This is a genomic window from Actinomycetospora succinea (assembly GCF_004363095.1).
Classification (GTDB): domain Bacteria; phylum Actinomycetota; class Actinomycetes; order Mycobacteriales; family Pseudonocardiaceae; genus Actinomycetospora; species Actinomycetospora succinea.
Genome location: NZ_SNYO01000009.1, coordinates 1 through 57,671, shown reverse-complemented (window position 1 = coordinate 57,671; position 57,671 = coordinate 1). Strand labels below are relative to the sequence as shown.

At 73.9% G+C, this 57,671-nt stretch carries 53 protein-coding genes (1 of these 53 running past the window's edge); 34 read left to right on the top strand and 19 right to left on the bottom strand.

What is annotated here, in order from left to right; translation table 11 throughout:
• A protein-coding gene (locus tag EV188_RS24330) for a glutamine synthetase family protein (protein WP_133828916.1) crosses the window boundary here: on the bottom strand, positions 1-975 show its 5' portion. Its footprint begins 426 nt before the window's first position; the window shows 975 of its 1,401 coding nt (coding positions 1-975); it begins with the start codon at positions 973-975; the stop codon falls past the left edge of the window.
• 347 nt (positions 976-1,322) lie between these two features.
• Between EV188_RS24330 and EV188_RS24325 the strand changes: the two genes are divergently transcribed.
• The 5 genes from EV188_RS24325 (at position 1,323) to EV188_RS24305 (ending at position 7,910) form a co-directional block, all read left to right on the top strand.
• On the top strand, positions 1,323-2,408 hold the full coding sequence (locus EV188_RS24325; protein ID WP_133828915.1) for a DMT family transporter: 1,086 nt from the start codon (positions 1,323-1,325) through the stop codon (positions 2,406-2,408).
• 4 nt (positions 2,409-2,412) lie between these two features.
• Positions 2,413-2,733: a hypothetical protein gene (locus EV188_RS24320; protein WP_133828914.1), complete on the top strand. Its 321-nt coding sequence runs from the start codon at positions 2,413-2,415 to the stop codon at positions 2,731-2,733.
• 117 nt (positions 2,734-2,850) lie between these two features.
• Entirely contained in the window at positions 2,851-5,217 is a 2,367-nt protein-coding gene (locus EV188_RS24315) for a trimethylamine N-oxide demethylase (RefSeq protein ID WP_133828913.1), read from the top strand.
• Positions 5,218-5,244: 27 nt separating this feature from the next.
• Positions 5,245-6,585, top strand: a complete 1,341-nt coding sequence (locus EV188_RS24310) for a flavin-containing monooxygenase (RefSeq protein ID WP_133828912.1) — start codon at positions 5,245-5,247, stop codon at positions 6,583-6,585.
• A 101-nt stretch (positions 6,586-6,686) separates the two neighbouring features.
• Entirely contained in the window at positions 6,687-7,910 is a 1,224-nt protein-coding gene (locus tag EV188_RS24305; RefSeq protein WP_133828911.1) for a pyridoxal-phosphate-dependent aminotransferase family protein, read from the top strand.
• 4 nt (positions 7,911-7,914) lie between these two features.
• On the opposite strand, the gene EV188_RS24300 is transcribed toward EV188_RS24305, so the two are convergent.
• A complete protein-coding gene (locus EV188_RS24300; RefSeq protein WP_133828910.1) occupies positions 7,915-8,664 on the bottom strand; it encodes an IclR family transcriptional regulator in 750 nt (249 codons plus the stop codon).
• Positions 8,665-8,731: 67 nt separating this feature from the next.
• Between EV188_RS24300 and EV188_RS24295 the strand changes: the two genes are divergently transcribed.
• The 6 genes from EV188_RS24295 to EV188_RS24270 all read left to right on the top strand — a co-directional run bounded on the left by EV188_RS24295 (position 8,732) and on the right by EV188_RS24270 (position 16,586).
• Positions 8,732-10,066, top strand: coding sequence for an NAD(P)/FAD-dependent oxidoreductase (locus EV188_RS24295; protein WP_243741984.1), 1,335 nt, complete (start codon positions 8,732-8,734; stop codon positions 10,064-10,066).
• Positions 10,067-10,068: 2 nt separating this feature from the next.
• A complete protein-coding gene (gene purU, locus EV188_RS24290) occupies positions 10,069-10,947 on the top strand; it encodes a formyltetrahydrofolate deformylase (protein WP_133828909.1) in 879 nt (292 codons plus the stop codon).
• 103 nt (positions 10,948-11,050) lie between these two features.
• Positions 11,051-13,369, top strand: coding sequence for a penicillin acylase family protein (locus tag EV188_RS24285; protein WP_133828908.1), 2,319 nt, complete (start codon positions 11,051-11,053; stop codon positions 13,367-13,369).
• A gap of 13 nt (positions 13,370-13,382) precedes the next feature.
• Positions 13,383-14,309: a polysaccharide deacetylase family protein gene (locus EV188_RS24280; protein WP_133828907.1), complete on the top strand. Its 927-nt coding sequence runs from the start codon at positions 13,383-13,385 to the stop codon at positions 14,307-14,309.
• A 55-nt stretch (positions 14,310-14,364) separates the two neighbouring features.
• Positions 14,365-15,948, top strand: coding sequence for a GAF domain-containing sensor histidine kinase (locus tag EV188_RS24275; RefSeq protein WP_133828906.1), 1,584 nt, complete (start codon positions 14,365-14,367; stop codon positions 15,946-15,948).
• Positions 15,945-16,586, top strand: a complete 642-nt coding sequence (locus EV188_RS24270; RefSeq protein ID WP_133828905.1) for a response regulator transcription factor — start codon at positions 15,945-15,947, stop codon at positions 16,584-16,586. Before EV188_RS24275 ends, EV188_RS24270 begins: the two co-directional genes overlap by 4 nt.
• Here the strand turns inward: EV188_RS24270 and EV188_RS24265 are convergent, their stop codons facing one another.
• From EV188_RS24265 to EV188_RS24240, 7 genes are all read right to left on the bottom strand, one after another.
• Entirely contained in the window at positions 16,587-17,234 is a 648-nt protein-coding gene (locus EV188_RS24265; RefSeq protein ID WP_133828904.1) for a helix-turn-helix domain-containing protein, read from the bottom strand.
• Positions 17,235-17,250: 16 nt separating this feature from the next.
• Positions 17,251-18,441 carry an NAD(P)/FAD-dependent oxidoreductase gene (locus tag EV188_RS24260; protein WP_133828903.1) on the bottom strand — a complete coding sequence of 397 codons (1,191 nt, stop codon included), beginning with the start codon at positions 18,439-18,441 and terminating at the stop codon, positions 17,251-17,253.
• On the bottom strand, positions 18,438-19,760 hold the full coding sequence (locus EV188_RS24255; RefSeq protein WP_133828902.1) for an FMN-binding glutamate synthase family protein: 1,323 nt from the start codon (positions 19,758-19,760) through the stop codon (positions 18,438-18,440). The genes EV188_RS24260 and EV188_RS24255 overlap by 4 nt, the downstream gene beginning before the upstream one ends.
• Positions 19,760-20,509: a GltB/FmdC/FwdC-like GXGXG domain-containing protein gene (locus EV188_RS24250; protein WP_133828901.1), complete on the bottom strand. Its 750-nt coding sequence runs from the start codon at positions 20,507-20,509 to the stop codon at positions 19,760-19,762. Before EV188_RS24250 ends, EV188_RS24255 begins: the two co-directional genes overlap by 1 nt.
• The gene (locus EV188_RS24245; RefSeq protein ID WP_133828900.1) at positions 20,497-21,387 is read right to left on the bottom strand and encodes a class II glutamine amidotransferase domain-containing protein; all 891 of its coding nucleotides are present in this window, start codon (positions 21,385-21,387) and stop codon (positions 20,497-20,499) included. Before EV188_RS24245 ends, EV188_RS24250 begins: the two co-directional genes overlap by 13 nt.
• A gap of 28 nt (positions 21,388-21,415) precedes the next feature.
• Positions 21,416-21,595, bottom strand: a complete 180-nt coding sequence (locus EV188_RS32780; RefSeq protein WP_243741967.1) for a hypothetical protein — start codon at positions 21,593-21,595, stop codon at positions 21,416-21,418.
• An 86-nt stretch (positions 21,596-21,681) separates the two neighbouring features.
• The gene (locus EV188_RS24240) at positions 21,682-22,509 is read right to left on the bottom strand and encodes a hypothetical protein (protein ID WP_243741966.1); all 828 of its coding nucleotides are present in this window, start codon (positions 22,507-22,509) and stop codon (positions 21,682-21,684) included.
• Positions 22,510-22,699: 190 nt separating this feature from the next.
• On the opposite strand from EV188_RS24240, the gene EV188_RS24235 reads away from it, so the two are divergent.
• Together EV188_RS24235 and EV188_RS24230 are read left to right on the top strand one after the other, a co-directional pair.
• Positions 22,700-23,590: a helix-turn-helix domain-containing protein gene (locus EV188_RS24235; protein ID WP_166660045.1), complete on the top strand. Its 891-nt coding sequence runs from the start codon at positions 22,700-22,702 to the stop codon at positions 23,588-23,590.
• Positions 23,591-23,690: 100 nt separating this feature from the next.
• Positions 23,691-24,917: an acyl-CoA dehydrogenase family protein gene (locus tag EV188_RS24230; RefSeq protein ID WP_133828898.1), complete on the top strand. Its 1,227-nt coding sequence runs from the start codon at positions 23,691-23,693 to the stop codon at positions 24,915-24,917.
• 1 nt (position 24,918) lies between these two features.
• Here EV188_RS24230 and EV188_RS24225 read toward each other — a convergent pair whose 3' ends face one another.
• From EV188_RS24225 to EV188_RS24215, 3 genes are all read right to left on the bottom strand, one after another.
• A complete protein-coding gene (locus EV188_RS24225; protein ID WP_133828897.1) occupies positions 24,919-25,326 on the bottom strand; it encodes a DUF6069 family protein in 408 nt (135 codons plus the stop codon).
• Positions 25,327-25,393: 67 nt separating this feature from the next.
• Positions 25,394-26,353: a D-erythronate dehydrogenase gene (gene denD / locus EV188_RS24220; RefSeq protein WP_133828896.1), complete on the bottom strand. Its 960-nt coding sequence runs from the start codon at positions 26,351-26,353 to the stop codon at positions 25,394-25,396.
• Positions 26,344-27,699: a four-carbon acid sugar kinase family protein gene (locus EV188_RS24215; protein ID WP_133828895.1), complete on the bottom strand. Its 1,356-nt coding sequence runs from the start codon at positions 27,697-27,699 to the stop codon at positions 26,344-26,346. The genes denD and EV188_RS24215 overlap by 10 nt, the downstream gene beginning before the upstream one ends.
• 34 nt (positions 27,700-27,733) lie before the next feature.
• Between EV188_RS24215 and EV188_RS24210 the strand changes: the two genes are divergently transcribed.
• From EV188_RS24210 to EV188_RS24190, 5 genes are all read left to right on the top strand, one after another.
• A complete protein-coding gene (locus EV188_RS24210) occupies positions 27,734-28,462 on the top strand; it encodes a class I SAM-dependent methyltransferase (RefSeq protein ID WP_133828894.1) in 729 nt (242 codons plus the stop codon).
• 140 nt (positions 28,463-28,602) lie between these two features.
• Positions 28,603-29,760 (top strand): hypothetical protein, encoded by a 1,158-nt coding sequence (locus tag EV188_RS24205; RefSeq protein WP_133828893.1) that lies wholly within the window; start codon positions 28,603-28,605, stop codon positions 29,758-29,760.
• A 157-nt stretch (positions 29,761-29,917) separates the two neighbouring features.
• Positions 29,918-31,117, top strand: coding sequence for a L,D-transpeptidase (locus EV188_RS24200; RefSeq protein WP_243741965.1), 1,200 nt, complete (start codon positions 29,918-29,920; stop codon positions 31,115-31,117).
• A 3-nt stretch (positions 31,118-31,120) separates the two neighbouring features.
• Positions 31,121-33,529: a PEP/pyruvate-binding domain-containing protein gene (locus EV188_RS24195; protein WP_133828892.1), complete on the top strand. Its 2,409-nt coding sequence runs from the start codon at positions 31,121-31,123 to the stop codon at positions 33,527-33,529.
• Positions 33,530-33,557: 28 nt separating this feature from the next.
• Complete coding sequence (locus EV188_RS24190; protein ID WP_133828891.1) at positions 33,558-33,770, top strand: hypothetical protein; 213 nt, start codon at positions 33,558-33,560, stop codon at positions 33,768-33,770.
• Here EV188_RS24190 and EV188_RS24185 read toward each other — a convergent pair.
• From EV188_RS24185 to EV188_RS24175, 3 genes are all read right to left on the bottom strand, one after another.
• Positions 33,757-35,244, bottom strand: coding sequence for a serine hydrolase domain-containing protein (locus EV188_RS24185; protein ID WP_133828890.1), 1,488 nt, complete (start codon positions 35,242-35,244; stop codon positions 33,757-33,759). The two genes, EV188_RS24190 and EV188_RS24185, sit on opposite strands and share 14 nt — an antisense overlap.
• Before the next feature lie 46 nt (positions 35,245-35,290).
• On the bottom strand, positions 35,291-37,477 hold the full coding sequence (locus EV188_RS24180) for a DUF222 domain-containing protein (protein WP_133828889.1): 2,187 nt from the start codon (positions 37,475-37,477) through the stop codon (positions 35,291-35,293).
• Positions 37,478-37,561: 84 nt separating this feature from the next.
• Positions 37,562-38,143, bottom strand: coding sequence for a hypothetical protein (locus EV188_RS24175; RefSeq protein WP_133828888.1), 582 nt, complete (start codon positions 38,141-38,143; stop codon positions 37,562-37,564).
• A gap of 112 nt (positions 38,144-38,255) precedes the next feature.
• Here EV188_RS24175 and EV188_RS24170 point away from each other — a divergent pair, with 112 nt between their 5' ends.
• Positions 38,256-39,188: a PLP-dependent cysteine synthase family protein gene (locus EV188_RS24170; protein ID WP_133828887.1), complete on the top strand. Its 933-nt coding sequence runs from the start codon at positions 38,256-38,258 to the stop codon at positions 39,186-39,188.
• A 3-nt stretch (positions 39,189-39,191) separates the two neighbouring features.
• Here EV188_RS24170 and EV188_RS24165 read toward each other — a convergent pair whose 3' ends face one another.
• The 3 genes from EV188_RS24165 to EV188_RS24160 all read right to left on the bottom strand — a co-directional run bounded on the left by EV188_RS24165 (position 39,192) and on the right by EV188_RS24160 (position 40,442).
• On the bottom strand, positions 39,192-39,851 hold the full coding sequence (locus tag EV188_RS24165; protein ID WP_133828886.1) for a hypothetical protein: 660 nt from the start codon (positions 39,849-39,851) through the stop codon (positions 39,192-39,194).
• Positions 39,848-40,000, bottom strand: coding sequence for a hypothetical protein (locus tag EV188_RS31900; RefSeq protein WP_166660044.1), 153 nt, complete (start codon positions 39,998-40,000; stop codon positions 39,848-39,850). Before EV188_RS31900 ends, EV188_RS24165 begins: the two co-directional genes overlap by 4 nt.
• 94 nt (positions 40,001-40,094) lie before the next feature.
• The gene (locus EV188_RS24160; protein ID WP_133828885.1) at positions 40,095-40,442 is read right to left on the bottom strand and encodes a VOC family protein; all 348 of its coding nucleotides are present in this window, start codon (positions 40,440-40,442) and stop codon (positions 40,095-40,097) included.
• Between the two features lie 134 nt (positions 40,443-40,576).
• Here EV188_RS24160 and EV188_RS24155 point away from each other — a divergent pair, with 134 nt between their 5' ends.
• From EV188_RS24155 to EV188_RS24145, 3 genes are all read left to right on the top strand, one after another.
• A complete protein-coding gene (locus EV188_RS24155) occupies positions 40,577-42,091 on the top strand; it encodes an FAD-dependent monooxygenase (protein WP_133828884.1) in 1,515 nt (504 codons plus the stop codon).
• Between the two features lie 79 nt (positions 42,092-42,170).
• Positions 42,171-42,932: a class I SAM-dependent methyltransferase gene (locus EV188_RS24150; protein ID WP_133828883.1), complete on the top strand. Its 762-nt coding sequence runs from the start codon at positions 42,171-42,173 to the stop codon at positions 42,930-42,932.
• A gap of 93 nt (positions 42,933-43,025) precedes the next feature.
• Positions 43,026-43,412 carry a group I truncated hemoglobin gene (locus EV188_RS24145; protein ID WP_133828882.1) on the top strand — a complete coding sequence of 129 codons (387 nt, stop codon included), beginning with the start codon at positions 43,026-43,028 and terminating at the stop codon, positions 43,410-43,412.
• Here EV188_RS24145 and EV188_RS24140 read toward each other — a convergent pair.
• Entirely contained in the window at positions 43,372-44,169 is a 798-nt protein-coding gene (locus EV188_RS24140) for an IclR family transcriptional regulator (RefSeq protein ID WP_243741964.1), read from the bottom strand. The two genes, EV188_RS24145 and EV188_RS24140, sit on opposite strands and share 41 nt — an antisense overlap.
• 79 nt (positions 44,170-44,248) lie before the next feature.
• Between EV188_RS24140 and hutU the strand changes: the two genes are divergently transcribed.
• From hutU to EV188_RS24080, 12 genes are all read left to right on the top strand, one after another.
• Positions 44,249-45,886 (top strand): urocanate hydratase, encoded by a 1,638-nt coding sequence (gene hutU / locus EV188_RS24135; protein ID WP_133828880.1) that lies wholly within the window; start codon positions 44,249-44,251, stop codon positions 45,884-45,886.
• Positions 45,883-47,055 (top strand): allantoate amidohydrolase, encoded by a 1,173-nt coding sequence (locus tag EV188_RS24130; RefSeq protein ID WP_133828879.1) that lies wholly within the window; start codon positions 45,883-45,885, stop codon positions 47,053-47,055. Before hutU ends, EV188_RS24130 begins: the two co-directional genes overlap by 4 nt.
• Positions 47,052-48,347, top strand: a complete 1,296-nt coding sequence (locus EV188_RS24125; protein ID WP_133828878.1) for a formimidoylglutamate deiminase — start codon at positions 47,052-47,054, stop codon at positions 48,345-48,347. The genes EV188_RS24130 and EV188_RS24125 overlap by 4 nt, the downstream gene beginning before the upstream one ends.
• Positions 48,344-49,522, top strand: coding sequence for an imidazolonepropionase (gene hutI, locus EV188_RS24120; protein ID WP_133828877.1), 1,179 nt, complete (start codon positions 48,344-48,346; stop codon positions 49,520-49,522). Before EV188_RS24125 ends, hutI begins: the two co-directional genes overlap by 4 nt.
• A 77-nt stretch (positions 49,523-49,599) precedes the next feature.
• The gene (locus EV188_RS24115) at positions 49,600-51,042 is read left to right on the top strand and encodes an aromatic amino acid ammonia-lyase (RefSeq protein WP_133829084.1); all 1,443 of its coding nucleotides are present in this window, start codon (positions 49,600-49,602) and stop codon (positions 51,040-51,042) included.
• A 193-nt stretch (positions 51,043-51,235) separates the two neighbouring features.
• A complete protein-coding gene (locus tag EV188_RS24110; protein ID WP_208114359.1) occupies positions 51,236-52,525 on the top strand; it encodes a gluzincin family metallopeptidase in 1,290 nt (429 codons plus the stop codon).
• Positions 52,526-52,534: 9 nt separating this feature from the next.
• Entirely contained in the window at positions 52,535-52,972 is a 438-nt protein-coding gene (locus tag EV188_RS24105; RefSeq protein ID WP_133828876.1) for a histidine phosphatase family protein, read from the top strand.
• 182 nt (positions 52,973-53,154) lie between these two features.
• Complete coding sequence (locus tag EV188_RS24100) at positions 53,155-54,627, top strand: AAA-type ATPase lid domain-containing protein (RefSeq protein ID WP_133828875.1); 1,473 nt, start codon at positions 53,155-53,157, stop codon at positions 54,625-54,627.
• Between the two features lie 107 nt (positions 54,628-54,734).
• Positions 54,735-55,175 carry a hypothetical protein gene (locus EV188_RS24095; RefSeq protein ID WP_243741963.1) on the top strand — a complete coding sequence of 147 codons (441 nt, stop codon included), beginning with the start codon at positions 54,735-54,737 and terminating at the stop codon, positions 55,173-55,175.
• Complete coding sequence (locus EV188_RS24090; RefSeq protein ID WP_133828874.1) at positions 55,172-56,740, top strand: GMC family oxidoreductase; 1,569 nt, start codon at positions 55,172-55,174, stop codon at positions 56,738-56,740. Before EV188_RS24095 ends, EV188_RS24090 begins: the two co-directional genes overlap by 4 nt.
• Before the next feature lie 11 nt (positions 56,741-56,751).
• Positions 56,752-57,297, top strand: coding sequence for a YbhB/YbcL family Raf kinase inhibitor-like protein (locus tag EV188_RS24085; RefSeq protein WP_133828873.1), 546 nt, complete (start codon positions 56,752-56,754; stop codon positions 57,295-57,297).
• A gap of 52 nt (positions 57,298-57,349) precedes the next feature.
• A complete protein-coding gene (locus tag EV188_RS24080) occupies positions 57,350-57,580 on the top strand; it encodes a hypothetical protein (protein ID WP_133828872.1) in 231 nt (76 codons plus the stop codon).
• The last annotated feature ends 91 nt before the right edge of the window (positions 57,581-57,671 follow it).

Here is a 57,671-nt window from a genome sequence, read left to right as displayed (position 1 = left end):
CCGGCGGTAGGAGTTCACCGTCGGCGAGGTGATGCACGTCAGGGCCGAGAGGTGCTCGAGGACGCCGCCGATGGCCGCCAGCCCGATCTTGCTGGGCATGCGGGGGTCGTCGCCCTCGGGGAGGAAGACGTTGGTGTCACCGCGGTCCCACAGGGACATGTTGTGGTGGCAGCCGTTGGCCGAGACCCCGGTGAAGGGCTTGGGCATGAAGCACGGGAAGGCGTTGAACTCGCGCCCGACCTGGCGGCAGATCTGGCGGTAGGTCGTCAGGCGGTCGGCGGTGAGCTCGGCGCGGTCGAACTGCCAGTTGAGCTCGAGCTGGCCCGGGGCGTCCTCGTGGTCGCCCTGGATCATGTCGAGACCCATCGCGCTGCTGTACTCCATGATCCGGTGGATCAACGGTTGCAGTTCGCTGAACTGGTCGATGTGGTAGCAGTACGGCTTCGTCATGCCGTCCACCGACGGCGTGCCGTCGGGATTGGTCTTCAGCCACATCATCTCGGGCTCGGTGCCGATCTTGAGGTGATAGCCGGTGCGTTCCTCGAAGTCTTGGTGGATCCGCTTGAGGTTGCCGCGACAGTCCGACGTCAGGAACGAGCCCGGGTCCTCGGGCTCCTCGCGGCCACGGAACAGCGTGCAGAAGACGCGCGCGGTCTTCGGGTCCCACGGGAGGATCTGGAACGTCTCGACGTCGGGGATCCCGACGAGCTCGGTGGCCTCGGCGCCGTAGCCGATGTACTCGCCGTGCCGGTCGGTGAAGAGGTTGGCGGTCGAGCCGTAGACCAGCTGGAAACCTTTCGTGGTGAAGCGTTCCCAGTGGTCGGCCGGTGCGCCCTTGCCCATGATCCGGCCGGTGACCGAGGCGAACTGGTAGTAGATGTACTTGACGTCGCCCTCGTCGATCTTCCGTCGGACCTCCTCGACGGCCTCCTTGCGCCCGTCCTGGGCGACGAAGTTCTCGATGTCGGTAGGCATGTCACTGCCCTCCCGGATCCCGGTCCCGTGTGGACCTTGTGAGCGCGGCCACATCGAGTGAACCGTGTCCACCGACAGGAGACAACCGGCTGCCCGAAACTTCCCGAGATCGACTCTGCGTGCGCTCCCCGGCTCGGAGGGTGGCCGCCTCGCCACTGGGAGGAGACGGCGTCCACTCGGGCTTTACACGAGGCTCACGGTGGGGCCATGATCTGGGTCACATCCGAGGCCGACCCGGACCGCCCCTGAGCACCACCCCGGCCCGAACGGCGTCGCCCATCGACCGCAGCAGCGCCACGACGCGTCCGTCCGCAGGACCGGTCGGCGCCGTCTGCTCGGAGGTGACCATGACGAGTCCGACGCAGATCGACGAGCTCCGCAACGAGTACCGCAACCGTCAGGTCCGGTGGGGCTTCATCTGGGCGCTGACGTGCGCCGTGCTGTGGGGTGCCTGGTACGTCCCCGGCTCCGTGATCTACGCCGAGTCGCCGTTCGTGGACGCGCCCACCAGCGGGGGCGGCTACCTGCTCGCCGCCGTCGTGGTGACGATCCTCAACGCGGTCGCGGTGCTCATCGCGATGGCCGTCTGGGTCGCGGTGCTGGGCAAGACCAAGGACTACGGCCGCACGCTGCGCCAGGTGAAGATCTCGCGCTGGTACCTCCCGGCCGGGCTCGCGGGCATGCTCGCGATCTTCGGCTCGGTGGTGGCCATCGCCTACATCGGCGCCGGCTTCTCGGCCGTCGCGGCCCTGCTCTACCCGATCGTCGGGGCGCTCGCCGCCCGCGCCTGGTACGGCGAGACGATCACCAAGCGGGCCGCGCTGGGCATCGTCGTCATCGTCCTCGGCGGCGTCGTCATCTTCGCGCCCGGCATCCTCGGCGAGATCAGCGGAGCGGGCGGCGGCGCCTGGCTCGGCTACCTCGGCGGCGTGTGCGCGATCGTCGGTTGGGGCCTCGAGGGCGCCATCGCCGGGCGCGCGCTCGACGTCAGCGACCCCGACGTCGGGCTGACCCTGCGCTTCACCGCCGAGGTCGCGATCTGGCTCGTCATCGTCGTGCCGATCTGTTCCATCGCCGCCGGCGCGACGTTCTGGGCGACGATCGGTGCCGCGCTCGCCAGTCCGACCGTCCTGCTGCTGCTCGTGCTGCTCGGTCTGACGTTCGGGTTCTGCTACGTGTCCTGGTACAAGTCGTTCCCGCTCATCGGGGTCGGGCGCGGGCAGGCGATCGCCGCGCTCTACGGACCGCTCGCCCTCGTCTGGCTCTACGTCTTCACCCTCGAGCCGCCGGGCCTCGAGTTCGTGATCGGCGGCCTCATCGCCGTCATCGGCAGCTTCGTGCTCTTCACCGAGAAGCGCGACGTCCTCGAGGTGCTCCGCGCGGTCCCGGCGCGCTCGACGCGCACCTCCACCTCGGCGCGGCAGGAGGCCTGAGCCCATGTCGAACAAGCAGAGCATGCACATGAAGGGGTACGTCCTGCAGCTCTTCGCCGACCGCGGCCCGCTGTGGACCGACGCCGTCATCGACGCGGTGGAGGCCGAGTACGGGGTGTCCGGGCCCTACTGGCGGGGGACGGTCCGGCTCACCCTCGTCGACCTCTACGCCGGCGGCCTGCTCAGCGAGCAGGAGGCCACCGTCGACCCGGAGCGCACCCAGGGCGAGGAGCGCGTGCTGTTCAAGTACGCGCTGACCGACTTCGGCCGCGAGCGCATGGCGCAGTCCGGCCTGGCCACGAACCGAGGAGGAGTCCCGGCATGAGCGATTTCTTCGCCTACGCCGCCGGTCCCGTGCTGGCGACGATCCTGTTCATCGGCCTGCCCGTGGCCGCCCTCGTGATGGCGCGGCTCTTCGTCCGCCGCCTGTAGGGGAGCGCCGATGGCTGCACCGACCACGCCACCCGTGATCCCCTCCCGGCGGCTGCGGCTGCCGGGCCTGCTCGAGGCGGTGCCGGGGGTCGAGACCTACTGGGTCCGCCCCGGCGGCGTCACGGCCGTGCGCGTGCACGGCGGCGACGAGATCACCGTCGTCGACCGGCAGGGCCGGCAGCGGGCGGAGGTCACGGCGCTCGGCCCGGCGGGAGAAGGGGCGCGAGACCTGCTCGGGGTCACCGCGGACGCGCCGGCGACGACGTTGCGCGCACTCCCGGCGACGCCCCACGGGATCGAGGACCCGGTGCTCGCCACGCTCGTGGCCCACGGCCTCGACCCGGGCGAGCTCCGCGCGGCGTACCTGTTCGGGGAGTGGTCGCCGGCGGGGTCGCGCGAGACCCTCCGCGCGGCGGCGCCGGGCATCGTCCTCGTCGCCGCCCCCGGCGGTCCGATGGCGGTGGACGAGGCGACGGGCAACCCGCCCTCGGACCTGGTGCTCGAGGTGCGGCGCGCCCAGCCGCGGGTGGCCGAGGTGCCGCCGCTGCCGCCGCCGCTCGCCGAGCCGATCCTCGACATCCGCGTCGACGCCGCGACGGCCTTCAGCTACGAGGTGAAGGCCGGCCAGTACATCCAGGTCCTCGACGTCGAGGGCCGCCAGTGCTCGGACTTCCTGGCCTTCCACGCGCCCATGCTCCAGGAGGGCCGCGAGCGCGGGCTCGACGCGACCGCCACCCGGTACTTCATGGGCCAGGCGTACCCGCAGCCGGGGCTGCACGGGAAGTTCTACGACCAGGACATGGAGCCGCTGGTCGAGATCGTCCGCGACACCGTGGGCCGCCACGACACGTTCGGCCTGGCCTGCAACACGAAGTACTACGAGGACCTCGGCTACTTCGGGCACATCAACTGCACCGACAACTTCAACGAGCAGTTGCGGCCCTACGGCATCGAGGAGCGCGCCGGCTGGCCCGCGCTCAACCTCTTCTACAACACCGCGTTCGACGCGCAGAACCAGCTGGTCTTCGACGAGCCGTGGTCGCGGCCCGGGGACTACGTGCTGATGCGCGCCGGTGTCGACCTCGTCTGCGCGACCTCCGCCTGCCCCGACGACATCGACCCGGCCAACGCCTGGACGCCGACCGACATCCACCTGCGCGTCTACTCCGCCGAACGGAAGTTCTCGATGGCCATGGCGCACCGCCCCACGCCCGAGCACCCCGCGTCGCTGACCAAGGAGACCGGCTTCTCCCCGCGGACGCGGGCCCTCACCCGCCAGTTCACGGAGTACCGCGGCTACTGGCTGCCGACCAGCTTCGACGGCCACGGCACGATCGACGAGTACTGGGCCTGCCGCGAACGGGCGGCGGTGATGGACCTGTCGCCGCTGCGCAAGTTCGAGGTCCTCGGCCCCGACGCCGAGGCGCTGCTGCAGGCCTGCGTCACCCGCAACGTCCGCAAGCTCTCGATCAACCAGCTCGTGTACTCGGCGGTCTGCAACGAGACCGGCGGGATGATCGACGACTGCACGGTCTTCCGGCTCGCCGACACCAACTTCCGCTTCATCGGCGGCGACGAGTACACCGGCACCTGGCTGCGCGAGCAGGCCGAGCGGCTCGGGCTCGACCGGGTCTGGGTCAAGCACTCGACCGACGAGATGCACAACATCGCGGTCCAGGGGCCCGCGAGCCGCGAGATCCTCCGCGAGCTGGTCTGGACCCCGGGCACCCAGCCGGCGTTCGGCGACCTGACCTGGTTCCGGTTCACGATCGGCCGGCTCGGCGACCACCGCGGCATCCCGGTCGTCGTGTCGCGGTCCGGCTACTCCGGCGAGCTCGGCTACGAGATCTTCTGCCACCCGTCGGACGGCCCGGCGGTGTGGGACGCGGTGTGGGCGGCCGGCGAGCCCTACGGGATGCTGCCGCTGGGTCTCGACGCCCTGGACATCCTGCGCATCGAGTCGGGCCTCGTCTTCGCCGGCTACGACTTCGACGACCACGTCGACCCCTTCGAGGCGGGCGTCGGGTTCACCGTGCCGCTGAAGACCAAGGAGGACGACTTCGTCGGCCGCGACGCGCTCGTCGCGCGCAAGGCGAGCCCGCAGCGGCGCCTCGTCGGGCTCGAGCTCGCGGGCAACGAGACCGCGCACCACGGGGACTGCGTGCACGTCGGGCGCCACCAGGTCGGCGTCGTCACCAGCGCGACCCGCTCGCCGATCCTGCGCAAGAACATCGCCCTGTGCCGGCTCGCCGTCGAGCACGCGGAGATCGGCACCGAGGTGGAGGTCGGGAAGCTCGACGGCCACCGCAAGCGCATCCCGGCCCAGGTCGTCCGGTTCCCGTTCTACGACCCCGACAAGGAACGCCCGCGTTCCTGACGCCACCCATCCACAGGAGGACTGTCCATGACACGGGTAGCCATCGTCGGCGCCGGCCCGAGCGGGCTGGCCCAGCTGCACGCGTTCGAGCAGGCCCGGGCGGCGGGCGCCGACGTGCCCGAGCTGGTCTGCTTCGAGAAGCAGAGCGACTGGGGCGGGCTGTGGAACTACACGTGGCGCAGCGGCCTCGACCAGTACGGCAACCCGTGCCACGGCAGCATGTACCGCTACCTGTGGTCGAACGGGCCCAAGGAATGCCTCGAGTTCGCCGACTACCCCTTCGAACAGCACTTCGGGACGCCGATCCCGTCGTTCCCGCCGCGCGAGGTGCTCTTCGACTACATCAAGGGGCGCGCGGAGAACAGCGACGTCCGCCGGCACGTGCAGTTCGACACCGCCGTGCGGTGGATCGAGCACGACCCGGCGCGCGACGCGTTCGATGTCACCGTTGAGGCGCTCGCCGAGGGCGCCTCGCGGGTCGAGCAGTTCGACTACGTCATCGTCGCCACGGGGCACTTCTCGGTGCCCAACCTGCCCGACTTCCCGGGCTTCGACCGCTTCCCGGGGCGCATCCTGCACTCGCACGACTTCCGTGACGCGCAGGAGTTCGCGGGCAAGGACCTGCTGGTCGTGGGCGGGAGCTACTCCGCCGAGGACATCGCGCTGCAGGCCAAGAAGTACGGCGCGAACACCGTGACCATCAGCTACCGCAGCGCCGCGATGGGCTTCCCGTGGCCCGAGGGGATCAGCGAGGTCCCGCTGCTCTCGCGCGTGGAGGGGAAGACGGCGCACTTCAGCGACGGCAGCTCGCGGGACGTCGACGCGATCATCCTGTGCACCGGCTACCAGCACCACTTCCCGTTCGTCGCGTCCGACCTGCGGCTGCGGACGGCGAACGTGCTGTACCCGCCGGACCTCTACAAGGGCGTCTTCTGGATCGACAACCCGAAGATGATGTACCTGAGCATGCAGGACCAGTTCTACACGTTCACGCTCTTCGACGCGGAGGCGTGGGTGGCGCGCGACTTCGTGCTGGGCCGCGTCGACCTGCCCTCGCGCGAGGACATGGCGAAGGACGTCGCGGAGTGGCGCTCGCGCGAGGACGCGCTGCCGGACCCGTTCGCCCAGATCGACTTCCAGGCCGACCACATCGCCGACCTCATGGCCGGCACCGACTATCCCGCCTTCGACCTCGACCTCACCCGCGCCCACTTCAAGAAGTGGGAGCACGACAAGGAGGAGAGCATCATCGGCTACCGCGACCGCGGCTTCTCCTCGCCGTGCACCGGGACGCAGGCCCCGATCCACCACACCGCGTGGTGGGAGGCGCACGACGACTCCCTGACGACGTTCCTGGGGAAGGAGTGACGCCTGCTCCCCCCGGCCTCTCCCCGTGACGGGGGAGGTGGGGGAGGAGGCCGCGGCCTAGCGTCGTGGGGACGCTCTGCCGCGCGTCAGGAGGAACGGCCGTGAAGATCGGAACGACGCACCTCTTCGTCCCCGGCCCGACCACCGTGCCCGAGGTGGTCCGCCGGGCGATGAACGTCCCGACCGAGGACCACCGGGCGCCCGACTTCCCGGACTTCGTCCTCGAGCTGCTGGGCGACCTCACCCGCGTCCTCCGGCTCCGCGAGGGCCGCGTGCTGCTCTACCCGGGTTCCGGCACCGGGGCGTGGGAGGCGGCCATCAGCAACTGCCTCTCCCGCGGCGACCGGGTCCTCATGGCGCGCCACGGCCACTTCTCCACCCTCTGGGCCGACATGGCGCAGCGGCTGGGTCTCGACGTCGTCGCCCACGACGTCGAGTGGGGCGAGGGCGTCCCGGTCGAGGCCTTCGAGCAGGCCCTGCGCGCCGACCCGTCCATCAGGGCCGTCTTCGTGACGCACAACGAGACCGCCACCGGCGTGACCAGCGACGTCCGGGCCGTGCGGCGCGCGATGGACGCCGCGGGCTCCGACGCGCTGCTCTTCGTCGACGGCGTCTCGTCGATCGCGTCGATCGAGTTCCGCCAGGACGACTGGGGCGTCGACGTCGCGGTCGCCGGGAGCCAGAAGGGGTTCATGCTCCCGGCGGGCCTCGCGATCCTCGGCGTCAGCGAGAAGGCGCTCGCGGCCGCGGAGCGCACGACGACGGAGCGGTGCTACTTCGCGTTCCGCGACATGATCGCCGCGAACGACGTCGGCTACTTCCCCTACACCCCGCCGACCTCGCTGCTGCACGGCCTGCGGGCCTCGCTCGACCGGCTCCTCGACGAGGGCATGGACGAGGTCGCCGCGCGGCACCACCGGCTGGGGGAGGGCGTGCGGCAGGGCGTCAAGGCGTGGGGGCTGGAGCTGTGCGCGCTGTCGCCGCGCTGGTACTCGGACACGGTGACCGCCGTGCGGGTGCCGGCCGGGGTCGACGGGGCCGCGGTGTGCCGCATCGCGTACCACCGCTACCGGACGTCCTTCGGGGGCGGCCTGGGCAAGGTGGCCGGCAAGGTGTTCCGCATCGGGCACCTCGGCGACGTCAACGAGGTGTCCTGCCTGAGCGCGCTCGCCGCGGCCGAGATGGCGCTGCTCGACGCGGGCGTGCCGCTCGAGGCCGGCGCGGGCGTCGCGGCGGCCCAGCAGTACTACCGCCAGGCGCTCGTCGCCGAGGAGGAGAGCGCCGCCGAGCCGTGGTCGCGGGCGCGCCTGGCCGCGGTGCGCTGATCCCCTAGAACGCGCTCGCGACCGTGCGGGCGTGCTCGCCGAGCGTGCCGGCCAGGACCTCGGCGCGCGCCTCGTCGAGCCGCCCGCGCGGGCCCTGCACGCCGAGGATCGCGACGAGGTCGCCGTCGGCGTCCAGCACCGGGACCGCCACGCCGACGAGGTCGGGCTCGCGCTCGGCCCGGGAGACGGCCCAGCCGCGCTCCCGGATCCTCGCGATCTCGCGCTCGAGCACGTCGTGGTCGGTGATGGTGTGCTCGGTGAAGCGGGTGAGCTCGTCGGGCGCCCGGCCGCCGTGGGCGAGGAAGACCTTCCCGACCGCGGTCGCGTGCCGCACGCTGTTGCGCCCGACCTCGGCGACGCTGCGCACCGACTGCGGGCTCTGCACGAAGTCGAGGGTCATGACGTCGTGCTCGCCGGGCACCGAGAGCGTCGCGGTCTCGCCGCTGACGGCCACGAGGTCCTCCAGCGAGGGCCGGGCGATCCGCCGGATGTCGAGCGTCTCCCGGGCCGCGCCGGCCAGCTGCAGGATGCGGATCCCCAGGCCGTAGCGCCCGCTGGCCTGGTGGTACTGCACGAGCCCGGGGGCGACGAGGGTCGCGAGCAGGCGCGACACGGTGCTCGCGTTGACGCCGGTGCGGCGGGCGATCTCGTTGGTGCCGAGCTCCTCCCCGGCGGCGGCGAGGACGTCCAGGACCGCGATGGCCTTCTGGACGGATTCGACCTGGCGATCTGCTGGTCGGCCGGTTCTCGCCATGTTAACTTCGTCTCCCAGAGAGAAATACCGTTGCCCTCAGGGCAATGGTAGCGCGGAACGGGTGAGCATGATGGTCCCCACGCAGACCCAGTACCTGATCATCGGCGCGGGCATCCACGGGCTGTCCACGGCGTGGCACCTCGCCACCGAGCTGCGCGAGCGCGGCCTCGGCGACGGCAGCGAGGTGCTGGTGATCGACAAGACCGCCGTCGGGGCGGGCGCGTCGGGCGTCGCCTGCGGCGTGATCCGCAACAACTACTTCCAGCCGGCGATGCGCAAGCTGATGGCGCACTCGGTCGACGTCTGGGAGTCCGACCCGGAGGCCTTCTCGTACCACGGGGTGGGCTACGTCCAGGCCGCGCCGGAGGCCATGCACGCCGACGTGGTGCAGATCCACGCCGAGCAGCAGGCCATCGGCTACGACTCCGAGCTCGTCGAGGGCGTCGACGCGTGCCACGACTACATGCGCGAGATGTTCTCGGACTGGCAGGCGCCCGGCATCTCGGTGATCCTCCACGAGAAGCGCGGGGGCTACGCCAACAACGTCGCGTCGCTGCGCGGGCTCGAGGAGAAGGTGCGCGCGGCCGGCGCCTCGATCGTCACCGGCGTCACCGTCACCGGCCTGCAGTTCACCGACGACCGGGTCAGCGCCGTCGAGACCGACGCCGGGACGATCACGTGCGAGCACGTCGTCGCCGCGGTCGGGCCGTGGGTCCGCGACCTGTGGTCGATGCTCGAGCTGCCGTCGACCGTCCCGGTGCGGATGCCCGACGGGCGCACGGTGGACGCCCCGATGTGGACCTACTGGGCGCTGCAGGAGGGCATCCTCGGCATCGACCCGAACGAGTTCATGGACAACCGCGGCGAGTTCCCGCCGGTCATCCACGTCGACTCCGACGCGCCGCTGTACGACGACGTCGACGGCGAGCTGATCACCGACCGGATCTGGGGCATCTACTACAAGCCCGACTTCCACTTCGGCGGCGTGCAGGGCGGGGCGTCACCGGAGCAGGTCGGGCGCCCGGCCGACATGGTGGCCGTCGACCCCTACGGCGTCGACAGCCCGGAGTTCGTCGTCGGCGAGGACTTCGTGCGCATGTGGACCTCGGCGCTCGCCGTGTGCCACAAGCGCTTCGAGGGGCGCCGCGACGTCTACCGCAAGGAGCCCTCGGGCGGGCTCGGCGCGTTCACCCCGGACAGTTTCCCGGTCTTCGATTCCTTCCGCGGGAACGCGTACGTCATCGCCGACTCGAACCACGGGTACAAGATGATCGGTGTGGGCGCGCTGGTGGCCAAGGAGCTGCTCGGCGAGCCGCAGGACCTGCTGGAGCCCTTCCGCTTCGGTCGCTACGAAGCGGGTGAGCTCCACCCGACCAGCCACTCGCCGTTCCCCTGGAGCTGATCATGGACGCCACCCGCACCCTGCCGGACCCCGAGGTCGGGCGTCTCCTCGTCTCCTGCGAGGACGGGCCGGGCATCGTCGCGGCGATCAGCGGGTTCCTGCACGCGCGCGGGGCCAACATCGTCCAGTCCGACCAGCAGACCACCGACCCCGTCGGCGGGCGCTTCTTCCTGCGGATCGTCTTCCGGATGCCCGAGCTGCCCCAGTGGCTCCCGGCGCTGGAGGAGGAGTTCGCGGCGGAGGTCGCCGAGCGCTTCGCGATGTCGTTCCGGATGCGGGCGGCGTCGGTGCCCACCCGGGTCGCGCTGTTCGTGTCGCGCTACGACCACTGCCTGCTCGACCTGCTGTGGCGGTGGCGCCGCGGCGAGCTGCTGGTCGACGTCGTCCAGGTGGTGTCCAACCACCCGGACCTGCAGAAGGAGGTCGCCTCCTTCGACGTGCCGTACGCGCACATCCCGGTCACGAGGGACACCAAGCCGGAGGCGGAGCGGCAGCAGGCCGAGCTGCTCGAGGGCCGGGTCGACCTGGTCGTGCTCGCGCGCTACATGCAGGTGCTCACCGGCGGCTTCCTCGAGCGCATCGGGGTGCCGGCCATCAACATCCACCACTCCTTCCTGCCCGCGTTCGCCGGCGCCGGCCCGTACGAGCAGGCGAAGACGCGCGGGGTGAAGCTGGTGGGGGCGACGGCCCACTACGTGACCGAGGACCTCGACGAGGGCCCGATCATCGAGCAGGACGTCGCCCGCGTCTCCCACCGCGACCGGGTCGCCGACATCACGCGCCGCGGCGCGGACGTCGAGCGGAACGTGCTGGCCCGCGCCGTGACGTGGCACTGCGAGGACCGGGTGCTGCTGGACGGGCACTCGACGATCGTCTTCTGAGTCGCCCTGCCTGACCGACTGGCCGAACGGCTAGTCCCGGGCCGCCCGGGCGGCCGTGCACGCATGGCCACGCGGCCATGGGCCGCCCTGGTTCACTCGCCGCGTGGCTGAAGCGACACGCACCTCGCACGTGCTGCCGGGCCTCACGGGCCCCGCAGAGATCATCGTCGACCGGTGGGGCGTGCCGCACATCTACGCGGCGAGCACCTACGACGCCTTCCGGGTCCAGGGGTTCAACGCCGCCCGCGACCGCCTCTGGCAGATCGACTTCTGGCGGCGCCGCGGCCTGGGCCGGCTCGCCGAGGTGTTCGGCGCCGAGCACGCCGAGCGCGACCGGGCGGCGCGACTGTTCCTCTACCGCGGCGACATGCGCGCCGAGTGGCTCGCCTACGGCTCGGACACCAAGCGCGCGTCCACGGCGTTCGTCGAGGGCGTCAACGCCTTCGTCGCGCTGACCCGCGAGGACCCCGACCTGCTGCCCGAGGAGTTCCGCCGGCTCGGCTACGAGCCCGCGTTCTGGGACCCCGAGGACGTGGCGCGCATCCGCAGCCACGGCCTGTTCTACAACGTCCGCGACGAGGTGGCGCGGGCCCGGACGCTGCGCGACCTGCCCGAGGGCGTCGAGGAGCTGCGCCGGCGCCGGGAGCCCGCGCGCCCGCTCGAGGTCCCCGAGGGCCTCGACCTCGCAGCGATCCCCGACGACGTGCTGCGGATCTACGACCTCGCCACCTCCGCGCCGGTCTTCGGGCCGCCGACCGAGGCCGACCCGCAGGGCGACGTCCTGCCCGAGGGCAGCAACAACTGGGTGCTCGCCGGCTCGCGGACCCGCTCGGGGCGCCCGCTGCTGGCCAACGACCCGCACCGCGCGGCCGCGGCCCTGCCCGGCCTGCGCTACATCGCGCACCTGTCCGCGCCCGGCTTCGACGTCATCGGCGGCGGCGAGCCCGCGCTGCCCGGCATCTCGATCGGCCACAACGGCCGGATCGCCTTCGGCCTGACGATCTTCGCGATCGACCAGGAGGACCTCTACGTCTACGAGACCGACCCGGACGACCCCACCCGCTACCGCTACGACGGCGGCTGGGAGTCGATGCGCCGCGTCGAGGAGACGATCGCGGTCCGCGACGGCGACCCGGTGACCGCCGAGCTGCTGTTCACCCGCCACGGGCCGGTGGTCCACCAGGACGGCCGGCGGGCCTACGCGGTCCGCGCGGCGTGGCTCGAGCCGGGCATGGCGCCCTACCTGGGCTCCATGGACTACATGCGCGCGCAGAACTGGGACCAGTTCGCCGCCGCCATGAACCGCTGGGGCGCGCCGCCGGAGAACCAGGTCTACGCCGACCCCTCAGGGACGATCGCGTGGCAGACCGGCGGGCTGACCCCGATCCGCCCCAACTGGGACGGGACGCTGCCGGTGCCCGGCGACGGGCGCTACGAGTGGGCCGGGTTCTACGACGCCGACCAGCTGCCCGGCCGTGTCGACCCCCCGCAGGGCTTCCTCGCCACGGCCAACGAGTGCAACCTCCCCGAGGACTATCCGCGCGACCGGCACATCACCTACGACTGGTACGCGCCGTCGCGCCGGAACCGCCTCGACGAGGTGCTCGCCGAGACCACCGACGCGACGCCGGAGAGCATGGTCGCGCTCCAGAGCGACTTCCTGTCCGTCCCGGCGCGGCGGATCCTCGAGCGGGTCCGGGCCGTCTCCGGGTCCGCCGACGACAGCACTGTCGACGGCCTCGACCTGCTCCTCGGGTGGGACGCCGTGCTGGCCCCCGACTCGGCGGCGGCCGCCCTGTTCGAGGTGTGGTTCCGCCGCCACCTGCGCCCGGCGCTGCTGCGCAGTGCGCTGACGCCGCTGGTCGGCGCGGGGGAGGCGGACGCCGTGGCCACCCGCATCTCGCCGGCCGAGGACCTGCTCGCCGACGCGCGGGTCGACCTCGAGCTGGTCGCGGACCGGCCCGACGCCGAGCTCGCCGAGATCGTCGCGACGACGCTGCCGGCCGCCGTCGCCGAGGTCGAGAAGCTGCTCGGGACCGACCGCGCCGCGTGGGCGTGGGGCTCGCTGCACGTCGCCCACGCCCACCACCCGCTGCGCCACCTGCTCACCGGCGTGGCCCCCGAGCGCCTCTCCGCCGGCCCCGCCCCGCGCGGGGGCAGCGGCGACACCGTCGGCAACACCGCCTACGGCCCGAACTTCGTGCAGAGCGCCGGCGCGACGTTCCGGCTCGTCGTCGACGTCGGCGAGTGGAACGCGTCGCTGGCGATGAACGCCCCCGGCCAGTCGGGCCGCCTCGACGACCCGCACCTCACCGACCTGTTCGAGCCCTGGAGCCGGGGCGAGGCGTTCCCGCTGCTCTACAGCCGGTCCCGGATCGAGGCCGAGGCCGACGCCGTCATCGAGCTCCGTCCTTCCCCCTGATCGAGGAGACACCGTGGGACACCTGCAACTGCCGCCCGGGAAGAAGATCGCCGTCAACCTGGGGACGGACTTCGACGCCCAAGCCCTCTGGCTGGGCGCGTTCAACCGGCCATCGCCGTCGGCCATGTCGCGCGGCCAGTTCGGCGCCGAGGTCGGCGTGCCGCGGCTGCTCGAGATCTACAAGCGCTACGACGTCACGACGACCTGGTTCACGCCCGGCCACTCGGTCGACACGTTCCCCGAGCAGTGCCGCGCGGTGCTCGACGCGGGCCACGAGTTCGGCCACCACGGCTACTACCACGAGGTCCCGCCCGGCCTGGAGCGCGACACCGAGCGCCGCCTGGTCGACCTCGCGTTCGAGTCGTTCAAGAACGTCCTGGGCCTGCGCCCCACGGGCTACCGCTCGCCCTACTGGGACTACAGCGAGAACACCCTCGACATCATCGAGGAGTCGGGCTTCACCTACGACACCTCGTTGATGGCGCGTGACCTCGAGCCGTACCGCCCGCAGCGCTGGCAGGTGAACTGGGAGAAGGCCAACGTGGCGGGCAAGGCGAGCCACGTTCTCGAGATCCCCGTGAACTGGTACCTCGACGACTTCCCGCCGCTGGCCTACACCGGGCCGCAGGCCGGGATGCAGGACACCGAGACGATCCTGCGCCGCTGGCAGGACATCTTCGACTACGCCTACCAGAACGTGGAGAACGCCGTGTACGCGACGTGCGTGCACCCGCAGATCATCGGCCAGGCGCACCACATGATGTGGTACGAGAAGCTCATCCAGCACATCGTCTCCCACGACGGCGTGTGGTTCGCGACCTGCGACGAGATCGCCCGCGCGTGGGTCGACGACGAGGAGGACGAGCGCAAGATGGCCCTGCCCGACGTCCGCGGCGTCGAGCCGGCCCCGTCCGACTCCAGCTGGGCGCGCCAGGCCTGATGACGCGGCGCGTCTCCTGTGTAACGCTCGGGGTTGCACGGGAGGAGACGTGTCCGTGGAGTATCTCGTCGACGGGGGCGGCTCACAGGCGATCCATGACGCCGTGCGCCCGGTCCTCGACGAGATCCAGGCGCTGCTCGGCGCCGAGCTCGGCGCGGTGGTGTACGAGCCCCACGGCTCGGGGCCGGCGGTGACGCTGGCCTCGACGGGCCCGCAGGGGTTCCTGCCGAACGAGCCGGTGGTCGCCGACCCGGTGCTGCCGCGCCGGGCCCCGGCCACGCTGCCGAGCCTGGAGATCCGGTCGCGGCTGCGGGGCCACGGCGTGCGGCTGCGCTCGAGCGTCGTGGTGCCGTGGCGCGACCGGTACGGGCACGGCGCGGTGGTCGTCGGCAACCTGGCGACGCCGCTGGGGGACCCGGACGCCGTGCTCGACGAGGACGTGCGGCGCCACTACCGGCAGGCCGTCGGACGGGCGGTGCGGCGCGGGCGGCAGGCCGGGGCGCTCGCGCTCGGCCGTGACCTGCGCGCCGCCACCCGCACGATGGCCGAGGCGGCGGTGGCGAGCGGGGAGGGACCGGCGGTGCTGACGGCGATCCTGGCGTCGGCCCGCGAGCTGTTCCGGGCGGAGGTGGCCTACCTCGCCGTGCCGGTCGACGGGTCCGGCACCTACGTCTTCGACGAGGCGCTGGGCATCCGGACCGCGCCGTTCCGCCGCCTGCGCGTCCAGCACGGGCAGGGTCTCGGCGGGCTCGCGCGCCGGCTCGGGCGCCCGGTGTGCTCGGCGAACTACGCCGCCGACGGGCGTCTCGAGGCGGCGCCGGTGGACGAGACGCGCCACGAGGGGATCGTGTCGGCGATGGCCGCGCCGGTGTCGGTGGGCAGCGAGATCGCCGCCGTCCTCTACATCGGCGACCGCCGGATGCGGCCGTTCACCAGCGTCGACGAGGAACTGCTCGAGGAGCTCGCGGGCCACGCGGCGCCCGGGGTGCGGCGGCGCTACGCCGACGCCGACCGGGCGCGGGCGCTGGAGCGGGCGGTGCGCGAGCAGGTCGCCTACGACCTGCACGACTCGGTGGTGCGCGGGCTGGTCGCCATCGGCTTCGAGGCCGAGCAGGCCCGCCACCGCGTCCGCGAGGACGACACCGCCACCCGTCTGGACACGATCGCCCGCGCCGCCGAGGCGTGCATGTCGCGGCTGCGCGGCGAGCTCGAGCTGCTCGTCTCGGCGCCCCGGGTCGGGTCGGTGGCGGCCTCGGAGATCCTCGACCGGATCGCGCTCGTCCCCGAGCGCGACGTCGTGCGCGTGCTCGAGCTCGACGGCGTCGACCTCGAGCTCGACCCGGACGCCGCCGACGCGCTCGTCCGCGTGGGGCAGGAGGCCGTCACCAACGCCGAGCAGCACTCCGGCTGCGACCACCTCACGGTCCGCGTCGAGACCTCCCCGCACGCGGTCGCCCTGCACGTCACCGACGACGGCACGTTCGACCCGGCGAGCGCCGGCGCGCCGGGCGGGACGCACTTCGGCATGCGGGCGATGCACGCCGCCGTCGACGGGGTCGGCGGGCGTCTGGAGGTCGGACCGGCCGCACCGGGCACCCACGTCCACGCGGCCGTCGCCCCGTGGCCGGTGGCGCGGTGATCGGTTTCTGCGTCGTCGACGACCACGAGGTCGTCCACGACGGGCTGCGCGCGCTGGCCGGGCGCGAGCCGGACCTGGAGTTCCTCGGCGCCGCGTCCACCGTCGGCGAGGGGGAGGGGCTCGTGGCCCGCACCCGCCCGGACGTCGCGCTGGTCGACCTCCGGATCGGCGAGCGCGGCGGGGGCAGCGGCATCGAGCTCTGTCGCGCGCTGACCCGGGACGCGCAGGCCCCGGCCGTCGTCATCTTCAGCGCCTACGGCAACCGCGACCTGCTGGCCCAGGCGATCGACGCCGGCGCGTCGGGCTACATGCTCAAGGAGACCTCGGTGAGCCGCGTGCCCGAGATCCTCCGGGAGGTCGTCACCGCGGGCAGCTGGTTCGAGCCGCGGATCGCCGGCGAGCTGCTGCAGCGGCGCCGGAGCTCGTCCCCGGGTGCGGCGACGTTCAGCGAGCGCGACCTCGCGATCGTGCAAGCCATCGGGCGGGGCGAGAGCAACCACGAGATCGGTGAGCGCCTGCACCTCAGCTCGCACACCGTGAAGTACCACGTGGCGTCGATGCTGCGCCGCCACGGCTGCAGCCGCCGGGCCGAGCTGGTGCGGATCGCGCACGACCTGCACCTGCTGGACGAGAGCTGACTACTCCTCGATGCCCGCGTCCGGGTGCGCGACGACCGACAGGAAACGGATCGGCAGCTCCATGAGGTCGCGCGGACCGTGCAGGCCGTTGCCGTCGATCTGGAGCGCGTCGCCGGGCAGCAGCTCGTAGTTCGACTCGCCGTGGCTGTAGACCATCCGGCCCTCGAGCATGTACAGCAGCTCGGTGCCCGGGTGCTGGAAGAGCGGGAACTCCTCGCTGCGCTCGGTGAGCGTGACGAGGTGCGCCTCCATGCGCTTGTGCTGGCCGCGCAGGCCGCCGAGCAGCGTGTAGTCGTGGCCCACCCGGGTGCCGCGGGCGACGATCCGCGCGCCGGCCCCCGCGCGCGTGTGGACGGCCTCGCGCTCGGTGTCGGCGCCGCGGAAGAACGCGGTCACCGGGATGTCGAGCGCGTCGGCCAGCCGTGCCAGCGTGGTGAGGCTGCACGACGTCTGCGCGTGCTCGATCTTCGAGAGCATCGGCTTGGAGATGCCGGTGCGCACCGACATCTCCGCGAGCGTGGCCCCGGAGGCCCGGCGCAGCCGCCGGACCTCCGCGCCGATGGCCCGCTCGAGCCGTCCCTCCTGCGAGGGCGGGGTCGCGACCTCCCGGGCCGCCGGCCCGTGATCGACGCCGTTCTCCTGGCTCATGACCAGGAGTATGCCGTCACCGCATCTGTCCGGCGCCCACATACGGGTGCGGACTGCGCAGCAGCTCGCCGTCGGCGAACCGGGAGAGCCGGAAGTCCGAGGCCGGGATGTCCGGGTCGCTGCTCCTGCCGTCCATCACGAGGTCCGCCACGAGCCGCCCCACCGACGGCGCGATCTTGAACCCGTGCCCCGAGAACCCGGCGGCGACGATCAGCCCCTCGATGTCCGTCTCCGAGATGGCCGGGTTGAAGTCGGGGGTGACGTCGTAGCAGCCGGCGTAGGTCGACGCGATCGCCGCCTCCTCCAGCCCCGGGAACCGCGTCCCGACCTTCTCCACCGCCAGGTCGAGGAACGAGGTCGTGGCCTGGTTCGAGTAGCGGTCCGGGTCGGCGGGCTCCAGCTCGGCGAGGTCGGAGTTGCCGAAGAGGATCTCCCCGCCGCTCTCCGGGCGCACGTACTGCAGCGAGACGAGGTCGGAGAACACCGGCACGGAGCCGAGGTCCTCGCCCGGGTCGATGAGCACGATCTGCTCGCGGTGCACGGTGATCGGCAGCGTGATGCCGTGCTTGGCCAGCAGCGGCACCGACCACGGGCCCGCGGTGAGCACGACCGTGCCCGTGTGGATCTCCGAGCCGTCGGCGAGACGGACGCCGGTGACCGCGCCGCCCTTCGTGATGAGGTCGGTGACCGTCGTGCTCTGGCGCAGCCGGACGCCGGCGCGGCGCGCGGCCCCCGCGAAGGCCTGGGCGGTCTGGTACGCGTCGCCGTAGCCGCCGCGCTCCTCCCAGGCGAACGCCGCGAACGGCTCGAGGTCCGCCGAGGGCCAGAGCTTGGCGACCTCCGTCGGGTCGATGTCCTCGGTGCGCACGCCGACGGAGCGCTGGTCGGCCATCGAGGCGCGCAGGGCGTCGACGTTCTGCTCGCCGACGCCGACGACGTAGCCGGTCTGGTGGAAGCCGACGTCCTCGCCGAGCACGTCCTGCGCGTTCTCGAAGACCTCCAGCGCGCGGGTCGCCATGGCCGCCAGCGAGGAGACGCCGTAGTGGCAGCGCACGACCCCGGACGACTTGCCGGTGCCGCCGGAGCCCACGGTGTTGCGCTCGACGATGACGACGTCGGTGGTGTCGCGCTCGGCGAGCGCCCACGCGGCGGCGCAGCCCTCGAGGCCGCCGCCGATGATGACGACTTCCGCGGTGTCCGCGCTCATCGGTCCCTCCCCGGGATCCAGGTGGTGCCCGCCAGCGGGACGCGGGCCATGGCAGCGGCCTCGATGGTCAGCGCGACGAGGTCCTCGGGCTCGAGGTGCAGGACGTGCGCCTTCCCGCAGGCGCGGGCGATGGTCTGGGCCTCCATCGTGAGGACGCGCAGGTAGTTGGCGAGACGGCGCCCGGCCTCGACGGGGTCGAGGCGGGCGGAGAGCTCGGGGTCCTGGGTGGTGATCCCGGCCGGGTCGCGCCCGTCCTGGAAGTCGTCGTAGTACCCGGCCGCGGACCCGATGGCTTCGTACTCGGCGGCGTACTGCGGGTCGTTGTCGCCGAGCGCGACCAGCGCGGCGGTGCCGATGGCGACGGCGTCGGCGCCCAGGGCCATGGCCTTGGCGACGTCGGCGCCGGTGCGGATGCCCCCGGAGACGATGAGCTGGACCTTGCGGTGCACCCCGAGCTCCTGCAGCGCCTGCACCGCCTGGGGGATGGCGGCGAGGGTGGGGATGCCGACGTGCTCGATGAACACCTCCTGGGTGGCCGCGGTGCCGCCCTGCATCCCGTCGACCACGACGACGTCGGCGCCCGCGGCGACGGCGAGCTTGACGTCGTAGTAGGTGCGGGTCGCGCCGACCTTGACGTAGACCGGTTTCTCCCAGTCGGTGATCTCGCGCAGTTCACCGATCTTGATGGCGAGGTCGTCGGGGCCGGTCCAGTCCGGGTGCCGGCACGCGGAGCGCTGGTCGATGCCCGGGGGCAGGGTGCGCATCTCGGCGACCCGGTCGGAGATCTTCTGGCCAAGCAGCATCCCGCCGCCGCCGGGCTTCGCGCCCTGCCCCAGCACGACCTCGATCGCGTCCGCCGAGCGCAGGTGCGTGGGGTTCATGCCGTAGCGGCTGGGGAGATACTGGTAGACGAGGTTCTTGGACTGGCCGCGCTCCTCGTCGGTCATGCCGCCGTCGCCGGTGGTCGTGGAGGTGCCGACCTCGCTGGCCCCGCGGCCGAGGGCCTCCTTGGCCTGGGCGGAGAGGGCACCGAAGCTCATCCCGGCGATCGTGACCGGGGTCTGCAGGTGCAGGGGGAACTTCGCGTGGCGGTCGCCGAGGACGACGTCGGTGTCGCAGCGCTCGCGGTAGCCCTCCAGGGGGTAGCGCGACATCGAGGCGCCGAGGAAGAGCAGGTCGTCGAAGTGCGGCACCGCGCGCTTGGCGCCCCAGCCGCGGATGTCGTAGACGCCGGTGCGCGCGGCGTGCTGGATGCCGGCGATCGTGGCGCGGTCGAAGGTGGCGGACTCGCGAAGCCCGCGCTCGGCCGGACTGGTCACTAGTAGCTCCCGGAGTGCTCGGAAGTGAAGTGGTAGAGGGCGCGGCCGGAGCCGTAGCGGCGGAACTCCGCCGGGTCGTGGGGCAGGCCCGCGTCGGCGAGCAGCTCGGCCAGCTCGGCGCGGTGCTCGTCGCGCATCGGCTTCTCGATGCAGTCGGCCCCGAGGGTGCCGACGGTGCCGCGCACGTAGAGGCGCGCCTCGTAGATCGAGTCGCCGAGGCCGTCGCCCGCGTCGCCGCAGACGACCATCCGGCCGGCCTGCGCCATGAACGCGCTCATCGACCCGACCGAGCCGCCGACGACGATGTCGACGCCCTTCATCGAGATGCCGCAGCGCATGGACGCCGAGCCCTCGATGATCAGCAGGCCGCCGTGGGCGGTGGCGCCCGCCGACTGCGACGCGTCGCCGGTGACCCGTACGGTCCCCGACATCATGTTCTCCGCGACGCCGGTGCCCGCGTTGCCGTGGACGGTGACGGTGCCGCCGTCGTTCATGCCGGCGCAGTAGTAGCCGGCGTGGCCGTGGACGTCGACGGCGATGTCGGCGTCGATCCCGGCCGCGATCGCGTGGGCGCCGGCGGGGTTCTGCACGGCGTACGACTTCGACGTCGGGCGGTGGAGCTCGGCGTTGAGGGAGCGGACGCCGCCGGTCTCGGCGAGGTCGAAGGTGATGGTCTCTGTGTTGTCGGGTCCAGCTCCCCTATCGGCGTGCTCCCCTTGATGCTTCGTGTCCCTTGCTACCGCGTCCATGCGTAGACCTTTCCGGGCTCGGGCTCGTAGAGGCGGGCGCTGTCGATGCCGGGCAGCGGGGCCAGGGCGCGGAACTCCGAGGCCATCGCGACCCAGGCGTCGGTCTCGGCGATCACCGCGGGCTTGCAGGCGATCGGGTCGCGGACCACGGCGAAGCCCTCGGCGCTGGTCACCAGCAGGGTGTAGAAGCCGTCGAAGGTCTCGCGCAGCGCGATGAGCGCCTTCTCGAGGTCCTCGCCCTGCGCGAGGCGGGACGCGACGTAGCGGGCGCCGACCTCGGAGTCGTTCGCCGAGTCGAACGTGACGCCCTCGCGAACGAGGTCGCGGCGGATCGTGGCGTGGTTGGAGAACGAGCCGTTGTGCACGAGGCACTGGTCGGGCCCCACCGAGAACGGGTGGCAGCCCTCCGGGGTCACGGCGGACTCCGTGGCCATGCGGGTGTGGGCGAGGCCCTGCCAGCCCTGCGCGCCCGCGAGGTCGTAGGTCGCGGCCAGGTCGCGGGGGTGCCCGGTGCCCTTGTAGACGGCGAGGTCGCGGCCCGAGCCGATCACCGTCGCGGTCGGGAACGCCGTGCGCACCGCCGCGACGAGCTCGTCGACGCCGGTCGGCGCGGCGACCAGCGTCGTGTCGCCGGCCGGGGTGACCACGGGGTCGAGCGCGGCCAGGGCGTCCTTGAGTCCCTCCGGTGTCGCGCCGTCCGGCAGGAGCACCGAGACCGCGGCGTGGCCCTCGGGGCAGCGGCGGGTGTCGCCGTAGACGGCGATCCCGGCGGAGTCGGGGCCGCGCTCGACGACCCCGCACAGCATCGACTCCAGGAGCTGACCGAGCTGCGGGTACAGCTCGGGGTCACGCAGGTGGAGTCCGACGATCCCGCACACGGGCGGTCTCCTCTCGTTTCTCGGGGTGTCAGAAGGCCGTCAGGTACTGGTCGTGCTCCCAGGGGCCGACCGTGCCGTGCCAGTCGAAGAACTCCTCGCGCTTGCGCGTGGCGAAGTACTCCGCGACGCCCGGCCCGGCGGCGTCGAGGCCGCCGGTGACCACCGGGTGCCGCGCCGCCCGACCTACGGCGGCAACGACCGCACCCACTTCGTGCGCATCCCCGATAGGGGTTGGTGGCGCCGTCGAGGTGGCGCCGGAGCGCGTCGAGGTGGCGCCGGTGCGCTTGTAGGAGTTCACGGTCGGCGCGAGGACGGCCTGCATGCCGGGGGCGTGCTCGAGGACGCCGCGAACGGCTTGGGCATGAACGTGGCGGTCATGCCGCGCTGCTCGGCGAGCATCGAGATGAGGTAGCGCGCGGTGATGACGCGGTCGGCCGTGGTCAGGGCGTCGGCGTAGGCGAAGTTCTGCTCGAACTGCCCGTTCGCGTCCTCGTGGTCGTTGGCGTAGTTGCCCCACCCGAGCGCGTTCATCGCCTCGGAGATCCCGGTGAGGTGCTCGTACATCCGGGTCAGCCCGCGGGCGTCGTAACAGGGCTTGGTCTCGCAGTCCAGGGCGTCGGCGAGGACGACGGAGCCGTCGTCGTCGCGGCGGACCAGGAAGTACTCGATCTCGGCGCCCGCGAAGAGCTCCAGCCGGCGGGCCTGCGCCTGGGCGAGGACCCGCTGGAGGATCACGCGCGGGGCGTAGTGCCAGGGCTTGCCCTCGACGTGCGGGTCGCAGTGCACGAGCGCGAGGCCGTCGCGGACCCACGGCAGCGGGGTGTAGCTCGAGACGTCCGGGATGGCGACGAGGTCGGGGTCGCACGGCTGCTGCCCGATCGCGCCGACCGCGTAGCCGGCGAACCCGACGCCCTCGTGCTGCAGCTCGTCGGCCGACTCGACCGGCACCAGCTTGGCGCAGGGCTTGCCGGTGAGGTCGACGAACATGGCGAGGAGGAACCGCACGCCGTCGGCCCGGGCGCGGTCGGCGAGCGAGGGCTCGGGGAGGGTGAGCGGGGTCGGGGCGAGGGTCTCGGGGGGTGAAAGCGGGGAGGGTGCCGTCGGGGATGTATCCGTCGTCATCGCAGGTCCCTTCTCGTCTCTTGTCGAGAAACCTAATCTCTCAGCAGGAGATTGACCAGGAGCACTTTGCTCCTGTGATGAACTCGTGTCTCCTGACAGGAGACAGGCGGGGCGTGACGTCCGTGTGACGCCGGCGTTGCGTTCCCGACCCGGCGATGCCGGGCCAGGATGAGGCCCGGAGGTGGTCGACGTGGCGGTCTGGGACATCGCCGAGCTGCCCGCCCGCGAGCAGTTCGGCTACTGGCGCGAGGTCATCTGCGAGGCCTTCGTCCCGCTGACGCCGCACCGGACCACCGACCTGCGCGGGTTCGCGGCCACCGTCGAGACGAAGCCGCTGGCGGCGCTGAACCGGGCGCGCATCGCCGCCCAGGCCCAGCGCACCGACCACGGTCCCCGCGAGGTGGCCCGGACGGCGGGGGAGTACTTCTTCGTCAACCTGCAGCTCGCCGGCCGCTGCGTCACCACCGTCGGTGACCGCACCAGCGTCGTGCGGCCCGGCGAGTTCGTCGTCGTCGACACCACCGAGCCCTACTTCTTCCGCTTCGACCGGGCGTGGCGGATGGTCTCGTTCCGCGTCCCGCACGACGCCCTCGGCGGGCGGCGCCCCGAGCTCGGCAGGCCGGTGGCCGCGACCGGCGCGGGGGCCGCGGTGACCGCGCTGATGTCGGCGCTGTGGACCGTGGACGCGGACGCGCCCGGGGCGGTGGCGCTGGCCGACTCGTTCGCGGCGGCGGTGGCGGGGGCGACGGCCGCTCCTGCCCCGGACGGCGTGAGCCGCGACGCCGTCCTCGCGTACGTCGACCGCCACCTCGGCGACCGCGACCTGACCGTCCACGGCGTGTGCCGACGGTTCGCGATCTCGCCGCGGACGCTGCACAACCTGTTCGCCGGCGCCGACGAGTCGTTCGCGGCCGCCGTCCGGGGCCGGCGCCTCGAGCGGTGCGCGTCCCTGCTGGCCGACCCGGCGACGACCGCGACGGTGACCGCCGTGGCCGCCGCGCACGGCTTCGACGACCCGACGTCGTTCAGCCGGGCGTTCCGCCGGCGCTTCGGGGTGTCGCCGCGGGAGATGCGGCCCTAGTACCGGCGTGCACGAACGGCACGGTCGGCGTGCACGGACGGCCGAGACGGGCGCGCTGCGCAGGGCCAGGCTCGACGGACCCGCACCCGGAGGAGTCGTCGTGGCCGTGTCGTTCCTGCTGAGCCCGGAGCAAGAGCAGCTCAAGGCCGCCGCGCGCGGCTTCGCGGAGGAGCACCTGGGCGACCTCGCCGCGGCGGTGCGCGCCGAGCCCGACCCGCTGACCCGCGCGCTGCTCGCCCGGCCGGTGTTCGAGAAGGCCGTCGGCCAGGGCTTCCTCAAGGGCCTGATCCCGGCCCCGGTCGGCGGCGCGGCGTCGAGCGGGGTGGACGCGGCGATCTTCATCGAGGAGTGGGCGGCGAAGAGCCCCGACTTCGTGATCTCGATGGCCGGCCCGCTCATCGCGCTCGCGCCGGTCTACGAGGCCGGGACGCCGGAGCAGGTGGCGCGCTTCGTCGCGCCGTTCCTCGCCGACTCCGGGGCGCCGGTGGCCGCCATGGCCTACAGCGAGCCCGAGGGCAGCGCCAACTTCCACACCCCGACCGGCACCCGCACCACCGCCGTGCCCGACGGCGACCACTACGTCATCAACGGGCGGAAGGCGTGGGCGTCGCACCTGTCGGGGTGGGACGGCGACGGCCCGGACCTCATGACGATCGTCTGCCGGGCGCCGGGTGGCGTCTCGCTGCTCGTCGCCGAGCGCGAGCACCTGGCCGGCCGGATCGAGGTCGAGGAGCACTACGACCTCCCCGGCCTGCGCGGCTGCCTGACCTCGCGGGTCCGGCTGCACGACGTCCGGGTGCCGCGGGCCAACCTGCTCGGCGCCGAGGGGCAGGGGGTCGCGCTGACCCGCAACGCGTTCTTCCCGAGCGGGGCGTCGATCGGCATCTTCGCGGTGGCCGCGATGCGCGAGGCCTTCGACATCGCCTACCGGTTCGCCACCACCGAGACCCGCGGCGGCCCGGTGCCGATCATCGAGCACCAGGCGGTGTCCGACGTCCTCGCCGACGCCAAGGGCCGGATCGAGGCGGTGCGCCTGCTCGCCTGGCGGGCGCTGGACGCCGTGATGGCGCAGCACCCGAGCGCCCCGGAGCTCGCGCTGCACGCGAAGGTCGTCGGGTCCGAGACCGGCGTCGACGTGGTCAACGACCTCGTGAAGCTCGTCGGGGTCACGGCCTACGACGCGAACTTCCCGATCGTCGGGCACCTGCACGAGGCGCTGGCCTACCCGGTGATCGAGGGCAGCAACATCGGCGTCCGGCGCCGCCAGCTGCAGGACCTGTTCCGGACGCCGGGCTGGGACCCGCTGGCGGCGTCCGGGATGGCGTGACTCAGACCGGGAGCACGCGCCGGAAGGCCGGCACCGCGACCGCCGCGACCACGACGTGCATGACCATCAGTGCGATCACCAGCAGCACCGACATCCCGAAGGTGAGCAGGTAGAGGTCGGGGACGAAGCTCAAGACCACCACGAGCGGCACGACCCAGCGCAGCACTGCGGCGGGGCGTGGCGCGAACCGCCGGATCAGGACCCAGCCGACGAGGCCGACGAGCACGCCGATCACGCTGTAGGTGATCGCGGTGGTCGGGTTGTAGCCGGTGCCCTCGATGACGCCGACCAGCAGGCCGATCAGCGTGTTGACGACCGCCGCCACGACGGCCGCGATCACGACCGACAGCGCGATCCGGGCGGGCGGCGCGGCGGGCGGGACGGTGCGCGCGCTGACGGTGCTGCTCATGACACCCCTCGTGAACGATCCGTGGCGTTCTGTCCGGATCGACCTTAGGGCAGCCTTGCCTGCATCGTCAGGTGCGGTCGCGGTAGCTCGTGATCACGTCGTCGTAGGAGTCGTCGGCGCGCAGGCCGAGCGCGTGGGCGCGCGGGGTCGTGAAGCTCGGGGGCCAGCTGCCGACGATCGCGACGACCGCGGGGTCCTCGACCCAGTCGACGAGGTCGCTGGTGCCCGCGCCGGCGACGCGGTCGAGCGCGGCCGTCATCTCGCGAGGGGTCGTGGTGAGGGCCGGCAGGTTCATCGCGGTGCGGCTGCCCCAGGTGGCGTCGTCGACCTCGGCGGCCCGGAGGATGCCCTCGAGGGTCCGGTCGGGCGAGGACAGCGCGACGGGCATGTCCGGCGGCGCCGGGCAGACGGCGCGCTCGCCGGCGAGGGGCTCGCGGACGATGCTCGACAGGAAGCTCGAGGCCGCGGCGTTGGGGCGCCCGGGGCGCACCGACACCGTCATCAACCGCACCGAGCGCCCGCGGACGAAGCCCTTGCGGGTGTAGTCGGCGACGAGCTGCTCGCCGACGAACTTCTGGATGCCGTAGCTCGACTGCGGGCGGGGGAGCGTGTCGTCGTCGACCGGGCCGACGGGGCCGATCGCCGGATCGCTGCCGAACACCGCGAGGGAGCTGGTGAAGACGAGCACCGGCGGCATGGCGTGGCCGCGGGCGTACTCGAGGACGGCGCGGGTGCCGTCGAGGTTGGTGTGCATGCCGGCGTCGAAGTCGGCCTCGGCCGCGCCGCTGACGACGCCCGCGAGGTGGAAGACCGCGTCGGCCTCGTCGCCGAGGGTCCGGCTCAGCTCTCCCTCCACGTGCTCGACGCGCGGGTCGGCGGCGACGTCGTCAGCAGGGGCGACGAGGTCGACCACGGTCAGCCGGCTGACCTCGGCCGTCGTCCCGCCGATCCCCACGGGCCCGGCGAGCAGCCGGCGGCACAGCAGCGTCCCGAGGAAACCGGCACCGCCGGTGACGATCACGCGCATGCGGCGGCCTCCAGGCGGTCGACGACGTCGGCCAGGGCGTCGTCGCCGCCGACGTTCCCGGCGAACACCACGAGCGGCGGCCCGCTCGTCGGTGCCCAGAGCGACACGATCCCCGGCAGCAGCGAGCCGCGCACCCAGGCGCGGTCGGCGCGCAGCGACACGGTGGCGACGTCGGACGACGTGATGCCGCCCTTGGCGAGGACGTAGGCGGGCGGATCGGCGGCGACGACCCGGGCGGTGACGCCGGTGAGCGCGGCGCTGACCCGCCGCGCGATCTCGAGGCTCTCGGCCTCGTCGCGGCCGGTCACGAGGGTGCGGGAGGTGGCGAGGACGGTGGTGCTCGTGCCCAGGCGCTCGAGGACCTGGCTCGCCACGTGCTCCAGGTGCCCGTCGTCCCCGTCGAGCACCCGCGGGACGTCGATCTCGACGCGGGCGAGGTCGCGGCGGGCGGCGAGGTGCTCGAGCTGGCGACTGGTCCGGCCGACGTGGGAGCCGACGACGACGAGCCCGTGACCTCGCCCGACGGCGCCGCGCAGCTCGTCGTCGGCGATCGGCGGCTGCTCGGGCTGGCTGACGCGGGCGCGCACGAAGGAGGGGCCGACGCGGTAGACGTACCGGGCGCCGTCCCGCTCGGCGGCGAGGATCGCGAGGACGGCGGCGCGCAGGTCGTCGTCGACGAGGGCGTCGAGGACGACGACCTGCGCTCGCGGGAGGGTGGGCGGCCCGGCCCGGAGGTCGTCGAGGCGCACCTCGGCGACGTCGGTGACCGCGCCGCCGCTCTTCTCGGCGACCCAGTCGGCGAGCCGGGAGGAGCGGTAGCCGAAGGTGGCGTCGGCGGCGAACTCGCTCTCGGCGACCGGGGTGAGCTCGTCGCCGTCGCGCAGCCAGTGCACGCCGTCGAGCGTGACCCGGCCGGCGTCGGTGTAGGCCGGTGCGAGGACCACGGCGTCGGGCGCGCCCGTCTCGTCGGCGATCACGTCGGTCTCGAGGGGGAAGTGGCCGCGCAGGGTGGAGTCGCTGCGGCTGGCGAAGACGACCTCCACGCCGGCTCGCCGGGCGGCGTCGAGGCAGGTCCGCACGACTTCGCGGGTGCGCGCGGCGGCGTCGTCGGGGCCGAGGCTGCGGGTGTTGGTGAGGACGAAGAACGCCGGCGTGCCTTGCGCGAGCGCCCAGTCGACGTCGTCGGCGGACCAGCGCGTGAGCACCGGGAGGTCGCGGATCGTCTGTGTGCCGGTGGGGTCGTCGTCGAGGACCACGACCGTCGGCGTCCCGGCCAGCGCGTCCGCGACCTGCTCGGCGGGCACGGCCCGGACCGGCGGCAGCTCCGCGAGCCGTCCTCGTCCCATCGCGCCATGCTCTCAGCTCGTAGGCTCGTCACCCGTGTCCGATCTCCGCGACGCCTGGGAGGGCGAGGCCGAGCGCTGGATCGCGTGGGCGCGGCGCCCCGGCCACGACAGCTACGACGAGTGGCACCGGGAGGCGTTCCTGCCGCTGCTGCCCGCCCCGGGACGCCGGACCGTGGACGTCGGCTGCGGCGAGGGGCGGCTCTCCCGGACGCTCCGCGCCGCCGGGCACTGTGTCGTCGGCGTCGACGGCTCCCCGACCCTGCTGGCGGCGGCCCGCGGGAGCGACCCGTCGGTGCCCGTGCTGCTCGCGGACGCGGCGGCCCTCCCGCTGGCCGACGACGTCGCGGACCTCGCCGTCGCGTTCATGGTCCTGCACGACCTCGACGACCTGCCCGGCGCCGTCGACGAGATCGCCCGCGTCCTGGTCCCCGGCGGCCTGCTCTGCGCGGCCGTCGTGCACCCGATCAACTCGGCGGGCGGGTTCGTGTCGCGCGAGGCCGGGAGCCCCTACGTCATCGAGGGCTCGTACTTCGCGGGGCGCCGGTACGCCGACCGGATCGAGCGCGACGGTCTGGAGATCACCTTCCACTCGTTCCACCACCCGCTCGAGGACTACACGCGCGCGCTCGAGCGCAGCGGCTTCGTCGTCGAGGCGCTCCGGGAGCCCGTCGCCCCCGCCGCGGCGGTGCGCGACGACAGCCACCGCCGCTGGCAGCGGCTACCGGTGTTCCTGCACCTGCGCGCCCGGCTCGACCGGGAGTAGGGCCAGGGCATCCGCGCCGTCGATGTGGGCGGCGGTGCCCGCCGAGGTGGGTGGTCGTCGCCGATGTCGGCGACGTGGGCCGGGACGGATTCTCGGGCTCGATCAGTCGAGCACCACGAGACGTCCGGGAAGGACCCGCCATGACCACGCAGATCGACACCACCACCCACGACACCGACACGCCCCCTGGGCTCGACACCGGGAAGCCGCGCCGACGCCGGCTCGTGAGCTGGACAGCGGCGGCGGTGCTGGCCGCCGGGCTCGCGGGCGGCACCCTCGCGGTCGCCGACCCGTTCGCGGCGCCGACGCTCGACTCGGTCGGCCGGGTCGACGGCTCGGCCGCGCTGATCGCGGTGGTGGCCCAGGACGACCAGGTCGTCGCCTACGTCTGTGATGGCCCGGCAGGGCTGGGGGAACGGTTCGCCGGGCCCGCCGACGGTGATCACGCCGAGCTGCGCTCACCGCGCGGGGCGACGCTGCGCGTCGACCTGCGCGACGGGGCGTCGCAGGGCACCTTCACCGCGGCCGGCGGGGTACCGCAGCACTTCGCGACCGTGCCGGCGACGGGCACAGCAGGCTGGTACGCCGCGCAGGGCCCGACCGGCGGCGGGTACACCGCGGGGTGGGTGGAGCTGGGCGACGGCACGCAGACCGGCACCCTGCGCCGTACCGGGGGCTCGGACGGCACCTCGGAGAGCGCCCCGCGCGCGGCCCGAGAGCAGCAGGGATCGGCCGACCGGAACGGCGAGGAGCGGGCCGGGCGCGAGGGATCCAGCTCCCGCGCCGCAGCGCGCGGACAGGGCGACCACCGTGCCGCGGGTCGCGGCGGCGGTCGTGGCGAGGATGCGCCGCGGCTCCACCACCGCCCGGCCCACCGGCCCGCGAACGGCAACCCGGGGGTCGTCCGTCCCGGGCCACGGCCGGGGGAGGGCGGCGGCCTCGTCCAGGGGCCCGGTGCGGACGGGATCGCCGGTCAGCGGGACCCGGGCCGCGGGCAGCCCGGCTCGCTGCCGGGCAACGGCAACCCGGGCGTCGTCCCTCCGCAGCAGCCGTCGCCGGACGGATCGCTTCTCGCGGAGCCGGAGCAGCGCGGCCCGGGCGTCGTGAAGGAGCCGGCACCCGGCGGAGCAGGGCCCGCCGAGGACCCCTGCCCCCGCTGCCACGCGGGCGACTTCCAGCACCCGGAACTCGCCCCGCTGTCCACCCTGGACAGCGGTGACACGACGGAGATCGCCGGCATCGGGGTGGTCACCGCCGAGCGGGTCGACACGCAGGACATCGCCCGCCTCCCACGGTGACGGAGCACCACGGGCCCCGGTCGTCGACGAGTTCGTCGGTGGCTGGGGCCCTCGTGCGCGCCGCCGCCATCCGCTTCGCCCGGTTGCGGCACGGACACGAGGAATGCCGTCGGCCCGACGTCCTCGACGTCGCCACCGGCGGTCGTACGTTGGGACCGTGGTGTGGGCGCGGGTGTTCGTGACCGTGATGGTGGTGCTCGCGGTCGGGTTGCTGGCGTGCGCGGGGGCTGCCGTCGTCGGCACGTTCTCGGGACGGGCGCCGGTGTCGGACGAGGCGTCGGGGCCGCCCCCGACGCCCGCGGCCGTGGTGTCCGCGTCGCCCGCGCCGGGAGCGGGCGACGTCGCGCCCGACCGGGCCCCGAGCCTGACCGTCGAGCACGGCCGGATCGGCACCGTGGCGCTCGTCGGGTCGGACGGCACCGCGGTGGCGGGCAGCGTGAGCCCGGACGGGCACCGGTGGATGGCGTCCGGCGCCCTGGCCTACGGCGAGACGTACACGTGGTCGGGGAACGTCGACGCGGACGCGGGCGGAGCACAGCCGATCACCGGCGCGTTCACGACCGTGACCCCGGAGCGCACGGTCGGCGCGCACGTCAACGTCGGGGACGGCGACGTCGTGGGCGTCGGTGCGCCGATCATCGTGCAGTTCGACCACCACGTCACCGACAAGGCCGCCGCCGAGCGGGCGATGCAGGTGCGGACCTCGGTGCCCACCGTCGGGGCGTGGGCCTGGCTCGACGACGACAACGGCGGTTCGCGGGCCCACTGGCGCCCGAAGGACTACTGGCAGCCCGGCACCCAGGTGTCGGTGGCGATCCACCAGTTCGGCGTCGACGACGGCGACGGCGTGTGGGGTCGCGCCGACGTGACCAGCCAGTTCTCGATCGGGCGCTCACAGGTCGTCCGGGCCGACGTCGACAGCCACGAGATGGTCGTGGTGCGCGACGGGCAGGTGGTCATGACTGTCCCGGCGAGCTACGGGCTCGGCTCCGACCCGAACCGCAACACCACCAACGGCATCCACGTCGTCATGAGCAAGGCCGAGACCGTGCTGATGTCGAACCCCGAGTACGGCTACGAGAACGTGCCCGAGCACTGGGCCGTGCGCATCGAGAACAACGGCGAGTTCATCCACGCCAACCCGGACACCACCGGCGAGCAGGGCTCCACGAACGTCACCCACGGCTGCGTGAACCTCTCGACCGCCGACGCGCACGCCTACTTCGACACGGCGATCTTCGGCGACCCGGTCGAGGTCACCAACAGCCCGATCCCGTTGACCGCGGCCGACGGCGACATCTCCGACTGGACGGTGCCGTGGGACCAGTGGGTCGCGCAGTCCGCGCTGCGGTCGTGACCTGTGCGGTTCGTGCGGGGGTTCGCGGAGGTCGGTGCGGCTGACGTCGCGCTCGTCGGTGGCAAGGGGGCGAACCTCGGGGAGCTGGTGCGGGCCGGGCTACCGGTGCCGGACGGGGTGGTGCTGACGACCGAGGCGTACGCGGTGGCGGCGGCCGGGATCGACGTGGGCTCGCCGGGGGTCCAGGAGGCGTTCCTCGGGCTCGCCGTCCCGTCCGAGGTGGCGGCGGAGGTCCGGGCGGCCTACGCCGGGCTCGGCTGGGGACCGGTCGCGGTGCGCTCGTCGGCGACCGCCGAGGACCTCGCCGACGCGAGCTTCGCCGGGCAGCAGGAGACGTTCCTCGACGTCCGCGGCGAGGAGGCGGTGCTCGACGCCGTCGTGCGGTGCTGGGCGTCGCTGTGGACCGCGCGGGCGATCGACTACCGCGCCCGGCAGGGCATCGCGCGCACCGACGTGCGGCTGGCCGTGGTGATCCAGCGGATGGTGGCGGCCGACGCGTCCGGCGTCCTGTTCACCGCGGACCCGACGACGGGGCGCCGCGACCGGATCGTCGTCAGCGCCGCGTGGGGTCTGGGCGAGTCGGTCGTGGGCGGGCTCGCGGCGACCGACGAGCTCGTCGTGGATCGGGCGACGTTCGCCGAGGTCGGCCGCACCGTGGCGGCGAAGACCGAGATGACCGTGCCGACGGGCGGGGGCACCGCGCAGGTCGCGGTGCCCGCGGATCGGCAGCGGGCGCCGGTGCTGGGCGCGGCGGAGGTGGGGGAGCTGGCGCGGCTCGGCGTGCGGGCCGAGGAGCACTTCGGCGTGCCCCAGGACGTCGAGTGGGTGCGCGTGGACGGGGCGTTCGCGCTGGTCCAGGCGCGACCGATCACCGCGCTGCCGCCGCCCACGGCCCCGCCGCCGACGACCTGGCCGCTGCCGTACCGGGGCGGCGCGTACTTCCGCGCCAGCATCGTCGAGCAGATGCCGAGCCCGCTCACGCCGCTGTTCGCGGACCTGATCGACCCGGCGGTGACCGGCTCGATCGGCGGGCTGTTCGCCTCGATGCTCGGTCGCCCGGTGCCTGCCGGCGACATCGCCTTCCCGACGATCAACGGCTACGCCTACTACTTCTACCGGACCCGGGGCCTGCTCTGGATGACCGTGCGGCTGCCCTGGGCGCTGCGCAGCCTGAACCGGCCGGAGACCCGCGGCGGGGTGCGCGGGTGGCGCGAGCGGGCGCACCCGGGGTACGTAGCGGTCGTCGACGTCTGGAAGGCGAAGGACCTCGCGGCGCTGTCGTCGGAGGAGCTGCTCGACGGCGTGGTCACCCTGCTCGCGGCGGGCGCGACCTACTACACGGCGGTGCAGTCGGTGATCCCGCTGGCGGCGACGGCGGAGATCGGCTTCACCGCGTTCTACGACCGGGTGGTGAAGCGCGCCGGCGACCCCGCCGCGCACGTCCTGCTCGTCGGGGAGGACAGCGAGCCGCTCCGGGCGGAGCGGTCGCTGTACGCGCTGGCTCGTCTCGCGCGCTCGGCCGGCACGGAGTCCTCGGCGTGGCGGCGGGGGTTCGCCGAGCACCTCGAGCGCTTCGGGCACACCGTCTTCGACCTGGACTTCGCCGAGCCCACGCCCGCCGACGATCCGAGCACGCTGCTCGACACGATCCGCTTCATGATGTCCGAGGCGGGGGTGGACCCGGAGGTCCGCCGCTCCCGGTTGCGGGCGGAGCGCGATACCCGGACCGAGGAGCTGCGGGCGCGGCTCGACCCGGTCCGGCGCCGGATCTTCGACGCGCTGCTGGCGCGGGCGCGGCGGCTGGGCCCGGTGCGGGAGGACGCGCTCGCCGACATGGGGCTGGCGTGGCCGCTGATGCGGCGGATGCTGCGGGAGCTGAGCTCGCGGCTCTCGGTCGACGTCTTCTGGCTGACCGAGTCCGAGCTGCGCGCGCGACTGCGCGGGGAGCCGGTGCACCCGCCGATCGCGGAGCGCCAGGCCCTGCGGCGCGGGCGGGCGCTGGTGTCGCCGCCGCAGATGCTGCCCGAGGTGACGTGGCTCCGGACGGTGTTCGGCCGTTTCATGCCGGGGGCGGAGACGCCGGCGGGAGAGCAGCTGACGGGGGTGCCGGGTTCGACCGGGTCGGTGACCGCGACCGCGCGGGTGCTGCGCGGGCCGGAGGACTTCGCGGCGATGCAGCCGGGCGAGGTGCTGGTGGCGCGGATGACCACGCCGGCCTGGACGCCCCTGTTCGCGCGGGCGGCGGCCGTGGTCACCGACATCGGGGGCCCGCTGAGCCACAGCTCGATCGTCGCCCGGGAGTACGGCATCCCCGCGGTCCTCGGCACCGGGTCGGCGACCGACCGGATCCGGACCGGCGACCGCGTCCACGTGGACGGCGACGCGGGCACGGTGAGCGTGGTCGATCCGTAGGCTCGGGGTGGCGTCGTCGGGGGTGGCCATGGCACAGACCCAGAGCAGGGGACGGGGCAGCGAGCCGGAGGACGAGGTGCCCCCGGTGCCGCAGCGCCCGGCGCCGCGCGTCCCCGAGCACGAGGTGCCCGAGCTCGGCGAGGACGAGGTCCCCGACGTCGCGAGCGACGAGGTGCCGGAGACGCCGGCGACCCCGACGGTGGCGGGGGAGCGGCCGGTGGAGGCCGTCAGCGACGAGTGATCCGCCGGGTCCCAAGGCGTGCGGCGGTGAGCGCCGTGCCCGTGGCCGCGGCGAGGACGAGCAGGATCACCACGTCGGGCATGGCGAGGGCGAGCTGCTGGGCGGTGAACACCCTGCCCGTAGCGGCCGCGACCAGGGGGCTCAGCGTCGCCAGGACGGCGACGGGGAGCAGGAGCCAGGCGATGATCGGTGGGTCGGTCCAGCGGCCCGGAGGTCCGGAGCGGGTGAGCGCGCGGGCCCGTGTGGCGACGATCAGGACGCACAGGGTGCCGATCACCGCGGACGTGAGTCCGGTGGAGCGGGGCGGCGTGGGGTCGCGGGTGCCGGTGAGGAGTGCGGCGAGCCCCGTGGCGACGCCGGCGGTGTCCGCGAGCGCGCTGTTGCCGTCGTAGAGCAGGGCGAACGCGTAGCCGCTGTCGGGGAGCAGGACCTGGGTGGCGGAGAAGGTCGAGAGCACGCCTGTGTGCTCGAGGCGCCGGGGTGTCTCGTCCCGGAGCTGCCAGCCCATGGCGTAGGTGCTCCCCGGCGGTGGGGTCTGCAGGAGGGCCGTGGCCCCCGGCGGGAGGACCGGCCCGGCGCCGGTGCTCTGGGCGATCAACCAGCGGGCCATGTCGCGGGAGGTCGAGACCACGCCGCCCGAGCCCGCGAGCAGGCCTCGGAGCTCGGGGCGGGCGACGGGGCGATCGAACACGAGGACGTGGCCGTCGGGGAGGTCGGGCGCGGCGGCCCCGGTGGCGGCGGCGTCGGTCCTCGTCATCGCGAGGGGCCCGAACACCTGCTGTTCGAGGTAAGCCGCCCAGGGCACGCCGGTGACGTCCTCGATCAGCAGGGCGAGGACCTGGTAGTTCGGGTCGGTGTAGTGGAACGCCGCGCCGGGCTGGTCGGCCGGGGTCGCGGTCCGGAGGCTCGCCACCCTGCGCCGGAGGTCCTCCTCGTCGTCGGTGACGGCGGGGAAGTCGGTGTCGGCGATGCCGCTGGTCTGGTTCAGGAGGTGGCGCACGGTGATGCGCGCCGAGACGGCGGGGTCGGCGAGGGTGAACTCCGGGAGGTAGCGCCGGACCGGGGCATCGAGGTCGACGCGTCCCGCGGCCGCGAGCTGGAGGACCGCGGTGGCGGTGAAGGTCTTGGTGAGCGAGGCGACGCGGACGCGGGTGTCCGGGGTGACGGGTGCCCCGCGGCTGTCGGTGCCGAAGCCGGCGAGGTGCACGACCTCGGTGCCGCGGGTGATCGCGACCGACATGCCGGGCAGGCCGAGCCTCGCCAGCGCATCGGCGAGGTAGCGGTCGATGGCGGCGGGGTCGGCGGCGGGGTCGGCGGCGGGGTCGGCGGCGGGGTCGGAGGCGGGGTCGGAGGCGGGGTCGGCGGCGGGGTCGGCGGGCGGCGATGGCGCGGCCGTCGCCGGGATCGGGGTGGCGATGAGCACCGCTGCCGCGCACGCGATCGCCGCGACCAGTCTCCGGACGGTGCACGGCACGCAGACATGGTGACGTCAGAGCGACGGGCGTCGCAGGTCGTCGGCATCAGAATGGCGGCGGGTCGTTCGGGTCGTGGACGGCGGGGACGGTGGCGGCCTTGCTGCTCGTGGTGGTCATGCGCGCGTTGCCGGTGGCGGTGGCGCCGGTGGTGCGGCGCAGGAACTGGTGGCGCCATTGGGCGTCCGCGGCGGCGTCGGCCGCGTCGTCTCCGTCGTGGGGGTGGGTGCGCCAGCCGTCGTCGGGCAGGGGTCGGGGCCGGTGCGCGGGGCGGGGTTCGGGGAGCTTGTCGAGGATCTTCTTCGGGGTGGTGTGGAGTCGTTGTCCGGCGCGGGTGCGGATGGCGAAATGGCCGGGGGCGGGCTGGTGGATCTGCCAGTGGGCGTGGTGTTTGGCGCGGTGGTGGTGTGTGTCGAGCACGCCGAGGTTCCAGTGCGCCGAGGGGCCGTGGTGGGCCCAGTCGTGGGTGTGGTCGAGCTCGGCGCGGTGGGCGGGGCGGTGGCAGCAGGGGATGATGCAGCACCGGTCGCGGACCCGGGTCCAGCGTTCGGTCTCGGCGCTGGGTCGGCGGCGCAGCTGCTCGGCGAGGCTCGCGCGGGGCGGGCCGGGCGCGCCGAGCACCCCGAGCTCGGTGAGCTCGCTGAGCCGGGTGTGGAGTTCGCGCAGCAGGGCGGTCCAGGTGGGGTGGGCGTGGGGGTCGAGGGCGGCGAGCTGTGTCGTCGGAACCTGGAGTTCGACGATGGCTCGGTGTTGCTCTGGCCCCCGCGGCTGGTGGTCGCTGCGGGGGCGGGCTGGTCGTCGGCGGGCGAGCAGGACGTGCTGGAGGTGGCCGTCGGGGGTGGTGAGCACGATGCGCCATTCGCCGTGGTGGGCGGCGGTGAGCAGGGTGCGGGCGTGGTGTGCCAGGACGGTGCCGTAGCCGGGGACGGTGGCGGGGTACTGGTCGAGTCCGAGCGCGGTGGTCAGGCGTAGGCGCAGTTCGCTGGTGCCGGTGCGGACGCGTCCGGGTCCGGGGTCGGGCCCGTCGATCTCGGGCGGGAACTCCGGCACCGGCGGCTCAGCGGATAGCTCGGGGTCGGGTAGACCGGGTTCGGGTAGACCGGGCAGGTCGAGTACGCCCTGACCGGCTGACTCGCCCTCGGCGTGCTCACCAGCCTCGGCGTCGTCGCCGGCATCGGCGTCGTCACCAGCGGCGGGGCCCTCGTCGTGCGGATCTCCGTCGCCGGGTTGTCCGGCGTCGTCGGGCGTCTCGCGCCGGTCGTCGGTCGGTGCCCCGCCAGCCGGCCCGTTGTCGGGCCCGCGGTTGTCGGGTCCGTCATCGCGCGGCCCGTCGGGTCCTTCGTCGCCGGGTCCCTCGTCGTCCGGGTCGTCGCAGTCGCCGTCGTCGTCGGGCTGGTCGTCGGGTTCGGCTGGTTGGCCGGCGGCGTGGTACTCGGCGGCGAGGATGCAGATGATCTGGTGGTCGGTGAGTCCGGCGCTGGATCCGTCGAGCAGGCGGGCGGCGACCTCGCCGCGCAGGTCCCCGATCGGGAGTCGCACCCCGAGCGCGCGGACCGCGGCGGCGATCGCGTCGCAGCGGTCGCGCATCGCCAGCCCGCGCGGCGCGGTGGTGTCGCAGACCGCGAAGGTGGCGGTGCCCGACGGGTTCGCGGTCAGGGTCACCCGCAGGTTCTTCGCCGCGCGGGCTTCGCGGCGCGCGGCCCAGTCGGGGTCGATCGCGGCGGCGACCTGCTCGATGCGCCGGATCAGCTCTCCGACCGGCAACGACGGCGCCTCGGGCAGCAGTTCCTGGGTGACGTGGCGGGCGTGGTCGTCGCACAGGTCGCGGGTCCACTCGCAGAGCCGGGTGGCCTTGGGTTCGTCGAGCCAGCCGTCCCAGAGCGCCTCACCGACCGCCGGGAGGCGGGCGGCGAGGTCGTCGGCGAGGTCGAGCTTGCGGCACGCCATCGACCGCGACCACCCGAGGGCGACCGCGACCTCGTCGCCGGAGTACTCGTCGAGCACCTGGCGGCGATCGGTGCGCCCGTGCTGGGCGCGCCCGAGGTGGTGCATCGCGTCCAACAACCGCGCGGTGCCGTGGTTGGTCAGCCGGGCGCAGGCCCGCACGTAGGCGGCCAGTTCCTCGCCGGTCAACGTGTCCGGGGAGAGGTCGTCGAGGACCGCGGCCAGCTCCGGCCCCGCCGACAGGGCATCGAGGTCGGCCACCAGGCCGTCCCGCACACCCTGTTCGCTCATGTGTTCGAATCTAGCCGCGACCCCCGACAACGACGGCCCCGAGAAGACCCACCGCTACATCACAGAACGGTCACGATGCGAAGGTCAGCGCACCGACCGGCGGCCACTGCGCTCGAGCTCCGCGACGTCCTCGGCGGTCCACTCCGGCGAGCGCCCGACGGACGCGCAGTAGCTCGCCCACGTCAGGAACGGCCCGTCCGGCGCCGGCGGGCGAGCCCAGTAGGTGAGGCGCTCGTTGTACACCCACGCACCCGTCGCCGGGCCGGTGCTCTTCACCAGCAGCCGCCGGTCCGCGAGCCGGCCGAGCGTCGCGGCGAAACGCACGCTGCTCGCCGTCGCCTGACGCGGCCCCAGGATCGAGTGGCCCTGCGCCGCGACGTGCGCGAGGAAGAGGTCCGGGTACTCGCGTCGGAGCCGGTACTCGACGACGCCGTACTCCACGAAAGGCTCACCCTCGCGGACGCACCGGAGCAGCGGCTCGAGGAGCTCTTCGGTGACACCGGCGGTGCCGGTCTCGGTGGGCCGGCGGGAGCCGTCGACGGCGGTCCACGTGTGCGGCCCGGTGCCGTCGTGCGGGGCGTCGCAGACGTAGCTGACCATCTGCTCGGGCAGCCTCGACCACCGCACCTCGTCGGCCCGGAAGCACGCCGGGCAGGTCTGGATCACTGTGTGCTCCCCGTCCTCCGTCGCGCCGCCCACAGTCCCACCAGCTCATCCGGCTCTGGACCGCACCCTCGTCCCGCCGCCATCCTCGGGAGCGCCACGACGAGGAGCGCACATGGGGCACGAGGCCGTCGCGAGCTCCGTGCTCGAGGCCGTGGGGCACACGCCGCTGGTCCGCCTGCGCCGGCCGGCGCCCGGGGACGGCGCCGCGGTGCTGGTCAAGCTCGAGGGCGCCAACCCCACCGGCAGCTACAAGGACCGCATGGCGCGGGCGATCATCGACGGCGCCCGCCGCCGCGGCGAGCTCGCGCCGGGCCGCCGCGTCGTCGAGTTCACGGGCGGGAGCACGGGATCGTCCCTCGCGTTCGTCTGCGCGATCACCGGCCACCCCCTCTCGCTCGTCACGTCCGACGCGTTCTCCCCGGAGAAGCTGCGGACGATGCGCGCCTTCGGGGCCGACCTCACCGTCGTCCCGAGCGACGGCGGCCGGATCACGCCGGACCTGTTCGTGCGCATGCGCGCGGAGGTGGACCGGATCGTCGCCGACGACGGCGCGTTCTGGACCGACCAGTTCCACAACGCCGACGCGCTCGTCGGCTACGCCGAGCTGGGCCGGGAGATCCTCGCGCAGGCTCCGACGGTGGACGTCTTCTGCGCGGCGGTCGGGACGGCGGGGATGCTGGCCGGCGTCGCGGAGGTGCTCCACGGCGTGGGCGCGACGCGGGTGGTCGCGCTGGAGCCGGCGACCTCCGCGGTGCTCACGACCGGGACCGCCGGGCCGCACCGCGTGGAGGGCACCGCGACCGGGATCGTGCCGCCGCTGCTCCGTCCCGGCACGCACGACGACGCGCGCGCGGTCTCCGAGGACGCGGCCCGCGAGCTCGCGACGCGCCTCGCCCGCGAGGAGGGCGTCTTCGTGGGCACCTCGTCCGCGCTCAACGTCGCGGGCGCCCTCGAGCTGGCCCGGGAGGTGGGACCGGGTCGCACGGTCGTGACGGTCGCCGCCGACACGGGCCTGAAGTACCTGGCCGGCGACCTGTTCGGCTGACGGTCAGCGACGTCGCCATGGCCGCGCGAGCGACCGGAACCGCGAGCCCCGGTCGGCCTCGAGACGCGCCTGCTGGGCGTGCCACCGGCGCGCCCACTCCGGCATGTGCGCCGCCAGCAGCGCCTCGGTCTCGATGCTGCGGAGGAGCGTCGCCGACAACGGGTCGCCGCCGAGCTGCCGGGCCAGCGCCCGCGCCGGGAGGTCGGCGCCGTGCACCGGCACCCCGTAGCGACGGGCGAGCGCCGCCCGCTGCTCGGCGGGGATCGCCGGGCCGGTGACGAGGAAGCGCGGGTAGCCGTGCGACGCGCGCCAGCCCCGTGCCCCCTCGAGGACGTCGCCCCACAGCGCCACGACGCCGAGGACCTCGAAGTCGGACGGGCCCCACTCCAGCGTCCCCGGGTCGTGGACCGCGTAGAGCCCGCACCGGCAGCGGTCCCCGGGCGGCGCGTGGCTCGACGAGCCGCAGGTGGCGACCATCGCCCGGCGGGCAGGCCAGATCACCTGGGCGAGCGGGGCGACGAGCTCGGCGCGGCGCTGCGCACGACGTCCTACGCGCCAGGTGCGCCAGCCCAGGATCGCCTCGGGGACGTCCGGGACGCCGGCGTCGAGGGTGGCCGCCGCACCGTCGGGCCGGGCGGGCCCGGCAGGCGGCGGGTGGATCACCGCGCGGGCTCGGGCCGCGGGGTCGGGACGGTGGCGTCAGCCTGCTCGCTCTCGAGGGTCGCGGGCTCGACGGGCCACGACTCCTCGCCGGGCACGGGCGAGCTGACGGGTTCCGCGGTGAGGCGCCGACGGACGGGGCCGATGTCCATGACGGGAACGCTAGACACGCCCTCCTCGTCGCACCAGAGCGGAGCCGACCGGTTGCGGTGAGACGCGGACGACATCACCCGCTCGGCCGCATGATCAGGACCCAGCGGCCACCGGGTGCCGCGGCTCGTACATGCCCAGCCGGCCGCCGCCGGGCAGGTGGATCGCGGTCAGCAGGCCCCAGCCCTGGTCGGTGACGGGGTCGACGCCGACACCGCGGGCGCGGAGGTCGGCGGCGGTCGCCTCGACGTCGTCGCAGATCAGGTAGAGCTCGTGCTCGGGCTCGCCGTCGGTCGGGTGGACGGCGACCTCGGCGGGCGGGAGGCCGATGATCAGCCACCCGCCGCCGGCGTCGACGGTCCGCGTCCCGAGCAGGTCCTTGAGGAAGGCGCGGTCCGCCTCGGCGTCCGCGCTGTACAGGATGGCGTGCGCACCGGTGATCACGTCGGGCCTCCTCGGAGTGGGGCGACCAGTGTGCCCCCGCTGCGTGCCCGCCCGGGCACGGCGCGAAGTCGACGTTGACGATCGATCCGGACACCGCTTCGATCCTTGGTAGCTGTACCAAACAAGGAGCGGACATGAGCGCCACGAACGGTGTGCTGGTCGTCGGAGCAGGGCCGGTGGGGCTGGTGGCCGCGAGCCAGCTGGCCCGGCTCGGCGTCCCGGTGCGGCTGATCGACGTGCTCGAGGCGCCCACCGACGAGTCGCGCGCGGTCGTGATCCACGCCCGCAGCCTGGAGATGCTCGCGGCCCTGGGCGTGCGCCCGCAGCTCGAGGCCCGCGGACGCCGCGTCGACCGCTTCGAGATCGCCGACGGCCGGACGGGCGCGACCCGCGCCGCCGTCGACCTCACCGGCATCCCGTCGCGGCACCCGTCCATGCTCGACATCGCCCAGCCCGACACCGAGGCGGTGCTCGCCGAGCGTGCCGCCGAGCTCGGGGTCGTCGTGGAGCGCGGGGTCGAACTGACGGCGCTGGCCCAGGACGCGGACGGCGTCGAGGTCACCCTGCGCACGGCCGCCGAGGACGAGACGGCGCGCTTCGGCTGGGTCGTCGGCGCCGACGGGGCGCACAGCACCACCCGCCACCTCGTCGGCACCCACCTCGAGGGCGGCTTCCACGGTCAACACTTCGCGATGGCCGACGTCGAGGTCGAGACGTCGCTCGCCCCGACGACCGGGCGCATGTTCACCCACCCCGACGGCGTCGCGATGCTGTTCCCGCTGCGCGAGACCCGGGCGCGCGTGATCTTCCTGGTCGACGACCCGGGCGACGCGGCGGCGCCCACCCTCGAGCAGATCGAGGCCCTCACCGAGGAGCGGATGGCGGGCCGGGTGCGGGTGACCGGCTCCCACTGGCTGACCTACTTCGAGATCCACCACGCCCAGGTCCCGCAGTACCGCCACGGCCGCGTCCTGCTCGCCGGCGACGCCGCGCACGTCCACAGCCCCGCCGGCGCCCAGGGCATGAACACCGGCATCCAGGACGCCGCGAACCTCGCGTGGAAGCTCGCCCTCGTCGCCCGCCACGGCGCCGACCCGGGGCTGCTCGACTCCTACCAGGAGGAACGCCACCCCGTCGGCGCGGAGGTGGTCCGCGTGACGACGACGCTCACCGACGTCGGCACCGCCTCGGGGCCGCTCGCGGCGCTGCGCGACGCCGCCATGTTCGTCGTCGGCCACGTGCCGGCGCTGGGCGAGGCCGCGGCCGAGCGGCTCGCCGAGCTGACCGTCGGCTACCCCCACAGCTCCCTCTCGGTCCGGCACGGCGCGCACCGTCACGGCACCGCGAAGGCCGGCGAGCACGCCCCCGATCCCGAGGGCCTGCGGCGGGCGGACGGCACCCCGGTGGCGGTCGAGGAGCTGCTGGAGCGGCCCGGGTTCGTGCTGCTGGTCCACGGGGACGACGGCGCGCTGGGCGACGTGCTCGGCGACCTCGGCACCGTCGTCCCGCTCGACGCCGACGACGAGGGCATGGCGCTCGTCCGCCCCGACGGCTACCTCGGCCTGGTCGCCGACACCACCGACCCCGACGTCCTGCGCCGCTACCTCGCCGACGTCCTGCGTGTGCCGGCGGCGGTGACCGCGATCTGACGGGACGTGGTCCGTCCGGACCAGTGACGTGTCACCCTGTCGCGACGTCATCGCCGTCGAGCGCGAACGGGAGCCCGCCATGAGCGACCTGACCGTCGAGCACTACGAACGCGTGGCACCGGACTACGACGAGCACTGGTCGTACGACCCCGACTACGTCCGGCGGTTCACGCAGGCGATCGTCGACTCGCTGCGCCTCACCCGCTCCGACGCCATCGCCGACGTCGGCTGCGGCACCGGGCTCTACACGCGCCGGCTCGCCGCCGAGGTCGAGCCCGAGCGCCCGATCCTGTGCGTCGACCCGGTGCCGGCGATGCTCGAACGCGTCCCGTCCACGAAGAGCCTGCAGCCCCTGGCCGCGAGCGCCGAGGACCTCGCCTCCGGCCGCGTGGCGCCGCCCGGGCGGCTCGACGCGATCGTGCTCAAGGAGTCGTTCCACCACGTCGCCGAGCGCGAGGAGACCCTCGAGGGGCTCGCCGGGCTGCTCTCGCGCCACGGCCGGATCCTCATCGTCATGCTGCCGCGGACCATCCACCACCCGCTGTTCCGCGAGGCCCACGAGCGCTTCGGCGAGCTCCAGCCCGAGCCGGCGAAGATCGTGGACATGGTCTCCGCGGTCGGGCTCCGCGCGGCCGTGAGCTACCGGACGTTCCACACCGCCATCGACCGCGAGCGCTACGTCCGCATGCTCGAGTCGCGGTACATGTCGGTGCTCGGGGAGTTCTCCGACGACGAGCTGCGCGCGGGGATCGAGCAGTTCCGCCACGCCTACCGCAACGACCCGGTCCTGCGCTTCGACGACCACTTCGCGTTCATCAAGGGCTGGGTGAAGCCGGGCTGACCGGTTGTGCACGACCGGTCCGGGTGCCAGAGTGAGCCCGATCACGCCGCCGATCCACCACATCACCGGCGGTGACTCCGGAGGGGGATCTCCATGCCCGAGCAGTCCCTGTACGAGCGCCTCGGCGGCACCTACGGCATCGCCGGCGCCGTCGACGTCCTCGTCGACCGGCTCTTCGCCAACGTCGCGGTGAACGCCAACCCGGCCGTGCACGCCCACCACGGCGACCCCGCCAACGCGCCCGGCTACAAGTTCCTCGTCACCGCCTGGTCGATCGAGGCCGCGGGCGGCCCGAAGTGCTACCCCGGGCACGACATGGTGAAGGCCCACGAGGAGCTCGCGATCGACCAGGCGGGCTTCGACGCCGTGAAGACCGAGATCGCCGCGACGCTGAGCTTCCTGGGCGTGCCCACCGCGGAGCACGACGAGTTCATGGCGATCATCGAGAGCTACCGGCCGCAGGTGGTCCAGGCGGCCTGACGCCGCCCAGCCGCCGCGTGATCTCGACGGCGGTGCGGCCGACGACGGCGGCGAGGTCGGCGAAGTCGGTGCGGCAGGCCGGGGCGCACTGGTGCGGGAACGTCACGCTGATCGCGGCCACGGCCTCCCCGTCGGCACCGTGGATCGCCCGGGCGACCGAGGCGTAGCCGCGGCTGACCTCGCCGTCCTCGACCGACCAGCCACGCCGCGCCTCGGCGGCGAGCACCGCGGAGAGCGCGCGCAGTGACGTCGGGCCGCGGTCGGTGCGCCGCGTCAGCGGTCCGGCGCCGGCGAGCAGGGCCCGGCGCTGGGCGGGGGCAAGGCCGGCGAGGACGGCCCGTCCCGACGCCGTGAGGTGCGCGGGGAGCCGGACGCCGACCGCGGTCACCAGCGTCTGCGGACGGGGCGGGCGTTCGCGCAGCAGGTAGAGCAGCTCCCGCCCGTCGAGCACCCCGAGGTGGACGTCGAGCCCGATGCGGTGGGCGAGGCGCCGCAGCGCCGGACCCGCGACCTCGTCGAGCGGGTGGTGGCGCAGGTACGCCGTCCCGACCTCGAAGGCGCCGATCCCGACGGCCCAGCGTGCGGTGTCGGGCAGGTGCGCGACGACGCCGGCGGCCTCCAGCTCGGTGAGCAGGTGGTACGTCGTGGAGCGGGGGAGACCGAGGCGCGCCGAGAGCGTCGCCGCGGTCAGCGGCTCGCCCGCGGCGAGCAGGCGCAGGATGCCGAGCCCGCGCCGCAACCCCGGGACACCCGCCACGCCACCGGAGTCTCGTATCCGAGACACCGGGACGCCAGAGCCTCTGTCCGGCACGACGGCCGAGCGCTGCACTGGACCCATGCCAGCAGCGCGAGGAACGACCAGGTCGGCACGCACGTGGAGCGCCGAGGGCGCGCTGCGGATGCTCGACAACAACCTCGACCCCGAGGTGGCCGAACGGCCCGAGGACCTCGTGGTCTACGGCGGCACCGGCAAGGCCGCGCGCGACCACGCGAGCCTCGCGGCGATCCGCCGGTGCCTGGTCGACCTCGCGCCCGACGAGACGCTGCTCGTCCAGTCCGGGCGCCCCGTCGGGGTCTTCACGACCCACGAGTGGGCGCCGCGGGTGCTCATCGCGAACTCCAACCTCGTCGGCGACTGGGCGACCTGGCCGGAGTTCCGCCGCCTCGAGCACCTCGGCCTGACGATGTACGGGCAGATGACCGCGGGCTCGTGGATCTACATCGGCAGCCAGGGGATCCTCCAGGGCACCTACGAGACGTTCGCCGCCGTGGCGCGTGCCCGCGGCGGGTCGCTCGCCGGGACGCTGACGCTGACGTCCGGGCTGGGCGGGATGGGCGGCGCGCAGCCGCTCGCGGTGACGATGAACGGCGGCACGGCGCTGGTCGTCGAGGCCGACCCGGCCCGCGCGCACCGCCGCGTCGCGTCCGGCTACCTCGACGAGGTCGCCGACGACCTCGACGCGGCGCTGCGCCGGGTGGAGGCGGCGCGCGCGGCCAAGGAGCCGATCTCCGTCGGCGTCGTCGGCAACGCCGCCGAGCTGCTCCCCGCGATCCGCCGGGCCGGGGCGCCCGTCGACGTCGTCACCGACCAGACCTCGGCGCACGACCCGCTGTCCTACCTGCCCGTCGGCGTCGACCTCGCCGACTGGCCCGACTACGCCCGCGCCAAGCCCGAGGAGTTCACCGACCGCGCCCGCGCCTCGATGGGCACGCACGTCGAGGCGATGCTGGCGTTCGCCGACGACGGCGCCGAGGTCTTCGACTACGGCAACTCGATCCGCGCCGAGGCCCGGCTCGCCGGCGTCGAGCGCGCCTTCGACATCCCCGGCTTCGTCCCCGCCTACATCCGCCCGCTGTTCTGCGAGGGCCGTGGGCCGTTCCGGTGGGCGGCGCTGTCCGGCGACCCCGCCGACATCGCGGCCACCGACCGCGCGGTGGTCGACCTCTTCGGCGACGACGAGCCGCTGGCCCGCTGGATGCGCCTGGCGGGGGAGAAGGTGCGCCACCAGGGCCTGCCGGCGCGCATCTGCTGGCTCGGTTACGGCGAGCGGCACCGGGCGGGGGAGCGGTTCAACGACATGGTGGCGTCCGGGGAGCTGTCCGCGCCGGTGGTCATCGGCCGCGACCACCTCGACGCCGGCAGCGTCGCCTCGCCGCACCGCGAGACCGAGTCGATGGCCGACGGGTCCGACGCGATCGCCGACTGGCCGCTGCTCAACGCCCTGCTCAACACCGCCTCGGGGGCGAGCTGGGTGTCGCTGCACCACGGTGGCGGGGTCGGGATCGGGCGCTCGATCCACGCCGGGCAGGTGTGCGTCGCCGACGGATCACAGCTCGCCCGCGACAAGATCACCCGCGTGCTGACCAACGACCCGGGCACCGGCGTGATCCGCCACGCCGACGCCGGCTACGCCCGTGCGCTCGAGGTCGCCGACGAGCGCGGCGTCCGGATCCCGATGCAGGAGCAGCGGTGAAGCTCCTCGACGAGATCGCCGACGTCGGCCGCGACGCCCGCCGCGGTGGCTGGTCGCGCCACCTCGGCGACGACGCCGAGACCGAGCTGCGGGAGTGGTTCACCGAGGCGGCTGCGCGGCGCGGGCTGGACGTGGAGACCGACGGCAACCTCAATGTGTGGGCCTGGTGGGGCGAGCCGGGTCCCGACGCCGTCGTCACCGGCAGTCACCTCGACTCCGTCCCCGGCGGCGGCGCGTACGACGGGCCGCTGGGGGTGGTGTCGGCGTTGGCCGCTCTCGACGCGTTGAGCGCTCGCGGCGTCGTCCCGACCCGCCCCGTGGCCGTCGTCGTGTTCGCCGAGGAGGAGGGCGGGCGATTCGGGGTGCCGTGCCTCGGGGCCCGGCTGCTCACCGGCTCGCTCGACCCCGACCGGGCCCGCGGCCTGCGCGACCCCGACGGCGTCACGCTGGCCGAGGCGCTGGGCCACCGCGCGGCAGGGCTCGGGTCGGACCCCGAGCGCCTGGCCCGTGTCGGCTGCTTCGTCGAACTGCACGTCGAGCAGGGCCGCGCCCTCGCCCCGCGGGGTGACGCCCTGGCCGTCGGCTCGACGATCGTCGCGCACGGGCGGTGGCGGCTGTCGTTCACCGGCCGCGCCGACCACGCCGGCACCACCCGCCTCGCCGACCGACGCGACCCGATGGTCCCGGCCGCCGCCACCGTCCTCGCCGCCCGCGCCGCGATGGCGCGCCACGGCGACGAGGCCCGCGCGACCGTCGGGCGCCTGCACGCCACCCCGGGCGGCACCAACGTCGTCCCGTCCCGTGTGGACCTCTGGCTCGACGCCCGCGGCCCGCTCCCACAGGCGCTGCTCGACGACGTCGCCGCCGCAGCGCACGCCGCCGCGGCGGACGAGGGGTGCATGGTCGAGGTGCGCGCCGAGTCGGTCTCCGGCGCCGTCACGCTCGACCCCGGGCTCGCCGACACCCTCGCGACGATCACCGGCGCCGGCCGCCTGCCCACCGCCGCCGGCCACGACGCCGGCGTCCTCGCCGCCCACGTCCCGACGGGGATGCTGCACGTCCGCAACCCCACCGGCGTGAGCCACGCCCCCGACGAGCACGCCGAGGACGCCGACGCCGAGGCCGGCGTGCGCGCCCTCGCCGACGTCCTGGAGGAGCTGTGTCGGTGACCCTCTGGTGCGAGCAGGCGTGGCTGCCCGGCGGGCCCGCCGACGCGGTGGCGCTGGAGATCGACGGTGACCGGATCGCCGGCATCGAGGTCGGCGCCGCGAGACGCGGGACCCTCCTGCCCGGTCTCACTCTCCCCGGCCTGGTCAACCGGCACTCGCACGCCTTCCACCGCGCCCTGCGCGGCCGGCCCGCGCGGGCGGCGGACTCGTTCTGGAGCTGGCGCGAGGACATGTACCGCGTCGCCCGGGCGCTCGACCCCGACACCTACCGGCGCCTCGCCACCGCCGTCTACGCCGAGATGGCGCTCGCGGGCCACACCGCGGTCACCGAGTTCCACTACCTGCACCACGCGCCCGGCGGGCGTCCGTACGCCGACCCGATCGCCATGGACCGTGCCCTCGTCGAGGCCGCGGGCGCTGCCGGGCTGCGGATCACCCTGCTCGACAGCTGCTACCTCTCTGCCGGGATGGGGCAGGCGGGGTTCGACCGCCCGCCCGAGGGCGTGCAGCGCCGCTTCGCCGACGCCGACGTCGACGCCTGGGCGGAGCGGGCGACGCTCGTCGCGAAGCTCGACGACGGCAACGGGGTGCGCGTCGGCGGGGCGATCCACTCGGTCCGGGCGGTGCCCCGCGAGGCCCTGAGAACCGTCGCCACGTGGACGGGCACGAGGCCCCTCCACGTCCACCTCTCCGAGCAGCCCGCCGAGAACGCCGCCTGCCTCGCCGCCCACGGCCTGACCCCGACGGCGCTGCTCGACGACGCCGGGGCGCTCGGAGTGACCACCACCGCCGTGCACGCCACCCACCTCACCGACGACGACGTCGCCCGGCTCGCCCGCACCGGGACCCGCGCCTGCTTCTGCCCGACCACCGAGCGCGACCTGGGCGACGGGATCGGGCCGGCCGGCGCCCTCGCCGCGGCCGGCGTGACGCTGTGCCTGGGCAGCGACAGCCACGCCGTGATCGACCCCTTCGAGGAGATGCGGGCCCTGGAGATGCACGAACGCCTGGCGCACGGCGTCCGGGAACGCTTCACGCCCGGCGCGCTGCTGGACACCGGCGCCGACGGGGATACGATCCGGGTCGGGGCCCCGGCCGACCTCGTCACCGTCGACACCGCCTCGGTCCGCACCGCCGGCGCCCGCCCGGACGGGGTCCTGCTCGCGGGGTCGGCGGCCGACGTCCGCGAGGTCCGCGTGGGCGGCCGGGTGATCGTGAGCGACGGTGCGCACCAGCTCGTCGAGCGCCCGGCCGCCGATCTGGCCGCGGCGATTGCGGCGGTGCACGCATGACGGAGCTGATCACCGGGATCGGTGAGCTGACGACCCACGACCCCGAGGGTCCCGACGGACCGGGCCCCTTCGCCGTGGTGATCGACGGCGACCGCATCGCCTGGACCGGGCGCGCGGCCGACGCCCCGGCCGCCGACCACGCGGTCGACGTCGACGGCCGCGCGGTGCTGCCCGGCTGGGTCGACAGTCACACCCACCTCGTCTTCGCCGGCGACCGGGGCGAGGAGTTCGCACAGCGGGTCGCCGGCCGGCCCTACGCCGCGGGCGGCATCCGGACCACGGTGGACGCGACCCGCGCGGCGTCCGACGCCGACCTCGCCGCGCGCCTGCGCCGCCACGTCGCCGAGGCGGCCCGGCAGGGCACGACGTGCCTGGAGACCAAGACCGGCTACGGGCTCACGGTCGCCGACGAGGTCCGCGCCGCCCGGATCGCGGCGGCGGAGGTCGACGAGGTCACGTTCCTCGGCGCCCACCTCACCCCGACCGGCACCACCACCGACGCCTACCTCGACCTCGTCTGCGGCCCGATGCTCGACGCGGTCGCCGACGACGTCCGGTGGATCGACGTCTTCTGCGAGGACGGCGCGTTCGACGGCGACGCCGCCGCCCGGGTCCTCGCCGCCGGCGCCGCGCGCGGTCTCGGCGGGCGGGTGCACGGCAACCAGCTCGGCCGGGGCCCCGGGGTCGCCGTCGCGGTGGCGGGCGGCGCCGCGTCGGTCGACCACGCCACGCACTTGGCCGACGCGGACGTCGACGCCCTGGCCGCGTCGGACACGGTGGCGACGCTGCTGCCCGCCTGCGACCTCTCCACCGGCCAGCCCCCGCCGCCGGCCCGGCGCCTGGTGGACGCGGGCGCGACCGTCGCGCTGGCCAGCAACGCCAACCCGGGGAGCTGCTACACCACGTCCATGGCGCTCTGTGTCGCCCTCGCCGTCCTGCAGTGCGGCCTCTCCGTGCCCGAGGCCGTCCGGGCCGCGACGCTCGGTGGCGCGCGGGCGCTGCGCCGCGACGACGTCGGCCACCTGCGCGTCGGCGCCCGCGCCGACCTGCACGTGCTCGACGCGCCGACCGTCGTGCACCTCGCCCAGCGCCCCGGCGTGCCGCTGACCGCGGCGGTGTGGCGGGCCGGGCGCCGCGTCCCCGTCACCCCCGGCCCCGAGGAGGTCCGCCCGTGAGCACCGACAGCCCCGCCCGGCCCGTCGCGGACGTCCCCCTTGAGGGCCGCCCGCCGCTCTGGCTCGGCGGCTCCTCGATCACCGCCCGCACGGTCGCCGCGGTCGCGCGCACCCCCGGGCCCACCGACCTGCACCTCGACCGCGGCGCGCTCGCCCGCGTGGAGCGCGCGGCCCGGCTCGGGGCGGACCTCAGCACCCGCCGGGCGGTGTACGGGCGCACCACCGGCGTCGGCGCCAACCGGGACGAGCTGGCTCCGGAGCAGGGTGAGCACGGCCTGCGCCTCCTCCGCAGCCACTCCGGCGGCGCGGGGGACCGGCTCGCCCCCGAGCTCGTGCGCGCGGCGCTGCTCATCCGGCTCAACCAGCTCCTCGCCGGGCGCTCCGGGGTGTCGCCGGCGCTCGTGCGGGCGCTGGCCGACGCGTTCGCCGCCGACGCCCTGCCCGTCGTGCACCGCCTCGGCGCGATCGGGACCGGCGACCTCGCCCCGCTCGCCCAGATCGCGCTGGCGCTCGCGGGGGAGGGGGCGTGGGACACGGTGCCGCCGGCGCACCGCCCCGTCCCGGTCGACGCCGGCGACGCGCTCGCGTTCGTGTCGAGCAACGCGGTCACCCTCGCCGAGGCCGCGCTCGCCGCGGGCACGCTCGACGTCGTCCTCGCCTCGAGCCACGCCGTGGCGGCGCTGTCGTACCTCGCTCTCGACGGCAGCCCCGAGGCCTACGCCGACCCGGTGCACCGCGCCCGCCCACATCCCGGCCAGATGCGCTGCGCGCAGCGGATGCGCCACCTGCTCGGCATGGAGCGCACCCCGCCGAAGGGTCGCCGCATCCAGGACCCGTTCGGTCTGCGCGCGTTCCCGCAGGTCAACGGCCCGGCGATCGACGCCCTGGACATGCTGCACGGCGTGCTCGACGTCGAGGTCAACGCCGGCGCGGAGAACCCCATGATCGCCGTCGCCGAGGACGACGCCTACCACCACGCGCACTTCCACACCGCCTACGTGGCCGGCGCGCTCGACCACGTCCGCGCCTGCGTGCACGGCGTCGCCGAGCTCTCCGCGGCGCGCCTCGGCGACCTCGTCGAACCCGAGCAGACCGGCCTGCGGGCGTTCCTCGCCGACGGCCCGCCCGGCAGCTCCGGGGTGATGATCCTCGAGTACATGAGCCACGACGCGCTCGCGGCACTGCGCCAGGCCGCGCTGCCGGTGACCCTCGGGAGCGCGGTGGTGTCCCGCGGCCTGGAGGACCACGCGAGCTTCTCGACCCAGGCCGCCCGGGCCACCGCGGAGGTGGCCACCGCCTACACGCGGGTGCTGGCGTGCGAGCTCGTCGCGGCCGTCCGAGCCCTGCGCCTGCGGCGCCGCGAGGGGTGGCAGGTCGCGGCGGACGGGCCGATGCCGGTCGAGGAGGCCCTGGCCCGCGCCGAGGAGGTGCTCGACCCCCGCACCGAGGACCGCCCGCTGACCGACGACGTCGACGTCGCGGTCGAGCTGCTGCGGGATCCGACCTGGGCGCAGGTCTGATACGCCATTCGTGGACGGAAATTCAGAGATCGGCTTTCACCTCCGCCGAGAATGAAAGAATTGATGACCCTCGGCGATCGCGCGCGCACGAACGGAATCGCTCGGTCACAACTCGGTCCCGGCCCTGGATTCGATCGGGCGAGAGCGCGCATCCTTCCCGGCACACGAATCCAATTCTGCACGGGGGATCGCCATGTCGGTCGAACTGGACAAACGACTCGCCGCCGAGGGAACCAGGTTCCTGCTGTTCCCGCAGCCGCGTTTCCTGACGTCGAGCGGTGCGCCGCTGTTCGCGACGCCCGAGACGGTCACCGTCTCGACCCCGCCCGCGAAGGTCCTCCCCGGGCCCGCGGACGACCGCATGTACGTCGTCGACGCGAAGTTCAAGCTGCCCTACGAGTCGGGCGTGAGCGGCCCGCCGTTCGAGGGGGAGAGCCACCCGCCGGTGACGGCCGGGTCGGACGGGCACTTCACGCACCTCAACCCGAACTCCCGCGATTTCAAGGCGGCCACCATGTACGCCACGGTGCGCCGCGTCCTCGACATCTGGGAGGACTACTTCGGCCACGAGATCCCGTGGCACTTCGAGGCCGCGTTCGCTCGCCTCGAGATGATCCCCCTCATCGAGTGGGACAACGCGCAGTCCGGTTTCGGTTTCCTCGAGTTCGGCTTCGGCCGCACGCCGAACGGCACGATCGACCACGACCGGCCCTATTGCGAGAATTTCGACGTCCTCGCCCACGAGCTCGGGCACAGCATCATCTTCTCGCAGGTCGGGGTGCCGCAGAACCCGAGCGATCGCGGGATCGACTACGGCGGGTTCCACGAGTCGGCCGGTGACCTCACCGCGATCGTGGCGCTGCTGCACTTCGACACCTTCGTCGACAAGCTCCTCGCCGAGACGAAGGGCAACCTACTGACGGTCAACGGCCTGGACCGCGTCGGCGAGCTCTCCGACGCACGCCAGATCCGCGTCGCGCTCAACGCGAAGCGCATGAGCGACGTGGGCACGGAGCCCCACGAACGGTCGCTGCCGCTCACCGGAGCGGTCTTCGACACCATGGTCGAGCTCTTCCAGCAAGACCTCGTGGACCACAAGCTGATCACCGCCGAGCTCCGCGAGCGGTCGACGAACACCCCGACCGGGCCGGGGGACCTCCGCGACATCGCGCAGGAGTTCGCCGCGGCCTACGACGGGAACGAGGAGGAGTTCAAAGCCTCCCTGCTCAAGGCACGCGACCAGATGGGCAAGCTCCTCGCGGCGACGTGGTCGAGCCTGTCGCCGGACTTCATGACCTATCACGACGTCTTCGCGGGGCTCGTCGCCGCCGACCGCGAGATCGCGGACGGCGAGCACGGCCAGATCATCCGCGAGTGCTTCGCCTGGCGTCGCATCGATCTCCTGCCGCGCACGGCGCAGCTCTTCCGTCGCTCGCTCGATGACTGCGGGTTGCGTCCCGCCGTGGTCCACACGTCGGTCTGAGCGGCGTCGATGATCACCGTGCTCGCGGTCCGGCACGCCGACATCACGGATCCGGAGGCCGGCGGCGACCCGTCTCTGAGCGCGGCCGGACGCCGGCGTGCCGCGGCGCTCGCCCACGTCGTGCGCGACCTCGTCATCGACACCGTGGTCGTGTCGACGCTGCGGCGCACCCGCGAGACGGTGGCCCAGGTCCTCGACGAGCGGCCCGGTCTCGAGCTGCTCGTCGAGGACCGGCCGGCGGACCGGGCCGACGCCCTGCGGCGCGGGGAGCTCGGCGCGACGGTCCTCGTCGCGGGGCACAGCAACACGGTGCCCGAGCTGGTCGTCGCCCTGTTCGGCGACCCGGTCACGCCGATCCTCGCGACCGAGTTCGACCGCCTGCTCGTCCTCACCGTCGCCGACAGCACTGCGGTCGTGCGGGGCCTGCGCTACGGCGCGGCCGGCTGACGGGGCTGTCGCATCCTCCCGATATGAGGTTAGCCTCACCTCATGTCGCCGAGGTTCACCGAGCACGCCCGCCGGGGAGCGGGGCGTCTCAGGTTGACACTCGGAGACGGTTCCCTCCGTTGTCGTCTCTGCCACAGTCGATGACGTTCCGGGGCGCGACGAAGCGCGGGGGAAAGGCCGAGATGACCGAGACGGATCTGTGCGCACGCGAGCAGCTGGCGCGCTCGCGTGATCGCGATCCCGCGGTGCTGCCGCAGCGTCTCGTGGCGTCCTGGAAGCGCAGCGCCGGATACGGCGTCTCGCTGGACGACGTCGAGCCCGAGTTCGCCGGTGCCGTCGACGACCAGTCGCTGTTCTTCGAATCGGGCCACCAGGTCCTCACGGAACTGCACGAGACGCTCGCCGACGAACCGGTGAGCCTCATGCTCACCGATCCCGAGTGCCTGGTCCTCAACCGCGTGTGCAGCGACCGCGTCCTGCTGGGCGCCCTCGACGGCGTCTCCCTGGCCCCCGGGTTCGACTACTCCGAGCGCACCACCGGCACCACCGGGCTGGGGCTCGCGCTGGCCGACCGGGTGCCGACCCTCGTGCGCGCCGACCAGCACTACTCCACGCGGCTCTGGGGCTACACGTGCGCCGCGGCGCCCGTCGCCGACCCGGTGACCGGCGACCTGCTCGGCAGCGTCAACCTCACGACCTGGTCGCAGCAGTCCTCCCACCTGCTGCTGGCCCTCGCGAGGACCGCCGCCCGGACCACCGAGGCGCTCATGCTCGCCCGCGGCCAGGGCCGCGAGGCGCGCCCGGCGAGCCGCGGCCGGGTGGTCCGCGTGCGGACCCGGCAGGACGAGGACGAGGCACCGTGCCTCGAGCACCTCGGCGTCGAGTGGCGCGCCGCCGCCGACACCGCGCGCACGGCCCTGCGCGCCGGCCGGGGCGTGGCCGTCGTCGGCGAGCCGGGCGTCGGCAAGGGCGCGCTGCTGGGCGCGGTCCAGGCCCGCGGGCGCCGTGTCCTGCACGTCCGCCCGCCGGAGCCGGAGGACGTGGCGTCGTGGTGGGCGCTGTGGTCCCCGGAGCTGGGCAAGCCCGGGACCGGCGTCATCGTCGCGCGCGTCGACCGGCTCCCGGCCTGGGTGGCCAGCGAGCTCGCCGGGCTCGTGACGGGCGACGGCGCCCAGCTCTCGCTCACCGCCGAGGACCCGGTCGCGGTCCCCGACGTGCTGCGCCCGCTGGTCGGCACGGTGGTCGAGGTCCCGGCCCTGCGCCACCGCCGCGACGACGTCCTGCCGCTCGCCCGCTGGTTCGCCCGCGACGCGCGGCACCGCGCCGTGCGCTTCACCGCGGGCGCCGAGCAGGTCCTCACCGCCTACCACTGGCCCGGCAACGTCGCCCAGCTGCGCGACGTCGTGCGCCGCGCCGTCGCCCGCACCGACCTCGTCTCCGAGCGCGACCTCCCGCCGGAGGTCTTCACGGGCACCCACCACCAGCTGACCCGCATGGAGACCCTCGAGCGCGACGAGATCGTCCGCGCCCTCGCCGAGCCCGGCGCGACACCCGCGCGGGCCGCGAGCCGTCTCGGCATGAGCCGCTCCACGATCTACCGCCGCATCGCCCGGTACGGCATCCGGATCCCCGCCGAGAACCCGTCGCCGACCTAGTCGGCGGACAGCAAGGAACACCACCACCACACCACTTCCGACGTCCACGAGGACGCCGGCCGGACGAGCACGCCCCGAGAACGCCATCACGAGAGAGGACGGGTGCGGTGGGAAGCACGTTGTTGACGGCGCAGGACCGCCAGACGTTGGTGAACGTGGTGTACGCGGCATTCCCGCACAGCACGTTCCCGCGCGGACCCTACGAGCGCGCCGCGGACGCGGTGATCGCCGAGGCCGGCACGAATCCGCGGTTCCTCGCGCAGTTGCTGCAGGGCCTCGGGGAACTGGACGCGCAGCGCGACGTCCCGTTCTCCGAGCTGGACGCGGACACCGCCGCGGCGGTCCTGCGCGGGGCGGACGGCTCGCCGTTCCTGACCGCGATCGTGGACAGCGCCGTGGTGACGCTCTACAGCGACCGCGAGGTGTGGGACCTCCTCGGCTACGAGGGCCCCTCGTACGACAAGGGCGGCTACGCCGACCGGGGCTTCGACGACCTGGACTGGCTGCCCGACCCGAAGATCGAGTTCGAGGGAGAGGTGCCGGCATGACCCGCTTCGAGTACGACGACTCCGACGTCGTGGTGGTGGTCGGCTCCGGTGCCGGCGGCGGCACGGTCGCCAACGAGCTCTGCCAGCGCGGTTTCAAGACCGTGGTCCTGGAGGCCGGCCCGCACCTGACCGGGCCGGACTACCACCAGGACGAGTGGCCGGCCTTCGCGCAGATGGCCTGGTCCGACGCGCGCACCACGTCGGGCAGCTGGCAGGTCGCGAAGGACTTCCCGAACCTGCCGGCGTGGCTGGTCAAGGCCGTCGGCGGCACGACCACCCACTGGGCGGGCGCCTGCCCGCGCTTCAAGCCGCACGAGTTCACCGCTCGCTCGACCTACGGCGACGTCGAGGGCGCGAGCCTGCTCGACTGGCCGATCGCGCTGGGCGAGCTCGAGCCGTACTACGACAAGGCCGAGATCAAGATGGGCGTGACGCACCGCCACGGGCGCCCGCCGCTGCCGGCCAACAACAACTACAAGGTCTTCGCCAACGGCGCCGAGAAGCTCGGCTACCGGTACTACTCGACCGGGCCCTACGCGACCAACGCCGAGCCGTACGACGGCCGCCCGGCGACGCTGCAGGACGGCTTCAACTTCCAGGGCGACAAGCACGGCTCGAAGTGGTCGACGCTCGTCGCCGAGCTGCCCAAGGCCGAGAAGACCGGCAACCTCGACCTGCGCCCCGAGAGCCACGTCGCGCAGATCCTCCACGACGCGTCGGGCAAGGCCACCGGTGTGCTCTACGTCGACCGCAACGGGACGCTGCGCCGCCAGCGCGCCGCGGTGGTCGTCGTCGCCGGCAACTCGATCGAGACCCCCCGCCTGCTCCTGCTCTCGGGCTCCGCGCAGCACCCCGACGGGCTCGCGAACTCGTCGGGCCAGGTCGGCCGCAACTACATGCGCCACACGACCGGCACCGTCTGGGGGCAGTTCGACAAGCCCGTGCGGATGTGGCGCGGCGAGACGATGGCCGGCGTCATCGCCGACGAGTCCCGCCTCGACACCGACCGCGGCTTCGTCGGCGGCTACTACATGGAGACGATCTCCCTCGGGCCCGCGTTCCTCGCGAAGTTCATCGCGCCGGGGCGCTGGGGCAGCCACATCTCGGACCTCCTCGACGGCTACCGCAACACCGCGGGGATGTGGATCGTCGGCGAGGACATGCCGCGCGCCGACAACCGGGTCACGCTCTCCGGCGACACCGTCGACCAGCACGGGCTGCCGGTCGCGAACGTCCACTTCGACGACCACCCCAACGACGTCGCGATGCGCCGCCACGGCCAGCGGCAGGGTGCGGCGGTCTACAAGGCCGTCGGGGCGCAGAACACGATCGAGACGCCGCCCTACCCGTCGACGCACAACCTCGGGACCGCGCGCATGAGCCAGCGGCCCGGCGACGGCGTCGTCAACCGGTTCGGGCGCGCCCACGACGTGCCGAACCTGTTCATCGCGGACGGCAGCGTCTTCACGACCGGCGCCGCGGCGAACCCGACCCTGACGATCGTCGCGCTGGCGACGCGCCAGGCGGAGTACATCGCCACCGAGCTCACCAAGACCCTGGCCTGAGGGGAGACACGATGACCACCGCTCTCGCTCCGCCCGACCCGTACACCTTCCTCCCGGAGGTGCCGACCTTCACCCTGACCAGCACCGACGTCGCCGACGGCACGCCGCTCGCCCCGCCGCACACCAGCGGGATCATGGGCGTGCCCGGCGGCGAGGACCGGTCGCCGCACCTGCGCTGGCAGGGCTTCCCGACGGCCACGAAGAGCTTCGTGGTCACCTGCTACGACCCGGACGCGCCGACCGGCAGCGGCTTCTGGCACTGGGCCGTCGCCGACATCCCGGCCGGCGTCACCGAGCTCGTCGCGGCCGCGGGCGACCCGGACGGCTCCCGGCTGCCGCAGGGGGCGATCGCGCTGCCGAACGACGCCGGCATCCACCAGTACCTCGGGGCGGCGCCCCCCGAGGGACACGGGGTCCATCACTACTACTTCGTCGTGCACGCGGTCGACGTGCCGACGCTGGGGATCCCGCGGGCCGCCACCCCGGCCTTCCTGGGGTTCAACCTGTTCAGCCACACCCTGGCCCGGGCGACCCTCACCGCGGTCTACGAACGCTGAGCATGCGCGACCGTCGTGCCGCCGCCGCGGACCCCGCGGCGGCGGCCCCCGCATGCTGACGGTCCGGGTGCACCTCCTCGCCGAGGTGCGCCTCGCCGCCGTCGCGCTCCACGACCCCGACCGCGGGCTGCCGTCCGCGACGCGCGTCGTCGACGCCGACACCGGCGTCGCCGTCACGCGCCTGCTCGAGACCCGGCGCGAGCTCGGGTGCTGCCGGCAGAACGCGTACCGGCGGTTGGACGACCTCATCGCCCGGGCGGCGGCGTGGACCGCCCCGTCCTAGGTGTACTGACCGGACACGTTGGTTGAGCGCGTGTGACGACACGGTCTGAATGATCTTGAGGGGAGGACCTCTCGGGAGTGCTGTGGAGCTG

Bases quoted from the DNA above. Each gene is read 5' to 3' on its own strand.
- EV188_RS24325 (WP_133828915.1), top strand. From the start codon at position 1,323: ATGACGAGTCCGACGCAGATCGACGAGCTCCGCAACGAGTACCGCAAC.
- EV188_RS24320 (WP_133828914.1), top strand. From the start codon at position 2,413: ATGTCGAACAAGCAGAGCATGCACATGAAGGGGTACGTCCTGCAGCTC.
- EV188_RS24315 (WP_133828913.1), top strand. From the start codon at position 2,851: ATGGCTGCACCGACCACGCCACCCGTGATCCCCTCCCGGCGGCTGCGG.
- EV188_RS24310 (WP_133828912.1), top strand. From the start codon at position 5,245: ATGACACGGGTAGCCATCGTCGGCGCCGGCCCGAGCGGGCTGGCCCAG.
- EV188_RS24300 (WP_133828910.1), bottom strand. From the start codon at position 8,664: ATGGCGAGAACCGGCCGACCAGCAGATCGCCAGGTCGAATCCGTCCAG.
- EV188_RS24295 (WP_243741984.1), top strand. From the start codon at position 8,732: ATGATGGTCCCCACGCAGACCCAGTACCTGATCATCGGCGCGGGCATC.
- purU (WP_133828909.1), top strand. From the start codon at position 10,069: ATGGACGCCACCCGCACCCTGCCGGACCCCGAGGTCGGGCGTCTCCTC.
- EV188_RS24265 (WP_133828904.1), bottom strand. From the start codon at position 17,234: ATGAGCCAGGAGAACGGCGTCGATCACGGGCCGGCGGCCCGGGAGGTC.
- EV188_RS24260 (WP_133828903.1), bottom strand. From the start codon at position 18,441: ATGAGCGCGGACACCGCGGAAGTCGTCATCATCGGCGGCGGCCTCGAG.
- EV188_RS24250 (WP_133828901.1), bottom strand. From the start codon at position 20,509: ATGGACGCGGTAGCAAGGGACACGAAGCATCAAGGGGAGCACGCCGAT.
- EV188_RS24240 (WP_243741966.1), bottom strand. From the start codon at position 22,509: ATGACGACGGATACATCCCCGACGGCACCCTCCCCGCTTTCACCCCCC.
- EV188_RS24225 (WP_133828897.1), bottom strand. From the start codon at position 25,326: ATGAGCAGCACCGTCAGCGCGCGCACCGTCCCGCCCGCCGCGCCGCCC.
- denD (WP_133828896.1), bottom strand. From the start codon at position 26,353: ATGCGCGTGATCGTCACCGGCGGTGCCGGTTTCCTCGGGACGCTGCTG.
- EV188_RS24215 (WP_133828895.1), bottom strand. From the start codon at position 27,699: ATGGGACGAGGACGGCTCGCGGAGCTGCCGCCGGTCCGGGCCGTGCCC.
- EV188_RS24205 (WP_133828893.1), top strand. From the start codon at position 28,603: ATGACCACGCAGATCGACACCACCACCCACGACACCGACACGCCCCCT.
- EV188_RS24190 (WP_133828891.1), top strand. From the start codon at position 33,558: ATGGCACAGACCCAGAGCAGGGGACGGGGCAGCGAGCCGGAGGACGAG.
- EV188_RS24180 (WP_133828889.1), bottom strand. From the start codon at position 37,477: ATGAGCGAACAGGGTGTGCGGGACGGCCTGGTGGCCGACCTCGATGCC.
- EV188_RS24170 (WP_133828887.1), top strand. From the start codon at position 38,256: ATGGGGCACGAGGCCGTCGCGAGCTCCGTGCTCGAGGCCGTGGGGCAC.
- EV188_RS31900 (WP_166660044.1), bottom strand. From the start codon at position 40,000: ATGGACATCGGCCCCGTCCGTCGGCGCCTCACCGCGGAACCCGTCAGC.
- EV188_RS24155 (WP_133828884.1), top strand. From the start codon at position 40,577: ATGAGCGCCACGAACGGTGTGCTGGTCGTCGGAGCAGGGCCGGTGGGG.
- EV188_RS24150 (WP_133828883.1), top strand. From the start codon at position 42,171: ATGAGCGACCTGACCGTCGAGCACTACGAACGCGTGGCACCGGACTAC.
- EV188_RS24145 (WP_133828882.1), top strand. From the start codon at position 43,026: ATGCCCGAGCAGTCCCTGTACGAGCGCCTCGGCGGCACCTACGGCATC.
- hutU (WP_133828880.1), top strand. From the start codon at position 44,249: ATGCCAGCAGCGCGAGGAACGACCAGGTCGGCACGCACGTGGAGCGCC.
- hutI (WP_133828877.1), top strand. From the start codon at position 48,344: ATGACGGAGCTGATCACCGGGATCGGTGAGCTGACGACCCACGACCCC.
- EV188_RS24110 (WP_208114359.1), top strand. From the start codon at position 51,236: ATGTCGGTCGAACTGGACAAACGACTCGCCGCCGAGGGAACCAGGTTC.
- EV188_RS24105 (WP_133828876.1), top strand. From the start codon at position 52,535: ATGATCACCGTGCTCGCGGTCCGGCACGCCGACATCACGGATCCGGAG.
- EV188_RS24100 (WP_133828875.1), top strand. From the start codon at position 53,155: ATGACCGAGACGGATCTGTGCGCACGCGAGCAGCTGGCGCGCTCGCGT.
- EV188_RS24090 (WP_133828874.1), top strand. From the start codon at position 55,172: ATGACCCGCTTCGAGTACGACGACTCCGACGTCGTGGTGGTGGTCGGC.
- EV188_RS24085 (WP_133828873.1), top strand. From the start codon at position 56,752: ATGACCACCGCTCTCGCTCCGCCCGACCCGTACACCTTCCTCCCGGAG.
- EV188_RS24080 (WP_133828872.1), top strand. From the start codon at position 57,350: ATGCTGACGGTCCGGGTGCACCTCCTCGCCGAGGTGCGCCTCGCCGCC.